The sequence below is a fragment of the Acinetobacter sp. V89_4 genome (assembly GCF_029967875.1).
Classification (GTDB): domain Bacteria; phylum Pseudomonadota; class Gammaproteobacteria; order Pseudomonadales; family Moraxellaceae; genus Acinetobacter; species Acinetobacter oleivorans.
Genome location: NZ_JASCAI010000028.1, coordinates 807,400 through 865,070, shown reverse-complemented (window position 1 = coordinate 865,070; position 57,671 = coordinate 807,400). Strand labels below are relative to the sequence as shown.

The 57,671-nt window shown below is 39.7% G+C and carries 52 protein-coding genes and 1 pseudogene (1 of these 53 running past the window's edge); 30 read left to right on the top strand and 23 right to left on the bottom strand.

What is annotated here, in order from left to right:
* Positions 1 to 1,111, bottom strand: partial view of a PLP-dependent aminotransferase family protein gene (locus tag QLG01_RS15720; RefSeq protein WP_282496897.1) — the 5' portion only. Its footprint begins 380 nt before the window's first position; the window shows 1,111 of its 1,491 coding nt (coding positions 1-1,111); it begins with the start codon at positions 1,109 to 1,111; its stop codon lies off the left edge, out of view.
* 115 nt (positions 1,112 to 1,226) lie between these two features.
* On the opposite strand from QLG01_RS15720, the gene QLG01_RS15715 reads away from it, so the two are divergent.
* Together QLG01_RS15715 and QLG01_RS15710 are read left to right on the top strand one after the other, a co-directional pair.
* On the top strand, positions 1,227 to 1,862 hold the full coding sequence (locus QLG01_RS15715) for an FMN-binding negative transcriptional regulator (protein ID WP_282496896.1): 636 nt from the start codon (positions 1,227 to 1,229) through the stop codon (positions 1,860 to 1,862).
* Between the two features lie 42 nt (positions 1,863 to 1,904).
* Entirely contained in the window at positions 1,905 to 2,498 is a 594-nt protein-coding gene (locus QLG01_RS15710; RefSeq protein WP_282496895.1) for a GNAT family protein, read from the top strand.
* A gap of 3 nt (positions 2,499 to 2,501) precedes the next feature.
* On the opposite strand, the gene QLG01_RS15705 is transcribed toward QLG01_RS15710, so the two are convergent.
* The 4 genes and pseudogenes from QLG01_RS15705 to QLG01_RS15690 all read right to left on the bottom strand — a co-directional run bounded on the left by QLG01_RS15705 (position 2,502) and on the right by QLG01_RS15690 (position 6,395).
* Positions 2,502 to 3,494, bottom strand: a complete 993-nt coding sequence (locus tag QLG01_RS15705) for an AraC family transcriptional regulator (protein WP_282496894.1) — start codon at positions 3,492 to 3,494, stop codon at positions 2,502 to 2,504.
* 39 nt (positions 3,495 to 3,533) lie between these two features.
* Positions 3,534 to 4,312: pseudogene (locus QLG01_RS15700) on the bottom strand (oxidoreductase).
* A gap of 211 nt (positions 4,313 to 4,523) precedes the next feature.
* Complete coding sequence (locus tag QLG01_RS15695) at positions 4,524 to 5,711, bottom strand: MFS transporter (RefSeq protein WP_282496893.1); 1,188 nt, start codon at positions 5,709 to 5,711, stop codon at positions 4,524 to 4,526.
* A gap of 9 nt (positions 5,712 to 5,720) precedes the next feature.
* Positions 5,721 to 6,395, bottom strand: coding sequence for a cupin domain-containing protein (locus QLG01_RS15690; RefSeq protein WP_282496892.1), 675 nt, complete (start codon positions 6,393 to 6,395; stop codon positions 5,721 to 5,723).
* 185 nt (positions 6,396 to 6,580) lie between these two features.
* Here QLG01_RS15690 and gcvA point away from each other — a divergent pair, with 185 nt between their 5' ends.
* The 10 genes from gcvA (at position 6,581) to madM (ending at position 14,915) form a co-directional block, all read left to right on the top strand.
* Positions 6,581 to 7,495 carry a transcriptional regulator GcvA gene (gcvA, locus tag QLG01_RS15685; protein WP_001087996.1) on the top strand — a complete coding sequence of 305 codons (915 nt, stop codon included), beginning with the start codon at positions 6,581 to 6,583 and terminating at the stop codon, positions 7,493 to 7,495.
* Positions 7,496 to 7,606: 111 nt separating this feature from the next.
* On the top strand, positions 7,607 to 9,286 hold the full coding sequence (gene mdcA / locus QLG01_RS15680; RefSeq protein ID WP_198307695.1) for a malonate decarboxylase subunit alpha: 1,680 nt from the start codon (positions 7,607 to 7,609) through the stop codon (positions 9,284 to 9,286).
* Positions 9,286 to 10,170 carry a triphosphoribosyl-dephospho-CoA synthase gene (locus QLG01_RS15675; RefSeq protein WP_282496891.1) on the top strand — a complete coding sequence of 295 codons (885 nt, stop codon included), beginning with the start codon at positions 9,286 to 9,288 and terminating at the stop codon, positions 10,168 to 10,170. Before mdcA ends, QLG01_RS15675 begins: the two co-directional genes overlap by 1 nt.
* 2 nt (positions 10,171 to 10,172) lie before the next feature.
* Positions 10,173 to 10,472, top strand: a complete 300-nt coding sequence (locus QLG01_RS15670) for a malonate decarboxylase subunit delta (RefSeq protein ID WP_000448955.1) — start codon at positions 10,173 to 10,175, stop codon at positions 10,470 to 10,472.
* The gene (locus tag QLG01_RS15665) at positions 10,465 to 11,316 is read left to right on the top strand and encodes a biotin-independent malonate decarboxylase subunit beta (protein ID WP_282496890.1); all 852 of its coding nucleotides are present in this window, start codon (positions 10,465 to 10,467) and stop codon (positions 11,314 to 11,316) included. The genes QLG01_RS15670 and QLG01_RS15665 overlap by 8 nt, the downstream gene beginning before the upstream one ends.
* Entirely contained in the window at positions 11,313 to 12,140 is an 828-nt protein-coding gene (gene mdcE, locus QLG01_RS15660; RefSeq protein ID WP_282496889.1) for a biotin-independent malonate decarboxylase subunit gamma, read from the top strand. The genes QLG01_RS15665 and mdcE overlap by 4 nt, the downstream gene beginning before the upstream one ends.
* Positions 12,131 to 12,739 (top strand): malonate decarboxylase holo-ACP synthase, encoded by a 609-nt coding sequence (locus tag QLG01_RS15655; protein ID WP_282496888.1) that lies wholly within the window; start codon positions 12,131 to 12,133, stop codon positions 12,737 to 12,739. Before mdcE ends, QLG01_RS15655 begins: the two co-directional genes overlap by 10 nt.
* A 12-nt stretch (positions 12,740 to 12,751) precedes the next feature.
* On the top strand, positions 12,752 to 13,690 hold the full coding sequence (gene mdcH, locus QLG01_RS15650) for a malonate decarboxylase subunit epsilon (protein WP_282496887.1): 939 nt from the start codon (positions 12,752 to 12,754) through the stop codon (positions 13,688 to 13,690).
* Positions 13,691 to 13,738: 48 nt separating this feature from the next.
* Positions 13,739 to 14,155 carry a malonate transporter subunit MadL gene (gene madL, locus QLG01_RS15645; RefSeq protein WP_005132242.1) on the top strand — a complete coding sequence of 139 codons (417 nt, stop codon included), beginning with the start codon at positions 13,739 to 13,741 and terminating at the stop codon, positions 14,153 to 14,155.
* Positions 14,148 to 14,915, top strand: coding sequence for a malonate transporter subunit MadM (gene madM / locus QLG01_RS15640; RefSeq protein WP_282496886.1), 768 nt, complete (start codon positions 14,148 to 14,150; stop codon positions 14,913 to 14,915). The genes madL and madM overlap by 8 nt, the downstream gene beginning before the upstream one ends.
* Before the next feature lie 56 nt (positions 14,916 to 14,971).
* Here the strand turns inward: madM and QLG01_RS15635 are convergent, their stop codons facing one another.
* The 5 genes from QLG01_RS15635 to QLG01_RS15615 all read right to left on the bottom strand — a co-directional run bounded on the left by QLG01_RS15635 (position 14,972) and on the right by QLG01_RS15615 (position 20,101).
* Entirely contained in the window at positions 14,972 to 15,889 is a 918-nt protein-coding gene (locus tag QLG01_RS15635) for a LysR family transcriptional regulator (RefSeq protein ID WP_002114202.1), read from the bottom strand.
* Between the two features lie 100 nt (positions 15,890 to 15,989).
* Positions 15,990 to 17,408 (bottom strand): PLP-dependent aminotransferase family protein, encoded by a 1,419-nt coding sequence (locus tag QLG01_RS15630; RefSeq protein WP_282496885.1) that lies wholly within the window; start codon positions 17,406 to 17,408, stop codon positions 15,990 to 15,992.
* Positions 17,409 to 17,506: 98 nt separating this feature from the next.
* On the bottom strand, positions 17,507 to 17,641 hold the full coding sequence (locus tag QLG01_RS15625; protein ID WP_000749813.1) for a hypothetical protein: 135 nt from the start codon (positions 17,639 to 17,641) through the stop codon (positions 17,507 to 17,509).
* Between the two features lie 14 nt (positions 17,642 to 17,655).
* Positions 17,656 to 18,663: a cytochrome d ubiquinol oxidase subunit II gene (gene cydB / locus QLG01_RS15620; protein WP_060466432.1), complete on the bottom strand. Its 1,008-nt coding sequence runs from the start codon at positions 18,661 to 18,663 to the stop codon at positions 17,656 to 17,658.
* A complete protein-coding gene (locus QLG01_RS15615) occupies positions 18,656 to 20,101 on the bottom strand; it encodes a cytochrome ubiquinol oxidase subunit I (RefSeq protein ID WP_013198175.1) in 1,446 nt (481 codons plus the stop codon). Before QLG01_RS15615 ends, cydB begins: the two co-directional genes overlap by 8 nt.
* 643 nt (positions 20,102 to 20,744) lie before the next feature.
* Here QLG01_RS15615 and QLG01_RS15610 point away from each other — a divergent pair.
* The 4 genes from QLG01_RS15610 to QLG01_RS15595 all read left to right on the top strand — a co-directional run bounded on the left by QLG01_RS15610 (position 20,745) and on the right by QLG01_RS15595 (position 26,223).
* Entirely contained in the window at positions 20,745 to 21,563 is an 819-nt protein-coding gene (locus tag QLG01_RS15610; protein WP_192454720.1) for a hypothetical protein, read from the top strand.
* Between the two features lie 135 nt (positions 21,564 to 21,698).
* The gene (locus QLG01_RS15605; protein WP_282496884.1) at positions 21,699 to 22,994 is read left to right on the top strand and encodes an acyl-CoA dehydrogenase family protein; all 1,296 of its coding nucleotides are present in this window, start codon (positions 21,699 to 21,701) and stop codon (positions 22,992 to 22,994) included.
* A gap of 176 nt (positions 22,995 to 23,170) precedes the next feature.
* The gene (locus tag QLG01_RS15600) at positions 23,171 to 24,562 is read left to right on the top strand and encodes an LLM class flavin-dependent oxidoreductase (protein ID WP_004642499.1); all 1,392 of its coding nucleotides are present in this window, start codon (positions 23,171 to 23,173) and stop codon (positions 24,560 to 24,562) included.
* Between the two features lie 194 nt (positions 24,563 to 24,756).
* Entirely contained in the window at positions 24,757 to 26,223 is a 1,467-nt protein-coding gene (locus QLG01_RS15595; RefSeq protein WP_013198172.1) for an MFS transporter, read from the top strand.
* 62 nt (positions 26,224 to 26,285) lie between these two features.
* Here the strand turns inward: QLG01_RS15595 and QLG01_RS15590 are convergent, their stop codons facing one another.
* Entirely contained in the window at positions 26,286 to 27,470 is a 1,185-nt protein-coding gene (locus QLG01_RS15590; RefSeq protein WP_282496883.1) for a hypothetical protein, read from the bottom strand.
* A gap of 441 nt (positions 27,471 to 27,911) precedes the next feature.
* Here QLG01_RS15590 and tauA point away from each other — a divergent pair, with 441 nt between their 5' ends.
* The 4 genes from tauA to tauD are packed head-to-tail and all read left to right on the top strand — an operon-like array spanning position 27,912 to position 31,512.
* Positions 27,912 to 28,952 carry a taurine ABC transporter substrate-binding protein gene (tauA, locus tag QLG01_RS15585; protein ID WP_282496882.1) on the top strand — a complete coding sequence of 347 codons (1,041 nt, stop codon included), beginning with the start codon at positions 27,912 to 27,914 and terminating at the stop codon, positions 28,950 to 28,952.
* Positions 28,953 to 28,961: 9 nt separating this feature from the next.
* Complete coding sequence (locus tag QLG01_RS15580) at positions 28,962 to 29,756, top strand: ATP-binding cassette domain-containing protein (RefSeq protein WP_151987873.1); 795 nt, start codon at positions 28,962 to 28,964, stop codon at positions 29,754 to 29,756.
* Positions 29,753 to 30,622 carry a taurine ABC transporter permease TauC gene (gene tauC / locus QLG01_RS15575; RefSeq protein WP_002114284.1) on the top strand — a complete coding sequence of 290 codons (870 nt, stop codon included), beginning with the start codon at positions 29,753 to 29,755 and terminating at the stop codon, positions 30,620 to 30,622. The genes QLG01_RS15580 and tauC overlap by 4 nt, the downstream gene beginning before the upstream one ends.
* Before the next feature lie 8 nt (positions 30,623 to 30,630).
* Positions 30,631 to 31,512: a taurine dioxygenase gene (gene tauD / locus QLG01_RS15570; RefSeq protein WP_282496881.1), complete on the top strand. Its 882-nt coding sequence runs from the start codon at positions 30,631 to 30,633 to the stop codon at positions 31,510 to 31,512.
* 66 nt (positions 31,513 to 31,578) lie between these two features.
* On the opposite strand, the gene QLG01_RS15565 is transcribed toward tauD, so the two are convergent.
* Complete coding sequence (locus QLG01_RS15565; RefSeq protein WP_282496880.1) at positions 31,579 to 32,313, bottom strand: aspartate/glutamate racemase family protein; 735 nt, start codon at positions 32,311 to 32,313, stop codon at positions 31,579 to 31,581.
* Entirely contained in the window at positions 32,310 to 33,779 is a 1,470-nt protein-coding gene (locus QLG01_RS15560; RefSeq protein ID WP_282496879.1) for an NCS1 family nucleobase:cation symporter-1, read from the bottom strand. Before QLG01_RS15560 ends, QLG01_RS15565 begins: the two co-directional genes overlap by 4 nt.
* A 396-nt stretch (positions 33,780 to 34,175) precedes the next feature.
* On the opposite strand from QLG01_RS15560, the gene QLG01_RS15555 reads away from it, so the two are divergent.
* Complete coding sequence (locus tag QLG01_RS15555; RefSeq protein ID WP_282496878.1) at positions 34,176 to 34,925, top strand: GntR family transcriptional regulator; 750 nt, start codon at positions 34,176 to 34,178, stop codon at positions 34,923 to 34,925.
* A 39-nt stretch (positions 34,926 to 34,964) separates the two neighbouring features.
* Here QLG01_RS15555 and QLG01_RS15550 read toward each other — a convergent pair whose 3' ends face one another.
* On the bottom strand, positions 34,965 to 35,855 hold the full coding sequence (locus QLG01_RS15550; RefSeq protein WP_013198164.1) for a LysR family transcriptional regulator: 891 nt from the start codon (positions 35,853 to 35,855) through the stop codon (positions 34,965 to 34,967).
* Positions 35,856 to 36,052: 197 nt separating this feature from the next.
* Between QLG01_RS15550 and QLG01_RS15545 the strand changes: the two genes are divergently transcribed.
* From QLG01_RS15545 to QLG01_RS15535, 3 genes are all read left to right on the top strand, one after another.
* Positions 36,053 to 36,739, top strand: a complete 687-nt coding sequence (locus QLG01_RS15545; RefSeq protein ID WP_001043290.1) for a hydrolase — start codon at positions 36,053 to 36,055, stop codon at positions 36,737 to 36,739.
* Between the two features lie 310 nt (positions 36,740 to 37,049).
* Positions 37,050 to 38,924: an amidohydrolase gene (locus QLG01_RS15540; RefSeq protein WP_282496877.1), complete on the top strand. Its 1,875-nt coding sequence runs from the start codon at positions 37,050 to 37,052 to the stop codon at positions 38,922 to 38,924.
* 57 nt (positions 38,925 to 38,981) lie between these two features.
* The gene (locus QLG01_RS15535; RefSeq protein ID WP_000784879.1) at positions 38,982 to 39,143 is read left to right on the top strand and encodes a DUF1427 family protein; all 162 of its coding nucleotides are present in this window, start codon (positions 38,982 to 38,984) and stop codon (positions 39,141 to 39,143) included.
* A 68-nt stretch (positions 39,144 to 39,211) separates the two neighbouring features.
* On the opposite strand, the gene arsC is transcribed toward QLG01_RS15535, so the two are convergent.
* On the bottom strand, positions 39,212 to 39,640 hold the full coding sequence (gene arsC / locus QLG01_RS15530; protein WP_252059717.1) for an arsenate reductase (glutaredoxin): 429 nt from the start codon (positions 39,638 to 39,640) through the stop codon (positions 39,212 to 39,214).
* Between the two features lie 84 nt (positions 39,641 to 39,724).
* Between arsC and QLG01_RS15525 the strand changes: the two genes are divergently transcribed.
* From QLG01_RS15525 to arsH, 3 genes are all read left to right on the top strand, one after another.
* The gene (locus QLG01_RS15525; protein WP_005304448.1) at positions 39,725 to 40,054 is read left to right on the top strand and encodes a metalloregulator ArsR/SmtB family transcription factor; all 330 of its coding nucleotides are present in this window, start codon (positions 39,725 to 39,727) and stop codon (positions 40,052 to 40,054) included.
* Between the two features lie 102 nt (positions 40,055 to 40,156).
* The gene (gene arsB / locus QLG01_RS15520; protein WP_282496876.1) at positions 40,157 to 41,197 is read left to right on the top strand and encodes an ACR3 family arsenite efflux transporter; all 1,041 of its coding nucleotides are present in this window, start codon (positions 40,157 to 40,159) and stop codon (positions 41,195 to 41,197) included.
* Positions 41,190 to 41,903: an arsenical resistance protein ArsH gene (gene arsH, locus QLG01_RS15515; RefSeq protein WP_151827255.1), complete on the top strand. Its 714-nt coding sequence runs from the start codon at positions 41,190 to 41,192 to the stop codon at positions 41,901 to 41,903. Before arsB ends, arsH begins: the two co-directional genes overlap by 8 nt.
* Positions 41,904 to 41,964: 61 nt before the next feature.
* Here the strand turns inward: arsH and QLG01_RS15510 are convergent, their stop codons facing one another.
* Entirely contained in the window at positions 41,965 to 42,867 is a 903-nt protein-coding gene (locus QLG01_RS15510) for a LysR family transcriptional regulator (RefSeq protein ID WP_005304457.1), read from the bottom strand.
* 101 nt (positions 42,868 to 42,968) lie between these two features.
* Here QLG01_RS15510 and QLG01_RS15505 point away from each other — a divergent pair, with 101 nt between their 5' ends.
* The 3 genes from QLG01_RS15505 to ahpF all read left to right on the top strand — a co-directional run bounded on the left by QLG01_RS15505 (position 42,969) and on the right by ahpF (position 45,794).
* Positions 42,969 to 43,529, top strand: coding sequence for a chromate transporter (locus QLG01_RS15505; protein WP_013198158.1), 561 nt, complete (start codon positions 42,969 to 42,971; stop codon positions 43,527 to 43,529).
* Positions 43,529 to 44,050 carry a chromate transporter gene (locus tag QLG01_RS15500; protein WP_000501457.1) on the top strand — a complete coding sequence of 174 codons (522 nt, stop codon included), beginning with the start codon at positions 43,529 to 43,531 and terminating at the stop codon, positions 44,048 to 44,050. The genes QLG01_RS15505 and QLG01_RS15500 overlap by 1 nt, the downstream gene beginning before the upstream one ends.
* Positions 44,051 to 44,228: 178 nt before the next feature.
* Positions 44,229 to 45,794, top strand: a complete 1,566-nt coding sequence (ahpF, locus tag QLG01_RS15495; RefSeq protein WP_013198477.1) for an alkyl hydroperoxide reductase subunit F — start codon at positions 44,229 to 44,231, stop codon at positions 45,792 to 45,794.
* 54 nt (positions 45,795 to 45,848) lie between these two features.
* On the opposite strand, the gene QLG01_RS15490 is transcribed toward ahpF, so the two are convergent.
* The 7 genes from QLG01_RS15490 to QLG01_RS15460 form a co-directional block, all read right to left on the bottom strand.
* Entirely contained in the window at positions 45,849 to 47,855 is a 2,007-nt protein-coding gene (locus QLG01_RS15490) for an alpha/beta fold hydrolase (RefSeq protein ID WP_107880137.1), read from the bottom strand.
* A 115-nt stretch (positions 47,856 to 47,970) separates the two neighbouring features.
* Positions 47,971 to 48,915, bottom strand: a complete 945-nt coding sequence (locus QLG01_RS15485; protein ID WP_282496875.1) for a hypothetical protein — start codon at positions 48,913 to 48,915, stop codon at positions 47,971 to 47,973.
* A 105-nt stretch (positions 48,916 to 49,020) separates the two neighbouring features.
* Positions 49,021 to 49,836 carry a serine O-acetyltransferase gene (cysE, locus tag QLG01_RS15480; RefSeq protein WP_013198155.1) on the bottom strand — a complete coding sequence of 272 codons (816 nt, stop codon included), beginning with the start codon at positions 49,834 to 49,836 and terminating at the stop codon, positions 49,021 to 49,023.
* A complete protein-coding gene (locus QLG01_RS15475; protein WP_013198154.1) occupies positions 49,829 to 50,668 on the bottom strand; it encodes an RNA methyltransferase in 840 nt (279 codons plus the stop codon). Before QLG01_RS15475 ends, cysE begins: the two co-directional genes overlap by 8 nt.
* A gap of 14 nt (positions 50,669 to 50,682) precedes the next feature.
* Positions 50,683 to 54,246, bottom strand: a complete 3,564-nt coding sequence (gene dnaE / locus QLG01_RS15470; RefSeq protein ID WP_282496874.1) for a DNA polymerase III subunit alpha — start codon at positions 54,244 to 54,246, stop codon at positions 50,683 to 50,685.
* A 199-nt stretch (positions 54,247 to 54,445) separates the two neighbouring features.
* Positions 54,446 to 55,513: a type II asparaginase gene (locus tag QLG01_RS15465; RefSeq protein ID WP_005304480.1), complete on the bottom strand. Its 1,068-nt coding sequence runs from the start codon at positions 55,511 to 55,513 to the stop codon at positions 54,446 to 54,448.
* Positions 55,514 to 56,193: 680 nt separating this feature from the next.
* Positions 56,194 to 57,501, bottom strand: coding sequence for a dicarboxylate/amino acid:cation symporter (locus QLG01_RS15460; protein WP_013198151.1), 1,308 nt, complete (start codon positions 57,499 to 57,501; stop codon positions 56,194 to 56,196).
* Positions 57,502 to 57,671: the final 170 nt, after the last annotated feature.

Sequence of the window (57,671 nt, the reverse complement as noted above, 5' to 3'; positions counted from 1 at the left end):
CCGCAGCAGGTGGGTGTCGATCAATTAAGACTCTGAGCCCACAAAAAGGTGCCACCAGTTCCTTAGGTAACACAGCATAGCCAAGCCTAAGCGATGGAAATAAGACTTTACTGAAAGTCCCAAGATAAATGACTTGATCGGGTGCCATACCTTGTAACGATGGGAAGGGCTGACCGTTATAACGGAGTTCACTGTCATAGTCATCTTCAATGATCCATGCATTTTGCTGTTTTGCCCAAGCCAATAAAGCAGTACGTCTTGCTAGACTCATCGGCATGCCAAGTGGATATTGGTGAGACGGCGTCACAAATGCGGCACGTGCATTTTTCGAAAGTCTAATTCCGGTTTCAACCTGAATACCTTCTTCATCGACAGGAACACGCACCATCCGAATGTTTTGTACAGCATGTTCAAAAATGGCTGTTGTACCGCGATAAGCTGGATCTTCAATCCAAACTTCATCCTTTACTTCAAATAAAATCTGGCTGCAAATATAAAGTGATTGCTGAATACCGGGAGTAATTACAATTTGTTCAGGTTCGCAGTGGACAGAGCGTGATCGGCGTACATAGTCTGCTATAGCAACTCTGAGTGATAGAACGCCTTGAGGCTCGCCATAACCCGAAGGAGCACCAGCACCTCGAGATCTAAATTTATTACCAAACTTACGCCAAATATCACTCGGTTGGGTACGGGCAATCGGGACAGATACTGCAAAAGGGGCATGAGGAAGTGGTTTAAACTCTTTAAGCACTTGGGCATAAGAACGTGCCGATTTCGTCAAAGGGATTGAGTTAGGTGTGGTCTCTTTTTGAGAATGTTGCGGCGTAGTTTTTTTAGTTAAAGCATGAGACACATAGGTGCCCGTTCGTGCTTGAGAGTCAAACACACCTTCGGCTAAAAGCTGATCGTAAGCTTCGATAATCGTTCCGCGAGCGACCCCAAGTGTTAGAGCCAATTCACGTGAAGAAGGCAACGGATCGCCGGGCTGTAAATCACCACTTTGTACAGCTTCACGCAAAGCTTGGGTCAGTTGAGCACTTATCTTTCCTTGGCTTTTATTAATCTTTGCAATCGACGGAAGTTCAACAACTTTTGCCATTCTTGCCATAATTCTGGTCTACTTAAAAAAATACAAAGTGGTTCTTTTTAATAAACCACATAAACCAGAAAATTTACAACACAAAATATAAATAATCCTGATATTTACAGCGAGGTTTTGAGCCATGTATATCCCCGATGATTATGCAGAAAACCGTTTGAACGTATTGCATTCTCTTATTACCGAATATCCATTTGGTGTGCTTTTTACTCATGGAGGTAATGGCTTAGATGCAAATCATCTTCCATTTGAATTACAGGCAAGCGAAGGGGAATTGGGTGTACTACGTGCGCATGTGTCTAGAGTTAATCCAGTCTGGCAGGATATTAAAAATGGAGATGAGGTGTTGGTCGTGTTTCAAGCAGGCGATGCTTATATTTCACCAAACTGGTACCCATCCAAACATGAACAGCACAGACAAGTGCCGACGTGGAACTACAGGGTTGTGCATGCTCATGGCAAAGTAACAGTTCACGATGATGAACGTTACGTTCGCGGTGTCGTGGCTCGTTTAACCCGTACCCACGAAGCATCTCAACCTGAACCATGGAAAATGTCCGATGCACCAAAGGACTATCTTGAACCGATGTTAAAAGCCATTGTAGGTATTGAGATTGAAATTACCAAGCTACGAGGCAAATCAAAACTTGGGCAAAACAAAGAACGTCGAGATATTTTGGGCGCGGCAGATGGCCTATCGAAATCTGGTCATCAAACCATAGCCGATGCCATGTACAGTGTGGCTGAGTTAAATAAATAATTTCGAAAATATACAACTTTAATATCAATTGAGGAGACAAAGATGTCTTTTACTACACCTGTTGAGTTGGTAGGTGAGCACGTTATTTTAAAGCCCTTAGACTTAACTCAAGCTGAATCACTAGCAGAGGCTGTTTGTGATGGGGAACTTTATAATCTTTGGTATACCCGTGTGCCAAGACCTGAACAAATGGCTGCTGAAATTGAAAGACGTCTCGGTTTACAAAGTTTTGGTTCTATGTTGCCATTTTATATTGAAGACCGTAAAACAGGTCGGGCGTTAGGTATGACAACTTTAATGCATATTGAAGAAGCCCATCGCCGTGTAGAAATTGGTTCGACGTGGTACCGAAAATCTGCACAGCGCTCACCTGTAAATACTGAGTGTAAAAAGCTACTGTTGGCTCATGCATTTGAGTCATTGAACTGTATTGCGGTTGAGTTACGTACATCTTCTTTAAATGTTCAAAGTCAAACTGCAATTGTACGTTTAGGTGCAAAGCTTGATGGTGTGCTGAGAAGTCATCAAATTGTGAAAGATGATATTTTGCGGGACACTCACGTTTATAGCATTTTAAAACATGAGTGGCCTGCGGTTCGCCAAAATCTGGAATGGATGTTGAATAAACCGCGATAGGAATTAATGCAGAAGTCTATATTCTTGCGGAGTATTACCCGTCCAGTTTTTAAATGCTCTGCTAAAAGAATTGTGCTCTTGAAAGCCCAATAGAAATGAAATTTCACCCGTGCTCATTGATGATTTTTCTAAATAATGTTGGGCAAGAGATTGACGTGTCGCATCCAAAAGCGTTTTAAAATTAGTTTGCTCTTCTAAAAGTAGCCGTTGTAGCGTACGTTTGCTCATCGTGAGTCGTTGAGCAACATCTTCTATTGTACACAGTCCAGCAGGTAGGTTTTCTAAAAGTATTGCTTTAACTTTTTCGCTAACTGTTGCATCTTCATCAAGCTGTATAAGACTACGTTGCAAATTTGGCTCGAAAAAAGACCACATGGTCGGGTTGGCTGTTAAAAAAGGACGTTCAGCATCTTGGCGTGAAAAGACAATCGAAATGTGTTCACTTTTTTGTGGAAGTACGCCAAAAAATGTTTTGTATTCTGCTAGATGACTAGGCAAATCGGGCAGCGTAACTTTCAAAGGTATAACCTGATGTCTTGTACATATTCTTGCTAATTGAGCAAAAAAGACCAGTTCTGACATGGCAAGACTTTGCGGCGTTGGCGTAGATACATTATAAAATTTGAGTTCTAGCGTTGTTGTGTCGTTATCAATTGCTACTTGTAACTGCATTGGCCCAACAAGTCTTTTAAATTCAGATAGACGCTGTATCGCAATATTAAAGTTTGGACTACAAATACAGGCAAAAATCGCTGGATCAAACAGTTCAACTGTAATCATTTGACCAATTTTTAAAGGTAAGTCATTTATTCCAGCAAGTTGTTCAATTGCGTGCCAAAAATTGAAATATTGAACGGGCGTAAGACTTGCATCTTTACGGTTAAATAAATCAAGTGGCAGAGATGCCAAACGTAATGCATCTTCAACATTTATGCCAAGGTCATTAAGTAATAACTTCCAGTTGGTATTTAGGGCAAAATTTGAAGCATATTTCATTTGAGCATCTCAACATTAAATTTATATGGGTCACTTCATTTATTTAATAACTGACATCACCATACGATCAAACACACGGTCGCCAAACCATTTACGTACAAATATCATCAGTTTGGCATATTTTCCACCCACATAACGTGTTTTAGGTGAGGATGCATGGACGGCTTTCATGAGCATATCAACGACCACTTGCACATCTGAAAGAGCACCTTTTTCAACAGAGGTATGTGTTGCATTAGCAACTGCCGTCGCCATGTGGCTGTAGGCACTTTGCCCTGAACGTTCAAGCATAGGCTTGACCATTACATCTGCAAATTCAGTTGCGATAGCGCCGGGTTCAATGACAACAACATCAATGTTAAATGATTTTAATTCTAAACGTAGACAGTCAGACCAACCTTCAACTGCATGTTTGCTCGCATGATACCAACTACCAAGTGGGGTATAAATTTTCCCACCCATTGATGAAATGTTGATAATACGCCCTGCATTTTTTTACGCATACTAGGCAGAACCTTTTGGGTTAAATAGGCCATACCAAACAGATTCACTTCAAATTGATAGCGTGCATCGGCAAGGGTAGTATCCTCCATAGCACCATACATGCCGAAGCCTGCGCAGTTAACTAAAATATCAACACCATGGGTTTCTTTTTCAATTGTTTTCACAACTTGGTCGATATCATCCTGATTGGTAATATCCATTTTTAATGTATGAGCACCAAGTGCTTTTAGTTCTTGCATAGCATCAACGCGACGGGCAACGGCATAAACAGTTGCACCTTCTTTGAGTAATGCTTTGGTAAATGCTTTTCCCATACCAGATGATGCGCCTGTGATGAGAACGATTTTTTCTTTAACTATGTTCATATTCTGTCTCTCAACTAAAGTTTTAAGGAACTTGCTTTTCGATAGAGACATCATAGAAATTTGAACAATATTCATCCAAATCGAATGGCGACAATGTTTAATCAAAGTACGCCAAATTTTTAAAATATTATTTCCTCGAAATAAGAGCAGATGCACAAAGTTAAATTAAAGCTTCTGGCCGTCTTTTGCTTAACCATAGTAATGAGCATGCTGCAATTACCAGCCACGGTACTAAAGCAATATTCATGGCTTCCCAGCCAAATAAATCGAGTAAAGCACCTGCGCTAAAAGAACAAATTAAGCCGACAACAAAAACAGTCATGTCGTTAATGGCTTGGGCCTTAGCTTTTTCAGCTGCTGTATACGTTCCGGTAAGTAAAGAAGTGCTGCCAATAAATAAAAAGTTCCATCCCACACCTAATAAAATTAAAGAAATAGCAAAAGATGCGAACTGAATACCTGAGAGAGCAAATCCGATATAGCAGGCAAATAATAAAAGACCTGCAAACATGATTTTAAGCACACCAAAGCGAGCAATTAAATTTCCAGTAAAAAATGAGGGTAAAAACATACCAAGTACATGTAGTTGAATGACTGTCGTAATTGACCCAAGTTCATGGTGTGAATGTCGCATAGCAATTGGTGTGGCAGTCATACCTAAAATCATGATGCCGTAACCTGTTACTGCGCCAAACAGAGCAACTAAATAGGTGGGTTGAAAGACAATCTGTTGCCATGGACGACCAGCAGTAAAGTCAGACTTTTGCTCAACTGTATTGGCAATATGTAGGCTAGATAAAATCCCCATTGCCACAAGTGAGATGATACTAATAATTAAAAATGAACCGATATATTCTAAATGCTGGAATAAGGGTCCACCAAAACGGGCTAAAGTCGGACCAATGAGAGCTGCAACAATTCCACCTGCCATAACCCAAGAAATAGCGCGTGAGCGGAACGCATCATTTGCAACTTCACTGGCAGCAAAACGATAAAACTGGGCAAAGGATTGATATGCGCCAACACATAACGTGCCTAAGGCTAAAAGTATAAGTGAACTATAAAAAATTCCGATTGATGCAATAATGCCGCCGAGCACACCTAAAAAAGCACCGAATAGAAAACCGTTACGTCGTCCTACACGTGCCATGAGCATTGATGCAGGGAACATCATTAAAGCCGTACCCAAAAACATAGATGCGATGGGCAGTGTTGCAAGTGTTGGGGTATTTGCAATATTTGCCCCAGCCAAACCACCAATGGTCATGACCATGACGGAAACGGTTTGGAAAAGTGATTGGGAACTCGCCAAAATTAATACTTGGCGGTGCATAGTATTTTGAAGCATAAAGAGCCTTTAATTATATTCAGCAATGGCTGAGGCTAGGTGTCCGGTTTTTACATAAAGACAAGCGCCAGACAAACCCGCTTGAAAATGGGCAGGTGTTTTTGGAGGTAGACGTATCCATGTTCCAGCGTCAAAAACTATTTCTTTATCAATTAATTGACCTTGGGTAATCAAAATTTCGATTCCACCCTCAGCTTCTTCAGTAAAAAGTTGCTGCGGTTTAAGTTTTTCTAAATAAGTGTGTTCATAACTTGCATCAACCAATGTGCAAATTAAACGCGAACCTATTTCTTGCCATTGTGTTGGGTCGTTGGTATTGATTCGTAAGCTTTGAGTTTCTGACGTAGGAATTTGCATAAGTTTGACAAAAATCAATGTACCTTCTTCACTCGATGGTTGGTGTGCTGACTGATGGGGACTCCGTAAATACCATCCAGCGGCGTAGTGCAGATTTTGATTTTCAGTAAATACGCCTGAAAGTACGAGGATTTCTTCACCATGATGATGTCGATGTTCAGGGAAGGTTGTATGGGGCGCATATTTCACTAAACTGGTCGCACGGGCTACTTCATCACCAATACGATCAAGCATGACCCGATCAACTTCTCCACGGGGAGATTTCACCCAATGATAGTCTTCAGGTTTGATAATCACAGCCTGTGAAAAATCGGCATGGATCAACATGACTACTCTCCTCGTAAACTAAATTCTCTTTATTCAATAACAAAATAAATAAAGTGAGTGAGCAAGCCTACTCAAGATGTAAAAATTTAATCGTTATGAATAGATTACAGAGCATTTTAGAAATAAAGATTTATAAGTACAAATGAGATAATCTACTTATCCAATAAAGAAAATCTTTAGTGCCTATGAATTCACCAGTTTATTTGAATGCACTTCGTGCTTTTGAAGCCAGCGCACGCCACAAAAGTTTTTCTGCTGCGGCAAAAGAGTTGAATGTGACTCCAGCCGCAGTGGGGCAATTGGTACGTACACTTGAAGATTGGTTAGGCTTTCCGTTGTTTCATCGGCAAACTAACGGTAAAAATCGACTGGTCGCTACTGAACTGGCTGAATCGGTTTTACCGGATATTCGGGCGGGTTTTGATAAGCTCACTTTGGCTTTGGAGAAATTAAAACAAGATTCTCTATCAGGTGTGCTTAATATTGCGGTCAGTCCAGCATTTGCCGAAAAATGGCTATTACCAAGAATTGATCATTTTCAAAAACAATATCCAGATATTGATATTCGTTTAGACATTAACTTGAAAACCGTAGATTTTTTAGAACAAAAAGTCGATGTGGGTGTCAGATATGGTCAAGGACAATGGCAAGGTTTAGAAGCCGTTAAACTTATGGATGAAGAGGTTTATCCCGTATGTTCGCCCGCATTTTTAAATGAACATTCATTTCTCTTAACCCCAAATGATCTGAAAAATATCACTTTAATTCATGATCTTTCTATGGAAAAACATCAACAATTTCCGGGGTGGCAATCTTGGCTAAAAAGTGTAGGTTTGAATGACATCAATATTAGCCGTGGTATGCAAATCAACAGTTCATCTGCAGTTTTACAGGCTGCAATGGAAGGACATGGTGTTGCATTAGCGCGTAGTGTTATGGTGCAAAAAGATATACAAACCGGGCGTTTGATACGATTATTTCCTCAAATTCACTTCTCATCGCCCTTTTCTTATTATTTGGTGTACCGACCACAATACGCAAATTTGCCTAAAGTCAAAATCTGTCTAGATTGGTTTTTTGAAGAAATTCATCGAATATAAAATTAATCATTAACCTGAAGTTAATAACAGCTCATCTAGGTTGATTGATCGAAACTCCATAAAGCGTTTCTATAGATACAGAACAAAACTGCGATCTATATAGGTAAGCACATGGAAGGATCAGTTCAGAATAAAGAACGGTTATGGACAAAGCGGCGTCATGCCAAACAACTAAAATTAGAGATGGCAAACCAATATACCGATGGTGTGGTGATTCCAACTCAAGACATTATTAAAGTTTTAGAAACCTTAATTACACCGGGTGACAGAGTTGTACTCGAAGGGAATAACCAAAAGCAGGCAGATTTCCTTTCGCGTTCTTTAGCACAAACCAATCCAGATGTTTTGCATGATTTACATATGATCATGCCAAGCGTTGGGCGTTCGGAACATCTTGATCTGTTTGAAAAAGGCATTGCGCGTAAGCTCGATTTTTCTTTTGCTGGCCCACAAAGTTTACGCATTAGCCAGTTAATTGAAGATGGACTGCTAGAGATTGGTGCCATACACACTTATATCGAATTGTATTCACGTTTGGTGGTTGACCTTATTCCAAATGTGGTGCTCTCGGCGGGCTTTATGGCAGACCGTCAAGGCAATATCTATACAGGTCCAAGTACCGAAGATTCTCCAGCACTTATTGAACCTGCGGCTTTTAGTGACGGTATTGTGATTGTTCAGGTGAATGAACTGGTCGATGACGTCTCAGAGTTACCACGTGTCGATATTCCTGCCTCTTGGGTGGATTATGTAGTGGTTGCAGACCAGCCATTTTATATCGAACCCTTGTTTACCCGTGACCCGAAACATATCAAGCCTGTGCATGTACTCATGGCAATGATGGCAATTCGCGGAATTTATGAGAAGCATAATGTGCAATCGTTAAACCATGGCATTGGTTTTAACACTGCGGCAATTGAACTGATTTTACCGACCTATGGTGAATCTTTAGGTTTAAAAGGAAAAATTTGCCGAAACTGGACACTGAATCCGCATCCAACCTTAATTCCAGCGATTGAAACAGGTTGGGTTGAAAGCGTGCATTGTTTTGGTACCGAACTCGGTATGGAAAAATATGTTGCAGCTCGTCCTGATGTGTTCTTTACAGGTCGTGATGGTGCTTTACGTTCTAACCGTATGATGTGTCAGCTTGCAGGTCAATACGCCGTTGACCTATTTATCGGTGCAACTTTGCAAGTTGATGGCATGGGCCATTCTTCGACTGTTACCAAAGGTCGTTTAGCTGGTTTCGGTGGTGCACCAAACATGGGGCATGATCCGCGTGGCCGTCGTCACGATACGCCAGCATGGTTAGATATGCGTTTGCAAGGTGCCAATGAAACTGAAACCTATTTGGCACGTGGTAAAAAACTCGTTGTACAAATGGTGGAAACCTTCCAAGAGGGTGGCAAGCCAACTTTTGTGGATCGTCTCGATGCCATTGATGTTGCTAAAACAGCAGGCCTACCTTTAGCACCAATCATGATTTATGGTGATGATGTCACCCATCTACTGACTGAAGAAGGCATTGCTTATCTATATAAAGCAAGCAGCCAAGAAGAGCGCCAAGCCATGATCGCTGCGGTGGCAGGCGTGACCAGTATTGGTTTAACTCAGGACCCTAAAACAACAGCACGTTTAAGAAGCGAAGGCTTGGTGGTATTCCCTGAAGATTTAGGTATTCGCCGCACCGATGCAACACGTGAGCTTTTAGCTGCAAAAAATATTGCTGACTTGGTGACATGGTCTGATGGTTTATATCAACCACCTGCAAAATTCAGGAGTTGGTAATGATGACACAAGTTCAATATCAAACACTTAGCGATAGTCAGCTTTTAGCAGATATGGCGGTCGAGGCTTTAATTGATGAAGTTAATCTAACACCTAAACCAGCATTGGTAGATCGCCGTGGCAGTGGTGCACATGATGACCTGACTTTTGAGTTAATGGAGCGCTCTGCGAAAAGTTTAGGACCCATGTTTGAAGCGATGGCTCAAGCTGCAAAGCATCATGGAAAAGCTTGTTTGGCCTTACGTGAAGACATTGGAGAAATTGGCCGCCAAGGTGAAAACACTATGATGTTGGCAACAGATGGTGTTAACACACACCGCGGTGCAATTTGGGCCTTGGGTTTAATGGTTACGGCAGCAGCATTAGCGCGCAGTAATCAACAGTACTTATCGGCTGTTGAGCTATGCCATTTAGCAGGCCAGATTGCTCAGCTTGAAGATCGTTTTATTCCAAAGCAGGCCTTGAGTCATGGTCAGCAAGTACAAAAGAAATTAGGCATCTTAGGTGCTAAAGAACAGGCTCAACAAGGTTTTCCAACTATTGTGAATTTTGGTTTAAAGCAGCTTTACCAAAGTCGTAGTAAACCAATGAAAGAAGAGTTCGCTCGTTTAGATGCCTTACTTGCGATGATGACCGATCTGACCGATACATGTGTGCTTTATCGATCTGGAACAAATGGCTTAAAACGTATGCAACAAGGTGCTCAGCAAGTACTTGATTTGGGCGGCAGCTCAAGCTTAGAAGGCCGACGTGCTTTGCATCTTTTAGAGATTGACTTGCTTCGGATGAAAGCTTCTGCTGGTGGTGCCGCAGATTTGTTGGCAGCAACATTGTTTATAGATCGTGCTGAGCAGTCATCTGGAAAAAATGAAAAGGGATTTTGATTATGGAAACACTTCATTTTGAATTTGTGGCCACAGAGCCACCTGTAAAAAAAGCACTAGTAGGATGTGTTGGTTCAGGTGATTTAGAAATTTTGATGGAACCTGGTGAAACTGGAAAAGCTTCTATTCATGTAGTGACTTCGGTAGATGGCAGTGCAGCACGTTGGCACAATCTTTTCGAACGGATTTTTACTGCGCAAATACCGCCAGCGGTCAATATTGATATTCATGACTTTGGTGCAACTCCTGGTGTCGTTCGCTTACGTCTAGAACAAGCATTGGAGGAAATTGCTCATGACTGATATTCAGAGTTTGTTAAATAAACAAGATTTTATTGAACTTAGCGCCAGAGAGCGTGCCAAAGCGCTATTAGATGAAGGGACTTTTCGAGAGCTACTCGACCCATTTGCACGTGTTATGTCGCCTTGGTTGGCTCAGCAAAATATTGTCCCGCAAGCCGATGATGGTGTGGTGATTGCAAAAGGATCTATTCAAAAACGCCCAGTGGTTTTAATTTCAATTGAAGGTTTATTTCAAGGTGGAAGTTTAGGTGAGGTGGGCGGTGCCAAAATTGCGGGTGCCTTAGAACTTGCAGTTGAAGACAATCTAAAAGGTATTCCAACAGCGGCAATTTTACTTTTGGAAACGGGTGGCGTTCGCTTACAAGAAGCAAATCTCGGTTTGGCTGCAATTGCTGAAATTCAGGCTGCAATTGTGAACTTACGGCAGTATCAACCCGTGATTGCTGTGGTCGCAGGCAGTGTAGGGTGCTTTGGTGGCATGTCAATTGCGGCTGGTCTATGTAGCTATATTGTAATGACACAAGAAGGACGTTTAGGCTTAAATGGCCCGCAAGTGATTGAACAAGAAGCTGGTGTACAAGAATATAACGCCAAAGATCGTCCATTTATATGGAGTATTACTGGTGGTAATCAGCGTTTCGCTAGTGGTTTGGCAGATGCTTATGTTGACGATGATCGCCAGAAAATTCGTCAGCAAGTCATCGATTATTTAACTCAAGGCGTACCACAGCAGCACCGTAGTTCAAACTACTCATTCTATTTAGCGAAGCTACAACAAGTCGATACTGCTGAGCAGATTACCCCAGCACAGGTTCAAGCTTTGTATCAAGGAGAGCAAGCATGAATATCGCCGTTGATACATTAAAAGCATCTACACGTGGTGCACATTGGTTTAAAGCACTCACTCAGGGATTTAAGACAATTGAAGGTTTTCCAGCTTCGGTTTGGGTGGCTGATGGTCAGATTGATCAGCAAGCGGTGCGTGTGATTGCCGTTGTTCAAGACAGCAATAATCTGTTCCCGCGGGCAAAACAAGGTGAAGTTGGACTGCTAGAAGGCTGGAGCTTGGCAAAAGCGGTTGATGACGTGATTCAAGCCGATGTTCATTCAGAAACTAAACGCGGCATTTTATGCTTGGTTGATGTCCTGAGTCAGGCCTATGGGCGCCGCGAAGAATTATTAGGTATTCATCAAGCTTTAGCGGGTGCAGTAGATAGCTATGCTAGAGCCAGATTGGCAGGCCATCCTGTTGTCAGTTTATTGGTTGGTAAGTCGATGTCGGGTGCTTTCCTGGCGCATGGATACCAAGCCAATCGTATTATTGCCTTAAAAGATTCAGGTGTTATGGTGCATGCGATGGGTAAGGAATCTGCTGCACGCGTTACCTTGCGATCGGTTGATGAGTTAGAGCAATTGGCTTCCAGTATTCCTCCAATGGCTTATGACATTGAAAGTTATGCCACACTTGGTTTGTTGTCTGAACTGTTATCTGTTGAAAACCCTGAACAACCGACAACCGATGATCTTTTGTCAGCGAAGCAGGTGATCGCTCAAGCGTTTAAAGAAATTAATGCTGATCAATCTAGAGGATTGGAACAAAGACTTCACGGCCAAAACCGTCAAATGTCTAAAAAGGTCCGTGAATTATTGCGTGAGCAATGGTCATGAAACTTAAGCTCGAAGCCCATGATTTATTGTGGGGCATGACGGTCGATTGCTTGGCCGATAATGCTCCGCTTTGGGTGAAAGAGGTTTTGCTACGAGGTGATCCTGTTGTAGTTCGACGGGCAATTACTCCTGTAGAGCAGGTGGCTGTGGGTGTAAGAGGACAATTTCGCTATCAACGATATGCAGCTCAAATGCCACGATCTGCGATTGGCAGACAACTTAAGCCAGAAGCGCTGACTCACGTGGATACGCAACAGTTTGAGCACTTGGCAGAACGTTTACAGAGAATTTCCAGCATTATGAAAAACTTTTCAGGATGTTGGGGATATACAGGAAGTTTCGGGTTTGAGTTGGCAACGGGCATTAAAACAGTAACCGAGCAAAGTGACATAGATTTATTGATTCGAGCTGAACAACCTTTTACCAAAATGCAGGCGATTGAGCTACTCGAAAATTTTCAGCAAGTAGGGCTGAATGTGGATATACAGCTTCAACTTCCACGAGGTGGTTTGGCATTAAAAGAATGGGCTGGGAACGGTGGAAAAGTTCTATTAAAACGTTCTGATGGTGCTGTTTTAGTAGAAAACCCATGGAATTAGGGAATAGATATCATGGCTTCAATTTGGGTATATCCGGGACAAGGTGTGCAACGAAGCAATATGTTGCACGACTTAGCTCAAACCGCTCTAGCTAAAGAATACCTTGAGCGTGCATCGGATACACTCAAAGAAGATGTCTTGATACTAGATAGTCCGGCTGCATTGCAATCGACACGTGCAGTACAGCTTTGTTTACTGATTTCAGGTGTGGTGAGTTCAGCTTTATTAACAGCGGAAAACTTAACACCTGATTATGTGGCTGGTCTATCAATTGGTGCATGGTCTGCTGCAGTTGTAGCAGAAGTTTTAGCCTTTGAGGATGCTGTTCGTTTGGTTGCCTATCGAGGTGAACTCATGCAAAACGCCTATCCAACTGGCTATGGTATGACTGCTCTGATTGGTACAGAGCGTGCAGCTGTTGAAACATGGGTCAAACAGATTTATGAAATAACGCCAGAGGTGTTTGTCGCAAATATTAATGCACATAACCAGATCGTTATTTCAGGAAGTTTTGAAGCCATGAACCAAGTTGCTGTTTTGGCAAAGCAACAAGGCGTGGTGGCAAAAAAATTAGATGTATCAGTGCCATCGCACTGTGAATTATTAAGTCAGCAAGCAAAGCAACTTGCAGCGTCTATGGAGGGAGTGACTTTAAAGCAGCCTAAAATACGTTATTTAAGTGGTACAACGGCTCGTACGCTTAGCAGGCCAGAACAGATTGGTGATGACTTGGCTTTTAATATGAGTCGAACTGTAGATTGGGAAAGTACCATCCAAGCTGCATGGGAGCGAGGTGTGAGATTGCAGATCGAAGCTTTACCGGGAACGGTACTTACTACACTTGCACGCCGAACATTTAAAGAAGGAACCGTGTTGTCATTTCAAGGGACACGCATAGACACTATTCAGATGGCAATGCAAAAAGAACAGGCAAATAGTTTTTCTTTTTGAGTCAGATTTTACAAAAGCATAAATGATCCAAGGATATGAGGGATTGTCATGATTATATATGGAGTTGGTTTACTCGCACTTTGCACCTTGGTGGGTGTTATTGTTGGCGATTTGTTGGGCGTTTTATTGGGTGTAAAGTCCAATGTTGGTGGCGTGGGTATCGCCATGATTTTACTCATTTGTATACGGTTATGGATGGAAAAACGTGGTGTTATGACAGTTGAAACCGAAAAAGGCGTTTCATTCTGGGGCACCATGTACATTCCTGTTGTTGTTGCCATGGCAGCACAACAAAATGTGGTTACAGCATTATCTAGTGGGCATATGGCACTGTTTGCTGCGGTAGTTTCAGTTATTGTTTGCACACTCACCATTGCGGGCTTAAGCCGCTACAACAAGGCAAGCCCTTTACCGAAGGAAGAAGACACCACATTAAACCGCATTGGAGGCAAAGTTCATGGTTGAATTATTATTAAAGGACTTAACCCATTTAGGTTTAATTACAGCTTTCGCCTTAATTGCTTTAATTATGTGGTTGTCGACTAAGCTATCTAAATATTTAACCAAGGGAAGAGTGCATGCTTCAGCAATTGCGATTGTAATTGGTTTAATCTTGGCATGGTTTGGCGGAAAAATGACAGGCGGTGAAAAAGGTATTACCGATCTTGCACTCTTTACCGGTGTCGGGCTTATGGGTGGTGCAATGCTTCGTGACTTTACCATTGTCGCAACTGCATTTGAGGTACAAGCGACTGAGGCGAAAAAAGCCGGGTTTATTGGAGCCTTCTCTTTATTTCTCGGAACCATTTTGCCATTTATTGTTGGTTGTATGTTTGCGTGGATTTTTGGCTATCGCGATGCGGTGAGTATTACCACAATTGGTGCGGGTGCAGTGACTTACATTGTAGGGCCAGTGACAGGTGCGGCCATTGGAGCAAGTTCTGAGGTCATGGCGCTGTCAATTGCAACGGGGCTGGTGAAAGCAATTTGTGTAATGGTTTCAACACCGCTTACCGCAAAATTTATGGGATTAGACAATCCACGTTCTGCCATGATTTTTGGTGGCTTGGCTGGAACTGTCAGTGGAGTGTCGGCAGGCTTGGCCGCGACAGATCGCCGTTTAGTACCTTATGGTGCACTCACAGCAACGTTCCATACAGGACTTGGCTGTTTAATGGGACCAACAGTTTTATTCTTTGCGGTTAAAGCATTGGTAGGTGGCTAAGCGTCCACGGCTTAAATAAAAAGGGCTGTTGTTATACAAAACAACGGCCCTTATTTTTATCTTTTAAAATTAGAAGCAAACATACGACACTCAGCAATCAGTGCGAGTAAGTTTGGATCTCGTTCTTTACTCTTCAAGAAAACCAAACCAATTTCTTGTTGCATATGATATTGCTGTTTTAGGGGAATAAGCTTAACAGAGCTTTCATAAACCGCAGAAATACGACCCGGTAAAAGGGCAAAACCAACGCCCGAACTGACCATACTAATTAAGGTAAAAATATCGTTCACTTGCAAAGCAACTTTAGGAGAAAAACCTGCTTTTTTAAAAATAATATCGCTATCGTTATGAGTGGCAAAACCCTTAGTTAAAGTTAAAAAAGTTTCTTCTTTTAAAAGGCTTAAATCAATGTCTTTAAAATCGGCATATTTTGAATCTTTATTAACGGCCAAAAAAATGTCATCTGAAAACATTGGCAAAATTTCAAAGTCATCATCTTGAGTGGTTTCATTTAAAGCCACGATAATGGCATCAAGCTCAGTTGCTTTAAGCTTTTTCACCAAATCCTGATTCGAACTCAGCAACAGTTGAATATCAAGCTCACTGCGTCTGAGTTTAAGGCCGCTAATCACATTTGGAATGGTGTTTACCGTCAAAGAATAAAGAGAACCTAGATGTAAAACCTTGGCTGCAAAACCTGCTGCTTCTCTGGTTTTATTTACGGTAATAAAAATGTCTTGTACGATTTTTTGTGCCCTTTCTTCAAAGACATAAGCACTTTTTAAAGGGATGAGGTTACGGCCTTCATTTTTAAAAAGAGGGCAACGTAAAGCGCTCTCTAAAGAGTGTAGTGCTTTGTGAACACTGACATTACTCAGCTGCATTTCTGTGGCTGTTTTAGACAAATTTCCACAGCGCATAAAAGCTAAAAAAATCTGTATTTTTTTAAGGGTGAGTTCTTCATCAATTTCCATATTAATCCTTTGAAACTGTTTCCCTAAAAACTATAGATTTAAGCTATAAAGTTACCACAAAATAAAGACTATAAAATTGTGCTTAGGTCGAAGCATTTCTTTAGAGACTTGCTTCAACTCTTTGTTGAATGGTTTTGATGACTTGATCTAAAGCATTTTGAATTTTAGTGTTCCATTCAAAAGAGCAGTTGATTCGCAAATAATGCTGCTGTGCAGGTAAAACACTAAACAGAGGGCTTGGTGCAACGCCAATGTCTTGCTGAATCAATTCTTCATAAACTTGCATACTATCTAGCGTACTAGGAAGTTTGACCCATAGAAAATAACCACTTGGGTAGTAATACACTTCGCAAGAGCTCGGTAAATGCTGCTTTAAATAGTGATAAAACTGCTTTTTATAACGCTCAAGTGAAAGTCTAAGTGTACGCAAGTGCTTTTCATAATGATGATGAGACAAAAACTCAACCAATGCATTTTGAATGAGAGCATTTACTGAAATGGTGCTCATGAGTTGCAAGTGTTGAATATGGTCTGAAAATTTACCCGCATAGACCCAACCAACCCGAAAACCTGCACCTAATGTTTTAGAAAAAGAAGAGCAGTGAAGCACCAGATTTTGTTGGTCAAAATACTTCATTGAAAGTGGTTTTTGGCCGCCATAAAAAAGCTCCTCATAAACATCATCTTCAATCAAATAAATCTGATGTTCGTGAAGCAGTTTGGCAATTTTATATTTAATGTCATCATTGACGGTAAAACCAATCGGGTTATGGGCATTCAGCATCAGCCAACACACCTTGATTGGATATGTTTGAATAACCTGTTCAAAAGCCTCTAGGTCAAAACCATGCTGAGGATGTTCAGGAATAGTAATCACCTTAAGCCCTAAACGCTCGGCAGCTTGCCAAGCCCCATAAAACACAGTTTGCTGCAATAAAATATAATCGCCAGGTTGAGCGACAGCTTGTAGCGAAAGGTTTAATGCATCTAAGCCGCCTGATGTAATGACAATGTCATCTGGATCGGTCTGTATGCCTTGCATACAGTAGCGCTGAGCAATCAGTTTTCTTAAGGCCAAATTGCCTGGCGGTAGACTTGTGGTTTGGTCATAACTTTGTCTTTGACGCGCAAGCTGTCCCATAATTTGAATGAGTTTGGGTGCTGTTAAAAGCTGACTGTCTGGAAAAGCTGAACCAAAAGGCACGACAGATTCATGTTGAATCGATTTAAGATATTTAAAAACTAAGGAATTAATTTCAATTTTAGAGTTCAGTGAAACAACTGAATAGTGTTCGAGTGGCTTTAGTGCAATTTGCTCGGCAACAAAGTATCCAGACTTTTCTTTTGAATAGATCAGACCTTGTGATTCAAGCTCCTGATAAGCATTCATTACGGTCATTAAACTAAAGCCAGAGCGTTGTACTTGATCTCTTAATGAAGGTAATTTTTCATGCCCACTTAAAGTGCCACTTTCAATGAGTTGGCGAATGCTATGAGCGAGTTGTTCTGATTTATACATGTATGAGCTGCACGAAATAACAAAATGAAAGATGCACTTAATCAATAATAAATGCCGTTTGCAGAATCTACAAACGGCATTTGTTTAGAAAGTTGGAATTACTTTAAGTAAGGGGCTGCATAAATCAATATCACTTTAAACAATCCTGCAATCACAGCTAAGGCTAAAAAACCACCGAGCCATAGCAAAATAAACCATTGGGTTTGATTGAGTTTAACGGATGACTTTTTCATAAAACCCTCCATACTTAATGATAGCCTTCATCACCTACACGGACTTTGTCTCTAAATACCCAGTAAGACACAATGGTGTAAGCAATAATGATTGGAATCAAAATAAGTGCACCGACCAAAGCAAACATTTGGCTTGAATGTGGTGCTGCAGCCTGCCAGATGGTGACTGATGGCGGAATAATATATGGCCATAAACTAATCACGAATCCAGTAAATGCAAGGAAAACAAGAGCCAATGTATATGCAAATGGTTTGAGGTCATGATCTTGCTTTTTACACGCTGATAAAATCAAACCAACAAACAATAAGACCAAAATAGGCACAGGGCTAAAATAGAACAGATTTGGTAAAGAGAACCAGCGATCTGCAATTTCAGGATGAGTCAGAGGTGTATATAAACTTACGCCACCAAAAATAATGAGCAGTGCAATAATCAGCTTTGGCATAAGCTCATACATACGTTGCTGCAAGCCTTTTTCAGTTTTTAAGATGAGCCAGCCACAGCCCAAAGTTGCATACATCGCAACTACACCAATACCTGTAAAGATCGTAAATGGAGATAACCAGTCAAATGGACCACCAGCATAAATACCATTTTCGGTTTTAATCCCTTGGATATAGGCACCTAAAATAATCCCTTGTAGGAAGCTGGTTAAAACTGAACCCCAGATAAAGGCTAAATCCCAAAGATGCTTAGTACGATGAGCTTTAAAGCGGAATTCAAACGCCACGCCACGGAAAATCAGGGCAATCACCATGAAAATGATCGGTAAATAGAGTGCTGATAAAACTGTTGAATAGACCAGTGGAAATGCAGCATATAGACCAGCGCCACCGAGTACCATCCACGTTTCATTACCATCCCAGACAGGGGCCACGGTATTCATCATCACGTCACGTTCTTGGCTGTTCTTAATGAAGGGGAACATAATCCCGATTCCTAAGTCGAAGCCATCCATGACCACATAAATCATGACACCTAAACCGATAATACCGACCCATATTAAAGAAAGATCAATCATGACGGTTCTCCCCAGAGTTTTGTTTGCTGTCAATATTTTCATCGACTGCACTAAGTGGACGCATTGGTGTTTTAAAGTGTCCTACGCCACCAGTTTCAACATTTGGTGAATCAATGAATGATGGACCTTTGTTAATTAGTTTTAAGGTGTAGTAAATACCGCTACCAAATACGATGGTATAGACCACCACAAAAATAAACAGGCTCAGTCCGACCTGATCTGCGGAAACCGTATGTGAAAGTCCATCTTTAGTTCGCATAATGCCGTATACAACCCACGGCTGACGGCCAACCTCAGTAGTTACCCAACCTGCAAGCATAGCGACATAACCAGATGGTCCCATCACCAATGCAAATTTATGGAACCACGAAGTTTCATAGAGTTTTCCACGCTTACGTAACCAAAGTGCAATGAGTGACAAAGTGACCATGAGTACACCAAGACCCACCATCACACGGAAGCTCCAGAAAACAATCGTTGAATTTGGACGATCTTCAGGTGCGAAATCTTTTAAGCCTGTCACTTGGCCATCTAAGCTATGCGTTAAAATTAAGCTACCCAAATAAGGAACACCCACTTCGAAGTGGTTACGTTCTTCTTTCATATCTGGAATTGCAAATAGCAATAATGGCATCGGCTCATTGTGATTGGTTTCCCAGTGACCTTCCATTGCGGCAAGTTTGGCTGGTTGATGTTCACGGGTGTTTAAACCATGGTTATCACCAATGACTACTTGTAAACATGAAGTCACAAGCACCATCCAGAGACCCATCGAGAACGATTTTTTCACCAATTCATCACGACGGCCTTTTACTAAATGCCATGCAGATGTTCCGACGACCAATAATGATGAAACTAAGAAGGCGGCTGCACCCATGTGGGCAAAGCGGTAAGGGAAGGATGGGTTAAAGACAATTGCAAACCAGTCTTTTGGCACAATAATGCCATTTTCGATGGCAAAGCCTTGAGGTGTCTGCATCCAACTATTAGAAGATAGAATCCAGAACATGGAAATACATGTTCCGATGGCAACCATAAGTGTTGCGAAGAAATGGGCTCGAGGACCAACACGTCCCCAACCAAATAACATAATGCCTAAGAAACCTGCTTCTAAGAAGAAGGCACTCAAGACTTCATAGGTAAGTAAAGGACCAGTAATACTTCCGGCGACGCGTGAAAATTCACTCCAGTTAGTACCGAACTGGTAACTCATGACCACGCCCGAGACCACACCCATACCAAAGGCAACGGCAAAGATCTTAATCCAGTATTTAAATAGATCTTTATAAATCGGGTTTTGGGTTCTTAACCACTTCCACTCTAGCACTGCTAAAAAGCAGGCAAGACCGATGGAAGTGGCCGGAAAAATAATATGGAAGGATACTGTAAAAGCAAATTGTATTCGCGCTAATTCTAGAGCGGTTAGACCGAGGCTCATAAACTTTCCCCCTGTGAACTAGCTGATGATGGTTAAATGAGTTAAATACTTATTTTCAGGCAACAAAGTATTCTGACGATTAAACTTGCTTCTGTGATAAATGTTCTTAGCAAGTAAAATGCCAACAGGGTTAAGCAATATAATTGCTTGATATTTCAAGAGAATAGACTGATTGATTGTTCTCAGTCTGTTAACAAAGTTTATGCTTGATGTTGCATTTGTAAAAATGCATGTTGCATTGAAACATTGATGAAATATCTGGCGATATGCAATAGATCGTCTCATGAAAACTACCTACCTTAAGAAGTTTCCTTAATCATGCACTTACTATTTTTGTATATGTAGATACAGAAATTTTTTATAAAACTATAACAGTCTGAAGCATTCATGAGGTGTGCTATAGTTTTTTTTCAAATATCTGTAGCTATGTATCCATTCTTCAAAAGTCCAAAATAAATGAACAAGATTTACGAATGGCCAAAATCACTTTCCAAAACAGAGTAAATGTGACTTTGGGTAATAAGCGCAGAATAGTTTCTTCTCTTTTATTCCTTTGTTGTTTTGCGTGAGGTCTGGTTGTTACGTAGGTTATTAAAGACCTGATTTAAGTGTAGCTCTTCTAAAATAGCTTGGATGTTAAAAAATGTTTATTACTTCTCAACTCAATGTCCTGCATAAAATTATTAAAAATCAGCCTATTCCTGTATCTATATTGGCTCAATTAGAGCAAACCTACGTTAATTTTGAAGCTACTTTATTAAGAGCGAAAGTACTCAGAGACTTTTCTAAATCTGAAACAGTATATTTAATTCAATCTCATATTGAGGCACATCAAAGTAGTGTGGCTTATCTATTTTCACCATTTATTTTTGCTAACTTAAACAAGGCCGCTATTTATACAACGCCTGCAACTGTACCTGTGCTTTCAATTCTTAATAAATATTACCAAGCTGAAAAAAAAGCCTTATTCAAAGTAGATGATGTTTTAGAAAGTCTAAAAATTTATATAGATTTGGAACTTGCAGAGCTTAATGAAGTCGAATTTATTTATCTAAGCTTAATCAAAGCACTGTGCCGAAGTGATATCTCTACAGTTTTTTTAATTACGAGTTTAGACGTAGATGTCGAACATTTAAAAGCACTGGAGCAATTTTTAAAAATAAAAATTTATTGGATTAAAACCACAAAAGATGATGACTTAAAAAACCTCAATAGCTTAGAAATGCGGAAATTATTATTCAAAAATAAGGATGAAACTTATGTCAAATTATGCGCAAAGTTTGCTCAAATGAACGCAGCATTGGTTGGTTTATGCGACACCTTTACTGCTGGTCAAATGACCCACTTAATTGATGATATGTTTTATTCAGAGCATATTTTTGAAAAATTATCTGTCTATTCAGAATATATACAAACACTTCTGCAAAGCCAGCAGAGCATTAGACAAAAAGAGCTATCTTAGGGCTTGAGAGATGAGCTTTTTATGTTTGTGCTTGGGGGGCTTATATAAAGAATGAATACAGTTATAAAAAAATAATCGTTTTCATGTGAAATAAATATTTTATGGTAAAAGCAAAGCAATATTGGTTTTATTTACATGACAAATCTAAATTTTGAGCACCATCTCGGTTCACTAACGCATGCAGCACTTAGTCAGGCCTCAATTATTTCGCGGGTATGGGGTGAAGGACCTTCTGAACGGTATGATGAATTGGCAAAAAATTTCAGACCAACTTTTGCCCGTATTAAAGAAGGGGCTTTAATCCGTGAGCAACAGCATATTTTGCCCTATGAACAACTCCAGTGGCTCAAAGATATTGGTTTTACGCGCTTAAGACTTCCCAAAGCTCATGGTGGCTTTGATGCAACCATTCCTGAACTATTTGCATTGCTCGTTGAACTTGCAGAAGCTGACTCAAACTTACCGCAAGCTTTGCGTGTGCATTTTGGTTTCACTGAAGATGTGTTGGTAAGTAAAGACAAAGCGTTTCAACAGCGTTGGCTTAGCCGAATTGCAAATGGCGAAACGGTGGGTAGTGCATGGTCTGAAGGTGGAAAGGAGTCAATTGATCAGTTCGAAACTCATTTGTATCGAGACAGTGACGGAAAAATTCGTGTTAAAGGTAAAAAATATTACACCACAGGGAGTCTATATGCAGACTGGGTTGACGTTGGTGTAACAGATTTAAAGGGTGAATCTGGCTCGGTTGTTGTTCGCCGTGAAGATGAAGGCGTCGAAATTGTTGATGACTGGAATGGCTTTGGTCAGCAACTCACCGCAAGTGGCACAGCATATTTCCATGATGTATTGGTCGATGAAACTGAAATTTTACCTGATGATGACCGTTTTAAATATTCAGCGGCTTACTATCAACTGGTCCAACTAGCAATCATTACAGGTCTAGGGCGTGCTGCAACCTATGATGTTTCTCAAGCTGTTGCTAAACGGACCCGAAACTACACGCATGCAAATGCTCAATTTGTAAAACAGGATCCGCAAATTTTAGAAGTAGTAGGCCAAATCCGTGGCGCGGCTTACAGTGCCGGGGCGATTGTTGAAAAAGTCGCACAAAGCTTACAACGTGCTTACTTGGCAGCATTTCAAAATAATGAGCAGCTTGAAGAGGAGCAAAATGCACTTGCTGAGCTTGAAAGTGCGCAGTCTCAAACGGTTATTACCGATCTAATTTTAAATGCTTCTACAATTTTATTTGACGCTTTAGGTGCTTCTGCAACAGACAAAGATTTAGGTCTAGATCGATACTGGCGTAATGTACGAACTTTATCTTCACATAACCCGAGAGTATTTAAAAATCGTATTATCGGTGATTTTAGTGTAAACGGCACATTACCACCGTATCAATGGCGAATTGGGAATGTTGCTAAACAATAAATTATAGTTTTAGATATTAAGCTGCTGTTTTAGTGGCTTAATATTGTTTTGGTTGTTTAAATTAAATTATAAAAATATATTAGAATAAAATCATATTTTGTTTGGGGTTTATATTATAAAGAAAACATAAAAATTGCTTTAGTATAAAAATTAAATAAAATGCTGGTTGATATTTTATGACTAAGAAAATTAGTTTTAATGCTTTTGAAATGAATTGTATTGCCCATCAATCTCCTGGATTATGGCGACATCCTCAAGATCGATCTGTTGAATATAAAGATCTAGAATATTGGACAGATTTAGCACAAATTCTTGAGCGTGGTTTTTTTGACGGTATTTTTATTGCAGATGTGCTTGGTATTTATGACGTTTATCATCAAAGTGCTGAACATGCCTTAACAGGTGCAGTACAAGTTCCGGTCAATGATCCGCTACAGATTGTGCCAGCGATGGCAGCAGTCACAAAGCACCTGGGTTTTGGTGTGACTACATCTATTTCCTTTGAGCATCCTTATCCTTTTGCTAGACGTATTAGTACTTTAGATCATTTAACCAAAGGACGAGTTGGATGGAATATCGTGACGTCTTATTTGGAAAGTGGTTCGAAAAACTTGGGCCTAAAAACTCAGGTTAATCATGACAATCGTTATGATATTGCTGATGAATACTTAGAAGTCCTTTACAAACTTTGGGAAGGTTCTTGGGAAGAAGGTTCGGTACTTCGTGATCGTGAAAGTGGTATCTTTGCTGACCATAAAAAAGTGCATCCAATTCAGCACGAGGGTAAATACTTTACTGTACCGGGTATCCATATTTGTGAACCATCACCGCAGCGAACACCAGTACTTTACCAAGCAGGCGCATCTTCACGCGGGCAGAAGTTTGCAAGTCAAAATGCCGAGTGCGTATTCATAGCAGCGCCGTCTAAAATTGCCACTAAAAAAGTGGTACAGGGCATTCGTCAAAAATTGGCTCAAGAAGGTCGCGACCCGTACTCTGTCAAAATTTATGCACTTTTGTCGATTGTCACTGATGAAACCGATGCAAAAGCACAAGCTAAGTTTAAAGAATATCAAAGCTATGGAAGCTACGATGGGGCGTTAACATTACTGTCTGGCTGGTCGGGTGTTGATTTTTCACAATATCAACCAACTGACAAAGTTGAATATATTCAAACCAACGCGATTCAATCTTTATTAGATTCTTATGTAAATGCAGACCCAGAACGTGTTTGGACCATTGAAGAAATTGCAAATTGGAACAGTTTAGGTGGTAATGGACCTGTGTTAGTGGGTTCGGCAGAAACTGTTTCGGATGCTTTACAGCAATGGGTTGAAGATACCGATATTGATGGCTTTAACCTTGCCTATATTTTGGCTCATCAAACCTTTGCCGATGTGGTTGAGTTTATTGTGCCAGAGTTGCAAAAACGTGGGGTATATCAAACCTCATATGCACAAGGAACATTAAGAGAAAAACTATTTGGTGCTGGACCATATTTGCCTGAAAATCACCGCGGTGCAAAATATCGTAATCTAAAAGAGTTAAAACTTGCTGAGGCGAGTTAATATTTTGGAAAACCTTTAAATAAATAGCTGGTTAAATACCAGCTTTTATTTTATCTTTTTATATCGGTTTTAATGCTGAGTTAATAATGAAAAGATAATTCTATAATTGAGATTAAAACATCAGATTAATTTGTTTTTGTATTATGTGAATAATCATTATTTTGTTCCTGTTATTAAAATTCAGGAATTATTAAGTGAGCACACAAGAACTCGATCATAACCATCGTTATGAAATTAAATCTCCCGATGATGTTTCACAATTAATTTCAAAATTTGCAGGGAAGGGTAAATCGAATAAAGTTATTTGGTTGGCACTAATTGGGGTATTTATTGATGCCTATGATTTAACAACGCTCTCTTTTGGTATTGAGCAAGTCATCTCAGAGTTTTCTTTAAGCCCTGTGATGACTGGGGTCGTAGCTTCAGCAATTGTCTGCGGAACCATTGTTGGTAACCTGATTGGAGGTTGGCTGACAGATAAAATTGGCCGTTATCGGGTCTTTATGGCGGACATGGTGCTCTTTGTCATTGCGGCAATTGTCGCTGGTTTTGCACCAAATGTTTGGGTTTTGATTTTAGCCCGATTTATTATGGGAATTAGTGTTGGTATTGATTTGCCTGTGGCAATGTCATACTTATCTGAGTTTTCCAAATTTAACGGTAGTAGCAACAAGGCAGCGCGGTTAGCCGCATGGTGCCCAATGTGGTATGCCGCTTCTTCGGTCTGTTTTGGTCTAGTTCTGGCGCTTTATTTTCTTTTACCCCCTGAGCATAGCAACTGGTTATGGCGAGCATCTTTAATTTTTGGAGCAGTGCCAGCGTTACTCATTATTTTTATTCGCGGTAAATATTTAACTGAATCACCCATTTGGCTTGCAAACCAAGGCGATTTAAAAGGTGCAGCTAAAGTTCTACAAGAGTCCTATGCAATTAATGCAGTCGCTACAGTTGAAAAAGTAGAAAGAACTGCTGAAAAGAAAAAGCGCGAGGGGTTTGCAGTTTTATTTAATAAAACCTATTTGCCAAGAACGATTGTGGCAATTGTGATTCACATTTCGGTGGCATTTCAGTACACGACCATTGCCTTCTTTTTACCTTCTATTTTAACGCGTTTCTTCCATACAGATGTCTTGACGACCATTACCACCACACTTGGACTTAATTTATTATTTGCATTTACGGGCGGGCTGTTAGGCGTATTTGTTGCTAGCAGATTTAAATCTCGTCATGTGTTGCTTACAGGCTTTTTACTCCAGTTTATAGCCCTCATTGCCTTAGCATTAATTGGTGAACCCGGTAATAGTTTTTTACTCTACACCGCAATTGGCATGCTAGGTTTATGGCTTTTTGCTGAAGGTTTTGGGCCAGGTGCACAAATGATGGTGTATCCAACTATGGCTTATCCAGCTTCGATTCGTGGCGTTGGGGTCGGCTTTAACCGTGCAGTAACGGGTGTTGCTCAAGCAATTGCTTTGTTTGTTTTACCGATCTGGATGGCGGGATATAAAACCGATGTTTACCTGATTATTTCTATCTTTGCATTTATTCCTTTAATTGTGATTGGGCTACTGATTAAGTTTGAGCCTACTGCTCAAGATGTCGATGTGATTGATGAAGATAAAGCAGAACTTCCTCTCAATAATTCACCAGTAATCGACTAGAGTAAAAATAGATATCTAAATGAAAACAAAGGCCAACATCTGTTGGCCTTTGTTTTTTTGAGTTAGAAGTAATAAGCAAAAATCACAAATGCTTTTTTGTTCCATTTATCATTGCTTCCGCCAGCCGCAAGACCTTCACTGTCTCCTAGATATGGATCGTGTTTACCCACCAGCAACTCGGCTTGTACTGTCAATTTTTGATAGTTAAAGGCAATGCCGGGAATAAAACGGGTGGAGTCTTTAAAGCCATCTTGCTCTTTTCGATAAGAACTATAGTTTAAGTACGGGCGAATAGAGGTAATTGGGCCAAACTGCTGAGGAAATAAATAGCTGAGTTCGGCTGAGTAAATCTGACCTTTGGTTGCAGAGTTGAATGAATAATCGAAACCGCCCAAAGTCAGGTGGTCTTTATATTGAGCGTCGGCATTATCAATGTCTTGATAACCAGCTAAAAGCTGTAAATTCCATTGATTGTAATTGGTATTGCTAAAAACTGAATAGACTTGGCGATCGCCATCTTGCCCTGAACGTTTATTTTCAATGGTGGAATACCATGCAGAGGCACCCAGTTGAGTAGAGAAATTTTCTTGGCCTAAGACATTTTTAAAGGTATGAGCACCGCGAACAACAATGGAGTTCTTTTCTTTAGTATTGGTGCCTTGTGGTACAGAGTCATCCGCATTGACTGGGTTGATACTAAATCGACTCGAGTCTTTGCTTTTACCTCTATAGGTGCCACCATCGGTAGGATAAAAGGCGAGTTGTGCTTCATTGATTCCATCATTGAAATCATATTTTACGCCAAGGTTATGTACATCTTCCCAACCTGCACTATTGGCAATGCCTAAATAATAAGTATTTCCCCAAAAGCGACCCAAGCCAAAAGGAACTGGGTTTAAGCCAGCAATAATTTTACTGTTGTCATTAATTTTATAACCCAACCACGCATCGGTAAGCCAATTGGCATCGCCTAAACGCCCGTAATATTCATAAACCCGATAATCTAGGTGGCCAATCCATTTCGGGGAGTTGTAATCTAGCCATAATACCGCGTCATTAAAGGAAAATTTACTGGTAGTGGGGTCAGAGTCAAAATCATAAACATATTTAGCTCGAACAGTACCACTCACTTTAAGTTGACCTTCTTCAGCATTACCAAAGGTAAGAGCCGCATGACTTGAAAGGCTGAATGTAATCAAAGACGTTGTAATTAATGTTTTTTTCAAAAATTGAGAATGTTTAAACAAAAGAATTTTTCTCCTCTTAAAAATAAAAATTAAATTTGCGTCATGTATAAACCAGAAAAAGATTTGTTCAAATCTTAATATTTGCAGAAGTTTTAAGATAAAAAGATAATAAAATCTGAACTTTATATAAAAGAATGAAAATTAATTAGATGCAAAACTCTGGATGCAATAAGCAAAAAATAAAAATGACGAAATGAGTAGGATAAAATAATTAGAGTAGGTATGTCAGGTTTTTCTCATCATGTGTTTTTTGAATATCCTTTTTAATTATTGATATATAAGTATTTTAATTTTATGGCTAATCTGTAAGGCTTGTTGATATTTGCTTTTTACCAAAAGATAAAAACTTATATGAAAAAGTTATTTATCAAAAATAGATAAGCAACTCATATTTTTTTATTTTTCATTATAAAGCCAGCTGCATACCATGAGCTTATATTATTGAAAGATCATGAAATTATGAGCACAAAGACCAAACCGTTGATTATCACGGCAATTGTGGTTGTAGCAATTGTTGCATTTATCGTATGGCAAAATAAAAAAGACAATAATACAAGTGCTTCAGTTCGCGACAGCAAACCTGTCGTAATTGCCTACCAAACAGGGGTGGACCCAAGCAAAGTTGCCCAGGCCAATGGGGAATATGAAAAACATAGCCAACGTAATATTCAATGGAAAAAATTTGATGCGGGTTCAGATGTTGTAAACGCACTTGCTTCAGGTGATGTCGTACTTGGCAATATTGGCTCAAGTCCACTTGCTGCTGCGGCAAGCCGTGATTTACCGATTGAAGTATTCTTAATTACATCAAAACTTGGTGGGTCTGAAGCATTAGTAGTAAGTAATAAATCAGGCATTAAAACTCCTCAAGATTTAATTGGCAAAACCGTTGCTGTACCGTTTGTATCAACCACGCATTACAGCCTTTTGTCTGCACTTAAACATTGGAACATTCCAGAAGACAAAGTAAAAATTATTAACTTGCGTCCACCTGAAATTTCAGCTGCTTGGGAACGTGGTGATATTGATGCAGCATATGTGTGGGAACCTGCTTTAAGTAAAGCCAAAGCATCTGGTACGGTTTTAACCGACTCAAAACAAGTGGGCGAATGGGGTGCTCCAACTTATGACTTATGGGTTGTGCGTAAAGATTTTGCAGAGAAAAATCCTGATTTCTTAAAAGCTTTTGTTAAAACTACGCTTGAGCAGCTTGAAAAATATAATCAAGATCCAGCCGCTTACGTTAAAGATGCCGATAACGTGCAAAAAATTGCGCAGCTTACAGGTTCTGATCCAAAAGATATCCCACTTTTATTAAGTGGAAATATTTACCTAGACCACGCTCAGCAAAAACAAACGTTAGATGGTGAATTTGCGCAAAATATTTTTGATACAGCGAAGTTCTTAAAAGGTCAGGGCAAGGTCGATCAACTTAAAGCCGATTATAAAGGCAATGTGAATTCTTCATTTTTGCAGCCTTAAGGAGTTGTCATGAGTGTACTAGAAGCCAAACATATTCATCTGACTTTTCCTAAACAGCAAAAGCCAGTTTTACAAGACATTAACCTAACCATTGAAGAAGGTTCTTTAACCGTGATTTTAGGCGAGTCAGGTTGTGGCAAAACAACTTTGCTTAATATCTTGGCGGGGTTTCAAAAGCCGAGTTCAGGTGATGTGCTTGTAAATCACGAAGTGGTAAATGGACCAGATGTAACCCGCGCTGTCGTGTTTCAGGATCATGCACTCCTTCCTTGGTTGAATGTTGCAGATAATGTTGGCTTCGCTTTGCAGTTAAAAGGTTTAAAGCGCGCGGATATCGAAGCACAAGTGCACGCAATTTTAAAAATTGTAGGTTTAAGTCACGTTGAAAAAGCCAATATTTGGGAACTTTCCGGCGGTATGAAACAACGTGTTGGTATTGCCAGAGCTTTGATCAGCCACGCGCCGTTTATTTTATTAGATGAACCTTTTGCGGCATTAGATGCTTTTACGCGTGAAAACATGCAGCAGTTAGTGCTCGATTTATGGATTCAACAAAATAAAAGCTTCTTTTTAATTACACATGACATTGAAGAAGCATTATTACTCAGCAATCAGTTAGTACTGATGACAGCACATCCGGGCAAAATTGTAGAAACTCTACATCTCGATTTTGCTAATCGATATCGTCAGGGCGAGTCTATTCGCTCAATTAAATCGGACCCTCAATTTATTCAGCTCAGAGAACAGCTATTTGAAAGCTTAAGAGCACAAAAGCAAAGCGGTAAGGAGGCGTTAACCACATGAGTACTAAAGATAACGTCTATGAATATGACAAAGCAGGGCTAAAACTTAAGCCAGATGTGCAAACAGAAAATGCTTCATTTCTATCGTCATTTTTTGAGAAGCATCGCACTTTGGCGGTCAGCATAATTAGTGTGGGAAGTGTGGTTGCACTTTGGTTCCTCATTACTGCTTTGCATGTCGTACCTGAATTGTTTTTACCGAGCCCACAGGCAGTCTGGCAAAAATTTATATCGGTCAGCCAAGAAGGCTTTATGAAGGCTACTTTGTGGCAACACTTGGCAGCCAGTATCTCTCGTGTGTTTTTAGCTTTGATTGCCGCCGTGGTGATTGGTGTACCCCTGGGCTTATGGATGGGTCTGAACAAATGGGTTCGCGCTGTTCTAGATCCTTTGGTTGAATTATTACGTCCAATTCCGCCGTTAGCTTATTTACCCTTACTCGTAATTTGGTTCGGTATTGGCGAAACCACAAAAGTACTTTTGATTTTCTTCTCGATTTTGGCGCCTGTCATCATTAGTAGTGCGCATGGTGTGTTAAGCCATCAGCTTAATCGTGAACGTGCTGCACTGTCGCTAGGAGCAAGTCAGGCACAAGTATTTTGGCATGTCATTTTACCAACAGCTTTACCCCATATTATTACCGGTATTCGTATTGGTCTTGGGGTGGGCTGGTCAACATTAGTTGCAGCAGAATTGGTTGCAGCGGACCGTGGTATTGGTTTTATGGTGCAATCGGCAGCACAGTTCTTAATTACCGATACGGTGATTTTGGGCATTATTGTGATTGCAATTGTCGCAGTTAGTTTTGAGCTGTTTTTACGTTGGTTACAAAAACAGTTTTCTCCTTGGTATGGTCAGCAGTTGTAGTAAAGAAGATGAATACAGTAGTAGCAAACTTAAATATAGAAGTGATCAAGCCTACCATTGGCGCAATTATTCACGATATTGATTTGAATGCGTTAAATGAACAGACAACGCAACAAATCCAGCAGGCTTTGCTTGATCATCAGGTCATTTTTTTTCGAAAGCAACAATTAGCGCCACAAGCACAAGCAGACTTGGCACGCAGTTTTGGCAGCTTACATGTGCACCCGATTTATCCTTCAATTGAAGATGTGCCTGAGGTGATGGTGCTCGACAGTTGGAAACAAGACTTGCGTGACAATGAACTTTGGCACACAGATGTGACTTTTAGTAAAAATCCACCTTTAGGTTGTGTGTTGCAAGCCATTAAAATTCCACCTGTCGGCGGTGACACCCTGTGGTCGAGCAACACAGCAGCTGTTAAAGGGCTTTCGCTTGAGTTACAGCAAAAATTGCGTGGCTTAACTGCAACACACGATATTCGTAAGTCTTTTCCACTTGAGCGTTTTGCTCATAACGAAGAAGAACGTGAAAAGCTTTTGCAAACATTTAAGCGTAATCCACCAGTGGTTCACCCAGTGGTGCGTACCCATCCGGTTACAGGTGAGCCTTTGTTGTTTGTAAGCGAGGGTTTTACCACTCGCATTAATGAGTTACCTGAACAAGAAAGTGAGCAATTACTTAATTTCTTGTTTGAACATGCGACCCAAGAGCAATTTCATTTGCGTTGGAAGTGGCAAGATGGTGATATCGCGATTTGGGATAACCGTTGTACGCAACATAAAGCATTATTTGATTATGGCGATGCTCATCGCATCATGCACCGTGCAACCATTAACGGTGATGTGCCATTTTATAAAAATGAACAACAGCCAGAGTTAGCTGTAGTTTAATTCTTTGGTTTTCAGCCGTTTCAATTCCAACGCAGCGTTTTGAGTTGGAATTGAAACAATAGCTCTTTAGTGCATTCCAAATCCTGACAATATGCCTGTGTAACTCTTTACAGGAGGTGAGGCCCAATCACCAACTTTGCTGGTTTTTAAATTTAACTGAACTAACATTTCAGCTTGTTTAACTGCTGCTGCAACGCCGTCAATAACAATCACTCCCAACTCGTTTTGTAGCTTTAGACATAAATCACTCATACCTGCACAGCCCAAAACAATCGCATCGCTTTTATCTTCCGCTAGTGCTTTTTTGCACTCATCTCGTATGGTTCGATAAGCATCTGAGTCAGGAAGCTCCAACTCTTCAACTGCAATGTCACAAGCTCGAATATTTTTGCAAAATGGTGTAGCCCCATAGCGATGAGCCAGATGCCAACTCATATTCACTGTGCGTTGTAAGGTTGTGACCACACTAAAACCGGTACTTACATAACTTGCAGTTCTCATAGCTGCTTCGGCAATACCAATCACAGGTGCTGAAGTCATTTCACGGGCAGCATAAAGCGCAGGGTCACCAAAACAGGCAATAACATAAGCATCTACACCTAGAAGTTCACCTTGGTGAATTTCCTCCAGCACACCTACTGCACTTAGGGCCTCATCATAATAACTTTCAATCGTTGCAGGGCCCATTTGAGGACTCACTGCAATAATTTGAGTATCAGAACCTGCGACTATCTTTGCTGATGCAGCAATTTTGTCTGTCATGCTTTTGGTGGTATTGGGATTAATAATTTTAATTTTCATTGTACTTTTACCTTAGTCATTGCTGATTTAGCATGGGCAAGCGGTTGGTTAAGAAATCGGTAAATGACAAAACCGAATCCCATCCCAATAAACCATGTAAAATTAGCTAGCCCTGATAGTTGTGGTAAAAGTACGCAGAGAATAGGAATTAATGAAGCTGGAATTAAGGCATAAAAGGCAGAGTGGTTATAACCATTTTTGTACCAATACAAACCTTTGGTATCTAAGGTATATAAATCATCTACTTCGATTTTTTGTTTTTTAACAAGGTAAAAATCGGCTAACAATACACCAAAAAGTGGGCCAATAAATGCACCTAAAATATCAATGGTGTAATGGATCACTTGAGGATTATTAAACAAATTCCATGGGGTAATGAAAATCGAACCAACTGCTGCAATCATTCCACCCATGCGCCAACTAATTTTGCTTGGTGAAACATTAGAAAAATCAAAGGCAGGTGAAACAAAGTTAGCGACAATATTAATTCCAATGGTGGCGATCATTAAGGTCAAGCTGCCTAAAATCACCACAAAGGTGTTATCAAGTTTTCCAACCATCTCGACAGGGTCTGTAATGAGCTTGCCGTAGACTGGAAGCGTTGCCGCAATACACACCACAGTAAGTAAAGAAAAGCCTAAGAAGTTAATTGGTAAGCCAAGAAAGTTTCCCATTTTAATGGCATTAAAACTTTTGCCATAACGAGAGAAGTCACCAAAGTTCAGCATAGGCCCTGAAAAATATGAGACAACAAGCGCAATAGCACCAATCATGACTGGTACAACCGCAAAACCGTCGTATTGAACACCGCTCAAGTTTAAATCAATATTTTGCCAGCCAGCTTTCCAGATCAGCCATACTGCCATCGCAAACATCACAACATAGACAGCTGGACCTGCCCAGTCAATGAATTTACGAATGCTGTCCATGCCAGACCAAAAAACAATCGCTTGTAGTAACCAAAGCAGCATGAAGCCAACCCATCCTAAAAAGGACAGTCCAAGAAATCCATAAGTTGAAACATCGGCATAGACCGACCATTCTGGAAAGAACTTTAAAATGACCAATAAGAAAGCACTTGATGCCAAATAGGTTTGAATGCCATACCACGCGACAGCAATAAGACCACGAATAACGGCAGGAATATTTGCACCAATCACACCGAAGGTTGCGCGGCAAATAACAGGATAGGGCGTACCAGTTTGTTGGCTAGACTTGGCAATGAGGTTTGTAAAAAACTGAACTATGGCAATGCCGATGAGTAAAGATAAAAGTACCTGCCAGCTATTGAGCCCAAGTGCAAAAAGGCTCCCAGCCATGACATAACCGCCGACACTATGAACATCAGACATCCAGAAAGCAAAAATATTATAAGCGCCCCATGTTTGCTTTTTTAAAGGAGCTAAGTCTTGATTTGTCAGTTTTGCATCATAAGAAGGTTTAATTATTGCTTCGGTATTATTCATCTTGAATACTCACTTCCTTAAGATGGAGGCACTTTCAGCAGCATTGTTTTTTCTGTCTAAAAGAATGAAATTAAAATTGTGTACAATGTTGTATTTAGATTGTGCACAATTTTAATTGAGCAAAAGTTATGCCAAATTTAAGAAGTAGCGCTTATGAGTTATTTAAACTGGTATGAATTTTGGATATGAAGAGACAGATTTATAAAATGAAAAGTGCTTAATTTTTATAAAAAGTAAGTAAATTTAGGTGTATAAGTGGATATTTAGAGATCTAATATTGAATTATTCGGTTCAGTATATTTGTTGTGGGAATGAGAGCAATATTCCAAAACGTTTAAGTTAAAATTACACTATTGTCATTAGCTAAAGTTTTAAAAAGAGGAGGCATTAATAAAAATGGAGAAATCAATGCCATCAAATGCACCAAAAAAAACCGTAGAAATGAGCAATGATGAAATTGATGATCATATATATAACGCTATTGTTGATGCTATTTTAAATCGACAACTTGCCCCTGGCGCACGCTTAGTTGAAGCACCTTTGTGTGAAGCATTCGGTGTAACGCGAGGAGTGTTAAGACGTGTTTTTGTTAAACTTGCACATGATAAGGTCATCGAAATTCAGCCTAATCGTGGAGCACTCATCGCAAAACATAGTCCTCATGAAACAAAAGAGGTCTTTGAAGCACGTAGCATGCTTGAAATCGCTACTGTAAAAAAGCTAGCTCAGAAGTCACATAGCCTAGATTTTAGTGAGCTTCGAGGCTTAGTAGATCAAGAGTCTCATGAGCGTTTAGCTGGTAATTGGGCTGAGTGGATTAAGCTATCAGGACAATTTCATTTAAAGCTGATTGAAGCAAATCAGAATACGATCATGACTAATTATTTGCAGACACTTATTGCGAGAACTTCGTTATTAATAGGGTTATATGAAATTCCAAAACATAATAATTGTTCGGCAGATGAACACCGTGCAATTTTAGATGCAATTGAACAAGGCGATGAAAAACGAGCAACCCAATTGATGGAAGAACATTTAGAACACTACGCGACGATATTTGTTGAAGAAGACAGCACAGTATCAGCAGAGCAAAATTTATTAAATTTATTTAAAAATAAGAAAATTGAAACCATTCAAACTAACTAAAAAATAATGGGCCATTTCCTATGGAAAAGGCCCAGATGGTTATTTTATAGGAATGATTTGATGCGTTAAAAAATCAATAAATAGTTTTACTTTCTTCGACAAAATTTTACGATTTGGCCATGTAACATATAAGTGAAGCGGCTGACTGGTGTAGTCCTCCAAACATTTCTGTAATTTACCTTCTTTGTAGTAAGGCTCTGCAATAAACTCTGGAAGAAAGACGATACCGTGATCTTTCAAGCACATATCTAATAATAATTCACCATTATTACAGGTCATGACTGGGAAGCAATTAAAGGATACTTCTTTTTGATCTTTTTGGAAAATCAGTTTTTTATGTCGGCTATCTTGATAATAAATTAAAAATTTATGATCTTTAAGTTCTTCTAAAGAGGCTGGTAATCCATGCTGATTGAAATACTCAGGTGTTGCATATAAATATCGTTGGTAGGTATTTAATATTTTACTATTTGCCAAATTTGGAGGGGAGCCATCTACACGAATGGTTAAATCAAATTTATTATTATTCATGTCTAGTAGTTGATCAGTCATGAATAGATCAATTTTAATGCTGGGATATTTCTCAATAAAGTCTGAAATGATATTTTGAAGAAAAATATTGCTAAAAGACATTGGCGTATTGAGCTTGAGTTCACCTTCTGGGTACTGCTGGTTGTAGCTAATTTCGTAGGCAGCCCATTCAAACTCACTTAAAATGACTTTACTATGCTGATAAAACTTTTCTCCACAAGAGGTGAGGTTCATCTGTCTTGTGGTTCGGGTTAACAGTGTGGTTTTCAGGTCATTTTCGAGGTAGCAAACACGTTTGGCCACTAAGTCACGAGAGATGTCGAGTGCTCTGGCTGCGCTACTAAAATTCCCATGTTCTACGACACTTACAAAAGTGGAAATACAGTCTAATCGATCCATGGATAAGCAAAAGTTAAAAAAATATATATCAATGATTAAACTATAAAAATTAAAAAGCAATCATTGATTTTATTGTATTCGTACAGCATACAGATTCGTGTTGATTTGCTGTCTATGCTTTTACATTTTTATCTGTTTTGATAATGAGCAGTAAGCAATTTTAATGCATTACTCATAAGGAATAATGGAGTTTACCCATGAATAAGTCACTTTTAGAACAACTTTCACCAACGAATTGTCAGGTTATTTTTATTGATCATCAGCCACAAATGGCTTTTGGGGTACAATCAATAGACCGCCAAGTATTAAAGAATAATACTGTAGGCTTAGCAAAAGCAGCTAAAACATTCAATATTCCTGTCACCATTACCACAGTTGAAACTGAAAGCTTCTCTGGTCATACCTATCCAGAACTTTTAGATGTATTTCCAGATGCTCCATTACTAGAACGTACTTCAATGAATTCATGGGATGACCAAAAAGTACGTGATTCGCTTGCAAAAAATAATCGTAAAAAAGTAATCGTTTCAGGTTTGTGGACTGAAGTGTGTAATAACACCTTTGCTTTTGGTGCCATGCTTGAAGGCGATTATGAAATTTATATGGTTGCCGATGCTTCTGGTGGTACATCAAAAGAAGCACATGACTATGCCATGCAACGTATGATTCAAGCAGGTGTTGTTCCAGTAACTTGGCAACAAGTCTTACTCGAATGGCAACGTGATTGGGCACATCGTGATACGTATGATGCAGTTATGGCAATTGTACGCGAGCATTCTGGTGCTTACGGTATGGGTGTGGACTATGCCTATACGATGGTACATAAGGCGCCTGAACGTACAACATCAAAACACGAAGTACTTGCACCAGTTCCTGCAAAATAAGAAATAGTTGAGTTAAGGGTATTTCGATATTTAAGTTGATTTATTCGATTTTTGACTATATTTGATAAGTGGAAAAGCCATCTGCAACTGTTCGAGGCAGGACAAAATCTGAAAAGATTGTAATTGAACGAGTTTTGCAGATGGCAATGGTTTTGGTTACTTTTCCCGAAAGAAAAGTAACAGAATTAACTCCTCTTATTGGATGTAAAACGGTCAGACTCCGTCGTGTAAAATCAAAAAGAATAATGAAATATATATGTTGCTATACCTTTATTTTTTAGAACGATAATTCACAAGAATGGAGTTCAGAATGACCGAAATAAACCTCATACTCATAAACGGTAAAATCACAACACTAGATCCTCAGAACCCCGAAGTACAAGCAATTGCGATTGCAGACGGTAAAGTCGTACGCACAGGCACAAATGATGAGGTTATGAAGCTCGCAACATCTATAAGCAAAGTCGTAGACTTAAATGGTCGTCGCGTTATACCAGGTCTAAATGACAGTCATCTGCATATTATTCGTGGTGGCTTAAATTACAATATGGAACTGCGCTGGGAAGGTGTGCCATCCGTTGCTGATGCATTACGCTTACTTAAGGAGCAAGCAGACAATACGCCAGCTCCACAATGGGTTCGTGTCGTAGGCGGATGGACTGAGTTCCAGTTTGCCGAAAAGCGTTTACCGACTTTAGAAGAAATTAATAAAGCTGCGCCAGATACTCCTGTATTCGTTTTACATTTATATGCCAGTGCTTTGTTGAATCGAGCTGCGCTTGAGGTATTAGGCTTTAACAAAGACACGCCAGACCCACCGGGTGGCAAGATCGTACGAGATGAAAAGGGTGAGCCAACAGGTTTATTGCTGGCAACTCCATCCGCTATGATTTTGTATTCGACCTTAGGTAAAGCACCGAAATTGCCAGTTGAAGACCAAGTCAATTCAACTCGTCATTTCATGCGTGAGTTGAACCGATTAGGTATTACTTCAGCAATTGATGCAGGTGGCGGTGGTCAAAACTACCCTGAAGATTATGATGTCATTAAGCAATTGCATGATCAAAATCAGATGACAGTGCGAATTGCTTACAACTTATTTGCTCAGAAGGCAGGCCAAGAGCTTGATGATTATCGCCGTTGGACAGAAATGACATTTCCGGGTGATGGTGATGAGTTATTTAGAATGAATGGAGCAGGTGAGAACCTGACTTGGTCAGCGGGTGACTTCGAAGATTTCTATGAGCCACGTCCGGATTTACCAGAAAAAATGGAAGGCGAACTCGAAGCCATTGTAGAACACTTGGCTGAAAAGAAATGGCCATTCCGTATTCATGCAACCTATGATGAAAGTATTAATCGTTTGCTCAATGTCTTTGAGCGCGTCAATTCAAAACAGCCGTTTGCAACTCGATTTATTATTGACCATGCCGAAACTGTATCTGAGCGTAATATCGAACGTATTGGTGCGTTGGGTGGTGGTATTGCCATTCAACACCGTATGGCATATCAAGGTGAGATTTTCGTAAAACGCTATGGTGCCGAAGCTGCTCAGGCAACGCCACCAGTTAAGAAAATGTTAGAACTTGGTGTTCCTGTGGGGGCTGGGACAGATGCGACTCGTGTTGCCTCTTATAACCCTTGGGTGTGTTTGTATTGGCTAAGTACTGGTAAAACAGTCGGTGGTTTACCACTCTATGATGAAAAAAATCTGTTAGACCGTCAGACGGCACTTAAACTCTGGACTAAAGGTTCGGCTTGGTTCTCAGGTGAAAAAGATGTCAAAGGTTCACTCACAGCAGGTGAGCTTGCTGATCTGGTCGTATTGTCCGATGACTACTTCAAGGTTGAAGCAGAAGATATCCAGTGGATTGAGTCGGTACTTACTGTCTTAGGCGGAAAAGTGGTATATGCAGGTGCAGAGTTTAAGCAAGACGATCCACCGTTACCGCCAGCATCTCCAACATGGTCGCCAGTAAAACGCTTTGGCGGTCAGTGGCGTTTATCTGAAAATCGTAATGCTCCTTCGAATCAATCATTACAGTCACAAAGTGCATTGTGTGAATGTGCTAGCAGTTGTGGCATGCATGGGCATAGTCACTCCTGGATGCTTGATGTTCCTGTAAATGATAAAGACAAAAAGTCTTTCTGGGGTGCACTCGGGTGTTCTTGTTTTGCATTTTAAATGAAACAGTTTGGGAACCTGCCTCGTTAAATGGCTTGCTTCCCTAAGGTATGTACGATGAAAATGTACTTGTTATCTTTGGCTGTAGGGTTGCTCGTTGGTGTCTTATATTACGTTTTAAATGTTAAGTCACCAGCTCCACCTCTTGTTGCATTAGTCGGTTTATTAGGCATGGTAATAGGAGAGCAACTCCTTCCTTTTATCAAATCCTATTTTTAATCCGTTTCATTCAAAAAAGCTAAATGGTGTCGTGCCATTTAGCTTTTTATATTAATAAGTATCTTCAATTATTTTATACGACGACCTTGCTCATCAATGATTACTTCACCATCTTCTTTTGCAAAATAGCCTAAGTTTTTTGAATCTAAAATGTCCAGTACAATCTCAGAAGGGCGGCAAAGTCGTGTGCCTTTTGATGTAACCACAAATGGGCGATTAATTAAAATTGGGTACTGAACCATAAAATCAATTAACTGCTCATCGGTCCAATCGGCTTGTTCCAACTCTAAATCTTTATATGGATCAACATTTTTACGAATGGCTTCTCGTACAGTTAAGTTTGAATCTTTAATGAGTTGGATTAGCTCATCTTTACTTGGTGGTTTTTGCAAATATTCAATAACGATAGGTTCAAGTCCTGCACAACGAATAAGCGCCAAAGTATTGCGCGAGGTTCCGCAAGCAGGGTTATGGTAAATCTTCACTAGCTCAGTCATGGGAAATACAGGGTCAAATTAAGATATTGCATTTATATATGGATATCCGTATATTTGCAATAACGAATATATTCTGTTGAAGATATGATTAACCAAGTCGATTTCTTTAAATGTTTATCTGACCAAACTCGGTTAAATATTCTTAAATTAGTTCTAAACAAACAAAATATTTGTGTTTGTGAGCTAACAGAACAGCTTGAGTTGAGCCAACCCAAAATCTCCAGACACCTGGCCTTATTAAGAACTCATGGAGTATTACTGGATGAAAGAAAAGGACAGTGGGTCTATTACAGCTTAAATCCTGATTTGCCTCTATGGGCTTTAGATATTTTAAAGGTTATAGAAAATGACGCGAGTGAGACAAGAGTAAAGCAACAAGATAAGCCTTTCATCACTACAACGTGCTGTGATTAATCTTCCAAGATTTCTGTCTTAAAAATTCGGATTTTCTTAGCATAAGTACATTAGTCATTTGTGTATTGAGCAAAATTAATCAATTCTTTCTTCGAGTAGAACATGACCAAACAAGGGCTTTCCTTTTTAGATCGAAATCTGACGCTATGGATTTTTATTGCGATGGCTTTAGGCTTAGCGATTGGAGTTTTCTTTCCTCAAGCATCTGTGTCTTTAAATGAATTAAGCGTAGATAACGTTAATATTCCAATTGCGATTGGTTTAATTTTGATGATGTATCCACCTTTAGCAAAGGTTGATTACGCTGCGTTACCAGAAGTATTTAAAGATAAGAAAACCTTAACTTTATCGCTGGTACAGAACTGGATTATTGCTCCAGTATTAATGTTTATCCTTGCGATTATTTTCCTACATAGCTATCCAGAGTATATGACTGGCCTTATTTTGATTGGCTTGGCACGTTGTATTGCAATGGTATTGGTCTGGAATGGTTTGGCTTGTGGCGATAACCACTATGTCGCAGCGTTGGTTGCTTTTAACAGCATTTTCCAAATTCTGTTCTTTAGCACTTATGCATGGTTATTCTTAACCTTTTTGCCACCGTATTTTGGTGTGGCAGGGCAAGTCATCGATGTGAATTTTTGGACTATTACACATGCGGTTTTGGTGTACTTAGGTATTCCATTTTTAATGGGATTTTTAACTCGTTTGGTTTTAGTTAAATCAAAAGGGTTAGATTGGTATCAAACTAAATTTTTACCAAAAATCAGCCCGATTAGTTTAATTGCTTTACTTTTTACCATTGTGGCTATGTTTAGTCTAAAAGGTGGTGATGTGGTGAGCTTACCTTTAGATGTATTACGTATTGCGATTCCACTTACGATTTACTTTGTGGTGATGTTCTTCATTAGCTTCTTTATGAGTAAACGTATGGGGAATAACTACTCACGTACCACTGCCATTTCCTTTACCGCTGCGGGTAACAACTTTGAGCTCGCGTTAGCCGTTGCCATTGCAACATTTGGTTTAGCGTCACCTGTAGCATTTACCACAGTGATAGGACCATTGGTTGAAGTTCCGATTTTAATTTCACTCGTTTCAGTTTCTCTTTGGCTCAAGAAAAAGTATTTCTCACATGAATAGTCTTAACAATGATTTATCCAATGTGGCATTAAATCTTTTAGATAAGCCTACCTTTGAACAAGTGCAAGCACAGCAACTTGAACATCCACCACGCATTCTATTGCTATATGGTTCTAATCGTGAGCGTTCTTATAGCCGTTTTGCTGTGTTGACGGCTGGACGAATTCTTGAATATTTAGGTGCGGAGGTCAAAATTTTTCATCCTAAAGGTTTACCTTTACCAGAGGATGCAGAAACAGATCATCCGAAAGTGCAAGAGTTGCATGAGCTTTTGGCTTGGGCAGAAGGTATGGTGTGGTGTTCACCAGAACGTCATGGTGCAATGAGTTCGATTTTAAAAGCTCAGATTGATTGGATTCCCCTAGCTGGTGGAGCAATTCGTGCAACACAAGGTAAAACATTAGCTGTTATGCAGGTTAGTGGAGGTTCTCAATCTTTCAATGCTGTGAATCAAATGCGCATTTTAGGGCGCTGGATGCGTATGATTACGATCCCGAATCAGTCTTCGGTTGCTAAAGCTTTTTTAGAGTTTGAAGAAGATGGCAGTATGAAACCATCTTCTTACTATGACCGAATTGTCGATGTAATGGAGGAACTCTATAAGTTCACTTTATTAACACGTGGACAAAAACAATATCTGACAGATCGCTATTCGGAACGTAAAGAATCTGCAGAAGAATTATCTAAACGAATCAATCAAAAATAGTAGATTGATGATAATAAAAAGTGCTCACATTAGAGCACTTTTTATTGCCTAGATTTTGCACTCAGGCCATTGTGGGCAAAAGTTTTTGTAATAGTTCAATGAAATTTGAAACTTTGGCTGAATTTTCATTTTCACGTGTAATCAAATAAATAGGCGCATTCATTTTTATAGAGTCATCAAACTCGCGATATACAATTTCATGTTCCCAAAAGTTATGCATTGAGGCTGGCACAATCGTTATACCAATTCCAGCAGCGACTAAATTTAATGTTGCAGTAGGACGAGGTGCTTCCTGAATAATGCGTGGACTAAAGCCTGCTTGATAACAGCTATATAAAATATTGTCATATAAGCCTTGTCCTGAAGAACGACGGTATAAAACAAAATTTTCATCTGATAAGTCATTTGAGCTAATTTTTTCTTTTTGTGTAAGTGGGTGGCCCATAGGCAATGCCACTACCATTGGCTCATCTAATATATGAAGATGCTTTAGCCCAATATCACGGCTGATGGGCGCTCTTAAAAAAGCGATATCAAGTTTCTCTGAGATTAATCGATCTAATTGTTTTTGGCTGCCTGCTTCTTCAAGTTTGGTTAGTACCTTTGGATATATTTCTCGATATGACCGTAATACGAGTGAAATGAGCGGATGCAAACCTGCGGAACTTGTAAAACCAATATTGAGTTGTCCAGTTTTACCTTGACTAACATCTTGGACTAATTTTGGAATATGTTTGGCATGTTCTAATAAAAGTTGTGCTTCTTTAAATAAGGCTAAACCCGCTTCAGTCGGTTCAATGCCACGAGGCTGGCGAATAAGTAACTGTGTACCGAGTTCTTCTTCAAGCTTTTTGAGTAAACGCGTCAAAGGCGGCTGTTGAATAAATAATCGGTTTGCTGCATGCGTGATATTTTTTTCTTCTACCACCACCACAAAGGCATGAAGCTTATGTAAATCTAGCATAGGAATACCTTTAGGGTATGGTTAGTGAAAATAAAAGCATTTGTAGATATATCATAAAAGTAGCATTCTATCTTGGTCAGATAAAGTGAAAAGTAACGAAAATGAACCATGTTGAGATTGCTGTGCAGAAGGAGACCGTACCGACTTGCACAGAACTGTTTTTAGGTTTTTTAACATTAGGTTTAATCGGATTTGGTGGTGTATTACCTTTGGCTCGTAAAGTTGTTGTAGAGCAACGACAGTGGCTAAGTCCTGAAAAATTCACTGAGTTACTGGGTCTGTGTCAATTTTTACCGGGCGGCAATATCATTAATTTATCTGTTGCTATTGGCATGGAGTTTCGCGGTGTCCGTGGCGCGGTGAGTTCACTGATTGGGTTGATCCTTGCGCCTACGATAATTGTTGTACTTTTACATTATGTCTATGAGCAGTTCCAAGACAATTTAATGGTTAAGCATCTTTTTGAAGGGTTGGGAGCAGCAGCAGCAGGGCTTCTGGTGGCAACCGGCTTAAAAATGTTGAAACCATTATTACGTAACCCAATAGCGATGTGTGTTGTTGTGGCAGCAATTGTTAGCATTGCTTTTCTAAAAATCTCCTTGCTTTTGACCATGCTGATTTTGTTGGCACTTTATTCAACTATTATTTGGAGACGTGTGTAATGGGTGCAGTTCTACTTACTTTAGCCATCATTTTTACTCAATTGTCTCTTATTGCATTTGGTGGCGGCAATACAATTTTGCCTGAAATGCAACGTCAAGTCGTTGATATTCATCACTGGATGACAGCACAAGAATTTAGTGCATTATTCGCCATGGCTCAAGCTGCACCCGGTCCAAATATGATGATTGTACCGTTGGTGGGATGGCATGTAGCAGGGTTGTCAGGTCTACTTGTAACGTCTACCGCTAAATTTTTACCTTCATCTCTTATTACTGTATTTGTGATGAGAGGCTGGTCAAAATTTAAAGATAAAAAATGGAGACGTGTTTTACAGCTTGCTTTACAACCTGTCACTGTGGGAACTGTACTTGCCAGTGCTTGGATTATTTCTGAGGCAGCGGCAATAAATACGTTACTCATTATTATGGTAGTCATTGCGACTTTATTATCTTTAATTAAAAAGGTTCATCCTTTACATGTCTTGATTGCTGGGGCGGTATTTGGTGTGGTCTTACTCTAGTTGAACCAGTTTGCCGACCTGCGCTGGATGAGTTCAGGTTGGCTTTTTTTGATGAAGTAAATAACAATTAAATCTAAAAAACCGATTAAATCTATAAAAACATACTGTTTCACCTATTTTGTGTTTTAACGTACTATGCATCTATTGAAAGAATTTGGATGCATTGGAGTAAAAACAGATGTTAGATCAAAACATTAAAACTCAATTAAAAGCTTACTTAGAACGTTTAGAAAGTCCAATCGAATTAGTTGCTGCTTTAGATGAATCAGATAAAGCTGCTCAAATTAAAGAGTTAGTGACAGAAATCGCTGAGCTTTCTGACAAAGTGACTGCCCGTTTTGATGGCAACAATACACGTCGTCCAAGCTTTGGTGTGGCTAAAGCAGGTGAACAACCTCGTGTGTTCTTTGCAGGCTTACCAATGGGTCATGAGTTTACATCTTTGATCTTGGCATTGTTACAGGTGTCTGGTTATGCACCGAAGGTTTCTGATGAAGTGCTCAACCAGATTAAAGGTTTAAACCTCAAAGCTAACTTTGATGTGTTTGTATCGTTAAGCTGTCATAACTGTCCGGATGTGGTACAGGCGCTTAACCTGATCGCGATTTATAATCCGAACACAACAGCAACCATGATTGATGGTTCATTCTTCCAAGACGAAGTTGAACAACGCAAAATCATGGCTGTACCGATGGTGTTCCAAGACAATGAGCACATTGGCCAAGGTCGTATGACCCTTGAAGAGATTGTGGCAAAACTCGACACCAACTCAGCTGAAAAAGATGCAGCAGCACTCAATGCCAAAGATGCTTTTGATGTATTGGTGATTGGTGGTGGACCTGCGGGTGCAACAGCAGCAATCTATGCAGCACGTAAAGGTATTAACACTGGTATCGTGGCTGAACGCTTCGGTGGTCAGGTCATGGATACCATGGACATTGAAAACTTCACATCTGTGCAAAAGACTCAAGGTCCTAAGTTTGCTGCCGAAATGGAAGCACATGTTCGTGAATACGATGTTGATATCATGAACCTGCAACGTGTCAGCAAAATCACAGGTGCAAACCAAACGATCAATGGTCTAGTTGAAGTTGAACTTGAAAACGGTGCAAAACTTGAATCGAAAACTGTGATCCTTTCAACAGGTGCACGTTGGAGAGAAATGAATGTACCTGGTGAGCAAGAATACCGCACCCGTGGTGTTGCGTACTGTCCACACTGTGATGGTCCATTGTTCAAAGGTAAACGTGTAGCGGTGATTGGTGGTGGTAACTCAGGTGTTGAAGCTGCAATTGACCTTGCAGGGATTGTTGAGCATGTAACTTTGGTTGAGTTCGATACAAAACTACGTGCAGACCAAGTTTTGCAAAACAAACTGCATAGCTTGCCAAACACAACTGTGATTATGAATGCCTTAAGTACAGAAGTGTTAGGTGATGGCTCACAAGTGACTGGTCTTAAATATAAAGACCGTGCAACTGATGAAGAGCATGTGGTAGAGCTAGCAGGGATCTTTGTACAGATTGGTTTACTGCCAAATACTGACTTCTTAAAAGACAGTGAAGTTGAGTTAACCAACCGTGGCGAGATCATTGTGAATGACCGCAATGAAACTAATGTCAAAGGTGTATTTGCTGCGGGTGACTGTACAACCGTACCTTACAAGCAAATCATTATTGCTACAGGTGAAGGTGCTAAAGCATCGCTCTCTGCGTTTGATTACATCATCCGTTCTGGACAATAAAATTTAATTTCAAAACAAAAGAGCCAAAGGATAACCTTTGGCTCTTTTTTATTTTTATGGTTTATATAAACCGTGTTCGACCAAATGCTCTCGTAAAATACGACGTAGCTCTAGTACCGCTTGAGGTGTTAACTGAATAGAGTGTCCACCCGGAAGAACTTTCTCTGATTTTGCACCTTCTAGGTGAGCGCTCTTATAGGGAACGATACCGTCGGTAATAACATTTGGATCATCACTTTTGGTAATGTTACCCATAATAGAGTGGAAGACTAACCCTTGGTGTGGATTAATATTTTCTGTAAGTTCCATAAATTTAGATTGATGACTCAAATCACTTGGACCATTTTGAATCAAACCATTATCAATATTACTCAAGAAATCTTTAACATCTAAATTTTCAGTGGTGAGTGAAGTCGCTACAGCAGACAAAAATGCACCCGGTAAACGAATAATTTTACGTGCAGCTAACGTAAACCAACGATCGGCATAATCTGTACCTCGATGAGGAGAAGCTAAGAAAATTGCACGATCAAAATTATTGATTGAATGCATTTGCAATCGTTCAGTAACCATTGGATGTTTCTTGAAACGGTTTTGCTGACGAATCGTCATCAAATCTAAAGCAGGCTTGGTAATATCACCATCACTGACCAGTAAGCGGCTAATAATACCCCCCATACTATGGCCCACAAGAACAGCATCATGTGCAGCAGGGTCACTAGGGTTCAAAGAACCAAACGCTTGCTTAAGAAGGGCGTAAGTTTGGAAACGGCTTTCCAAAATCGGCATATTGGTTGAATAAAAAACTTGCCAAACCTGATAGTTATCTCTTAAAACCGTGTCACCCATAACATCATTGGTCAAAGCAATCCATGCCTCAGGGCTACTTGCTAGACCATGAACCAACACAATAATCTTCTTATTCGGGTTGTAGGGTTCAAGCATGTAGAGATGTGGCATGGTCAAGTGCTGGTCACGATCAATCAGGCTTAAATAAGCTGCCACTCCTAAGTTATTTTCTGCCAGCCATAGACCATAAGGTGCAGAGAAGTTGGCTGCTAGAGGATATTGCTTACCAGCGACATTAATATTATCGGTGCGATAAGGGTCGTAAACGCGAATCACGAATTCAGAATTATTAATAATTTCTTCAACAGTGGTCGCATGTTTTGGTTCAGCGACAATAGTTGCAGCCAAATAACGTGCATGATGGATATTGGGGTTAACACCATTTTTATAATTGTATTTAAGCGGGTCTAGAATATATTCATTAATATCTTCTTTTCCTGAACTAGGAAAAACCGCTACAAATTCAGAGCCAAAACCATCGCGGCGGTTAATGGTTCTTAACCCTGAAAAATTTAAATTATAACTAGAAATTAACTTTTCTAATTTTTGTCCAGCAAGTTGTTGGTGAAATTCAAAATCAATCGAATAGACACTTTTACCAATATGTATTTGAGGTTCTACGACATCTTTTTTTGGATAGCGTAAATCATAAACACTTACCATTTTTGCTATGGCTTGATTGTAAAAGTCCCGAATCTGAACTTGTCTATTATCAAAAATACGGTCGGTAGGCTTACGTTTTGTTGAAAATAGATAGGCGTAGCTATAACGAATACTTTTATCGAGTAAATTTAATTGTTGGTCTAAGCAATCATCATATTTATTCTGAATATTGGTTTGTTCTTCTTCAGATTTATGTTTAGTAAATCTACTAATTTTACAATCCGAGGAATCTGACAAGGCCATTGCTTTTGCCAGATACATTTCACTTGCAGCTGATAAAAACTGTTCATCTAAAATTTGAGGAAGTTTTTTGAGTTGATTTACACAGTTATCAGGGGTGTCAGTGCAAACTTTAGCTTCCTGACCAGACATGGATAAAACATTCAGACTTGCTTCGCTGAGTTTATCTTGCGTAAGAATACTATTACGTTCATTTGCAATAGTCACATTCAAAGCTTGCTGTTTAACATTAACGACCTGACAACCACTCAGAATTGAACCGAGTAGCATGACCGTCAATACTGTTTTGCTTCTTTTTATTGAAAACATTATGGTCAAAATTTAGTGGCTCAATGGTAGGTAGATCATACAAATTTTAAAATATTTTTCAAATGATCAAATAAAAAAAAGGGCTGTCAAAACAGCCCTTTTTATCTATTTAAGCTTATTTTTTAGGTGGTGCACTTGGTGTTGTAGTTGCAGACATTGCAGGGTTAGTCAAAACTTGCCATACATTCCAACGACCTTGTTTTTCAATTTCTTGAATTAAACGATCAGCAATTTCCGATTCATCTGGATATTTCACTTTATAATTTTTAAGTGTCTGAATCGCGTTTTTCTTTTGCTCCATTGCAATATAGTTATTTGCAGCAGCTAGATACGCTTCTTGAACATTACCTTTAATGGCTTTATCTAAGTAAGGAATAGCTTCACGTTGACCACCACCTTCAGATAAACCGAAACCAAACCAGAAGTTTGTTTCTGCATCATCTGGGCTAATTTTTAAAAGTCTTTGAGCATATTCTAAAGATCTAGTGGTATGAACAGTACCTAAATCAAGATTACGTGCAAGAACACTTGCTTTGAAAGCACGAAGCAAAATATCAAATGATGCATTTGGGTTTGCAGCAAGTGTATCAAGTTGTTGTGTTACTTCTTTAAGTTTACTTTCGAAGCCTTTACGCTCTTGACGATCAGTAAAGCGAGGTGGGTAGTGACGAGCTTTGCCTTCTACTAACTGTAAAAAGTCATCAATACTTGTAACATCAATTTCATTTTCACCAGCTAATACAGCGTATTTCATTGAACGCTGTGAATTATTTACAGTCGGAACAATCAGTTTGTTGACGTCGAGAGTAAGCTGTTTAGTTGGGTCATCTTGACGATTAACGACCATTTTGGTTACTGGCTGTGCAGCAGCGTCTTTTAAGGCAACTTCAAATGCTGGCGGTTGATCGTAGTTAAAAGGATTTAACGCATAAAAAGGAGGAGTAAGCTCTGGTTCCTTGAAAACAAAAGGCTCAATTTTTTGTTGTTTTACAGGTGCCATTGTACAAGCTGTTAAACTTGAAGTCGCAAGGATGATATATGCCAAAGGCTTAAAATTCATAGGATCTTCCGTTCATTTTAGTAAAGTCAGATTTGGTAGTGACAAGTCTAGAAAAAGCTAAACCGACATGCAAGGGTAAGCGTGTTACATTATGAATCAAGAATATTACGTTTTTGATATCTTGTTTTGTGCACCACATTCACGACGCACTTCTTCAAGAATTTTTAGCTCTTCATCACTAAAAGGTTGTTCATCTTGACTTTCTTTTTCGAAGCTAGGATCTAGCTCTGATAAACGCTGACATAAATTATTCATACGCGTTTCATTGTGCTGAATACGATCAAGTAAAACACGCATGCCTTCTAAAATAGGGTCTGACTGATCAGCAGTTGTCGCATATGGGGCAAAACCAATACTTTGTGCATAATCGCGGCGACGTTCTTCATCTTTATCTTTAGTTTTGTCGGTATCTTTATAGATATAGCGAGCAGGGTTTCCTACAGCAGTTACTCCGGCAGGAACAGCTTTGGTCACTACAGCATTTGAACCGACTTTGGCACCTTTACCTACAGTAAATGGACCCAAAATTTTCGCACCGGCACCAACAACAACACCGTCTTCTAAAGTTGGATGGCGTTTACCAGTTTTCCATGTGGTACCACCTAAGGTAACCCCATGATAAAGCGTAACATCATCACCAATTTCAGCAGTTTCACCAATCACAACACCCATGCCATGATCAATAAAAAAACGCTTACCGATTTTAGCGCCAGGATGAATTTCAATTCCAGTTGCAAAACGGCTAAATGAAGAAAGTAGGCGAGCTGCACCTTTACAGTCTTTTTGCCATAATTCATGCGCAACACGATGCATCATAATTGCATGAATACCTGGGTAAGTTGTGAGAACTTCAAGTGTATTGCGGGCAGCAGGATCTCGCGCAAATACAGCTTTTATATCTTCTTTAAGCTGCTTAAGCATTGGGTTGATCCTCCTTGTCAGATAATGCTTTTTTCCATTTACCACTTGTTAAAGCTTGTACGCGACTAAAAATACCGCGAAGTAAATGATATTCCATACGATCTAATTGTATACGACCAAATAAACGACGCAAGCGTAAAGGTAATAAACGTGGATTTTCTGGATCTAAAAATTCGATTTCGGTCAGCATTTTTTCTAGATGAGGATAAAACTCTTCCATTTGTTGCTGAGTCACCAAAGGTTCATCCCATTGCATGCTTTGGCCTTGCACTAATGGCATTTCATCTACATTCTGATCGACTTGCTCTTGCTCGAGAGCAGACATGCGAAGTTCGTAACATACAACTTGAATCGCTTGCGCAACATTCAACACGCCATAGTCCGGATTTACAGGAATGGTTAAATGATAATTTGCCAGTGCTAATTCTTCATTTGTTAAGCCACGGTCTTCACGGCCAAAAACAATAGCAATTTGTTGTCCTTGAGTGGTGGCCTTAATAGCTTCTTTAGCCGCAGGTCTCACATCAAGTAAAGGCCAAGGAATGGTGCGGCTACGTGCACTTGTTCCAAATACTAAATGACAGTCTTTAATCGCATCTTCTAAGGTATCTACAATCTCAAGATGTTCAAATAAATCTTGGGCACCTGCGGCAAGTGCTTGTATATCTGGATGAGGATATGTTTTTGGTGCTACGAGAACTAATTTAATTAGTCCCATTGTTTTCATGGCACGTAAAGCACTACCAATATTGGCAGGCAAAGTTGTATTTACCATGACAATACGCACTTGTGCTAATTGCTTTGACACGGTGGTGTGGTCAAACGAACTCATAAGATTTCCAGAAATTACGAATATTGAGAAACTTCGCTTTGGTATAAATCCAATGCATCATCCATAGAAATACCCGCAGGAGGAGGGGCAACAGCATGTGGACGAACAGGGTCTGCTGCTTTAGCTGCTTTCGACTTTACTTGATATTCAATATAAATATTATCTTTACCAAAATAATCTCTGAGTTTAGCAAGTAATTCATCTAGAGGAGCGACTTTCCATTGCGGACCAAACTGAAGTTCGGCTTGAGCATAGGGTTGATCAATCTGTAACTGTAGAGTGATATGTTGATGCATATCTACATTGCAAAATGGCAAGATCATGTTTTGCAGATCTTTCGCCAATGTTGGTTGCATGAACTCTTCTGTTAATTTGATTTGAATACTGTTAGCACGTTTTTGTCTTATTTCATTTAACGTGAAAGCCTTGGTTAAACGTCCCATTGGACGATCAAAGCCTTCTCGCTCATAGATTTCGCCTTCGAAAACGACAACACGTTCAACTTGCACAATATCTTTAAAACGTTGGAAGCGCTCATGGTTACAGCTGACTTCAATACGTGCCGTACCATCATCTAGTACAATAACCACACGGTTCGGGAAGTTTGCGACATCAATAACCAACCCTGCATAAACCGTCGTAACACCACGACGCGTCGCAGTAATTTCATTTAGTTTTACTGGAATAAAAGCTTTGAGTTCTTGTCGGTAAACATCAATGGGGTGACCGGTTAAATATAAACCAAGCGTGTCTTTTTCGCCTTTAAGACGAACTTCGTCACTCCATGGTTTTACTGGTTTAGCTGGCTTACGCTGAACTTCTTCAACCTCACCAAATAAATCCATAATTCCGCTTTCACGGTTACTGCGTGCTTGTTCAGCGGCTTGAACAGCCTCAGGCAATTGTGCCATTAAGCTTGCACGTTCAATTCCTAAGCAATCGAGTGCACCAGCGCGAATTAAAGCTTCAAGAGTACGCTTATTGATTTTCTTTAAATCAATACGATGGCAAAAATCGAATAGATCTGTATAAGGGCCAAATTGTCGACGAGAGTCAATAACTGACTGCATTGCTTGTTCGCCGACGCCCTTAATTGCACCTAAACCGTAAACAATCGTTTTATCGTTACTTGCATGGAAGTGATAAGTCGACATGTTGACTGATGGTGGTAAGACTTCAAGATTATTGTTTCGACAGTCATCAATCAAAAATACAACACTGTCCGTGTTTTGCATTTCCGATGTCATTACCGCTGCCATAAACTCAGCAGGATAGTGAGCTTTTAACCATGCAGTATGATAGGCAACTAGGGCATAAGCAGCCGCGTGAGATTTGTTAAAACCATAGCCTGCAAACTTTTCCATATAGTCAAAGATATGGTTTGCTGTACTTTCGTCAATCCCTTTTTCAGCAGCACCTTCTAAGAAGATTTGGCGCTGTTTGACCATTTCCTCAGGTTTCTTTTTACCCATTGCACGGCGTAGTAAGTCTGCGCCACCTAACGTATAACCTGCACAGATCTGTGCAGTCTGCATTACCTGTTCCTGATAAACCATAATCCCGTACGTTGGTTCTAATACACCTTCTAAAAGAGGGTGGAGATATTCAAAATCTCCACCATGCATACGGTGAATAAAGTCAGGAATCAGGTCCATTGGACCCGGACGATACAAGGATACGAACGCAATAATTTCTTCAAATTTGCTTGGACGTGCTTCTTTAAGCATCCGTTTCATGCCGACGGATTCAAACTGGAATACCGCTGTTGTATTTGCATCGGCAAAGACAGAATAGGCTTTAGCGTCGTCTAGAGGAACATGCAAGATATTGAGTTGATCATTACTGTCGCGGTTTTTATTAATATTTTGAATCGCGTCTTCAATAACGGTTAAGTTACGTAAACCCAAGAAGTCGAACTTGACCAGACCCGCTGCTTCTACATCGTCTTTATCATATTGAGCAACGCGGTTTGTTCCATCTGCATCACAAAGTACAGCCGAGAAATCGGTAATTTTACCTGGTGCAATGACTACACCTCCGGCATGTTTACCGGTATTTCGGGTTACACCTTCTAATTTTAATGCCATTTCCCAGATTTCGCTTGCATCGTCGTTATCTGGGTTAGATGGGTTGGTCACAATATCTTTAAGCTGGGGTTCCATATCAATAGCGGTAGCTAAATCCACACCGAGTGGTTTGGTAGGTACCATTTTTGAAATACGGTCAGCTAAACCGTAAGATTTACCCAATACACGTGCAACGTCACGGATTGCACCTTTTGCTGCCATGGTTCCGAAAGTTGCAATTTGTGAAACGGCTTCGCGACCATAAGTACGCGATACATAATCAATAACGCGGTCACGTCCAGCAATACAGAAATCGACGTCAAAGTCAGGCATCGATACACGTTCTGGGTTCAAGAAACGTTCGAAGAGCAGATCGTAACGAAGTGGGTCAAGGTCGGTAATTTTTAAGCTGTATGCGACTAATGAACCTGCACCTGAACCACGGCCTGGCCCAACTGGTACACCATTATTTTTTGCCCATTGAATGAAGTCCATGACGATGAGGAAGTAGCCGGGGAAACCCATCTTCAGGATAATACCGACTTCATAATCAATTCGTTCATCGTAAGGCTTACGAATCTCTGGCCAATCTTCACCACGTTTTTCAACAGGGTAAAGATAATTTAAGCGCTCTTCCAAACCTACTTTAGATAAATGTTCAAAATAAGTGTCGATGGTAAAACCATCTGGAATTGGATAGTCAGGTAAAAAGTAAGTGCCGAGTTGCAGTTTAACGTTACATCGTTTAGCAATATGATAGGTGTTCTCGATAGCACTAGGAATATCGGAAAACAATTCGATCATTTCATCTGAGGTTTTAAAGTGCTGCTCAGGACTATATATGCGTGGACGGCGATTATCTGCGAGTACATAACCATCAGCGATACAAACACGCGCTTCGTGCGCTTCGAAATCTTCTTTTTCTACAAAGTGCACATCATTATGTGCAACTACACCAACATTATATTGTGCAGCAAGTTTAGCTGCTTCTTGAATAAAGTCTTCTTCACCAGGACGATCGGTACGTGTTAAAGCAAGATAAACACGGTTACCAAACTTTTCGAGCCATGCTTCTAAAAGGGGAGCTGCTTTTTGCGGGTTAGATGAACAAAGCATCTGACCAACATCACTATGCTGGCCAAGTAAAACGATAATATCTTGATGCTGTTCAAGTACCCATTCTTTTTTTACACATGGAATACTGAGCTGTTGTCCTTCAATAAAACCGCGTGAAACGATTTCGGTAAGACTTTTCCACCCAACATCACTCATTGCAAGTAAAGTTGCACGGTGTTGAGCATCATCAAGGCGAATCGTACTACCTAAAAGAGGTTTAATGCCTTTTTTTAAACAAGCATTATAAAACTTTACCGCCGCATGGAGGTTAGAGAGGTCAGTTAATGCCAACGCAGGCATTTGGTCTTTAACCGCAGCATTGACCAAGTCAGGTATGCGAACTATCGACTCTGTAATCGAAAATTCTGTATAAATACCTAGATGAACAAACTGCATAAACCAATCCTTAATGCGACCGAAGCATAGTTTAACACGCAAAGTTAAAAGGAAATGGTTAATATTTTGGCAAACTGTTAAGGATTTTATTATTTAAGAAGAATGAGTTGAACATCTATTGTACAGTTTTAATATAAAAGACATTATTTTTATAAAATATGACCAGCTCAAACACCAAGGTTTGAGCTGGTTGAAAAACTTAGTACTGCCAGAACATACGTTGAATTTCTTTAGCGTCATTAGTCTTAGTAAGAGCTAGTGCAGCAAGAAGACGTGCTTTTTGTGGGTTTAAGTCATGAGCAGCTACCCAACCATATTTATCATCAGGTTGTTCAGCATTACGTAATACGAAACCTTGTGGTACACGTGATGAACGGATAATTTGAATACCGTTCTTGTCGTGAAGATTTTGTAAAGTTGGAACGATATAGTTCGCAACAGAACCGTTACCTGTACCTGCATGGATAATCGCTTTAGCACCAGCTTTTGCATATGCTTCATAAGCATCTGGAAGCATAGAGTCTGAACCGTAAACGATTTGTACCAGTGGAAGTGCATCACCTTTAATATTTTCGATATTAAATTCTGAAGCATTTGTAAAACGTTTTACAGATTGTCTGAACCAGTATGGCTTGCCTTCAACTAATGTACCTAAAGCGCCCCATTGGCTAACAAAAGCATTTGTATGAATGTTAATGCCTTTAGTGACATCACGCGCTGCAAAAATAGAGTCGTTCATAAGAACCATAACGCCTTTATTTTTTGCATCATCAGAAGCTGCTAAAGCAACTGCGCTATAAAGGTTAAGTGGTCCATCTGCTGAAAGAGCAGTTGAAGGACGCATTGAACCAACAATAACAATCGGTTTATCAGTGTGAACAACAAGATTTAAGAAAAATGCTGTTTCTTCTAAAGTGTCTGTACCGTGAGTAATCACGACACCATTAACAGATGGTTTTTTTACCAGCTCATTTACTTGACGAGCAATTTGTAATAATTCCTTGTCAGTAATACTTTCAGAAGCGACCTGTAATGCTTGAATACCAGTGACATTCGCCAAATCTTTGATTTGTGGAACAGCATTAATTAAGGCATCAACTGGAACTTTTGCAGCAGTGTAGGTTGCACTGTTTGCTGAGCTTGCGCCAGCACCTGCGATAGTACCGCCAGTGGCTACAACAACTACATTATTTTTTGCGTAAAGTGGGAGAGAGCAGGCCAATAAGCCCATCGCTAAACCTAAAGATTTAACAGTTTTAGTCAACATCGAAAATATCCTTATGAAGTGACGAAGTAGAAGTTTGCCGAATACGCCTGCTTTTCCTAAGCAAAATACATACCATGTAAAACATATTCGTAACTTGTTTGAATAAGAAGCATCCCTGAATAGCATTTGTTTCATCAACAATTGCTTAGTCATTGCCTTTATTTAGCGTTAATAAATATCATGAATAAAATAAAAAATCTATTAAGTTTTTCTAATTTATCTCTTTTTTTTGTTTTTAATATAAGTGATACAAATGATTTTCTCATTATTATAAAATTTAAAAATAATGGGGGGTATGCTTTTTCTTTACCATTTGGTATTTATATATCATTGATTTTATATAATATTGTTTGTAAGTAAAATTATATAATTTTATTGATAGATAAACTAAACAATAATTCCAATAGTTTAATATAATTAAGTGGTAGTTAAGTGAATTAAAAAATAATCAATTGATGTTTATTTCTAAGAATTTAAATTCTGTTTGGGTGAATTTTATTCTCTTTTTAAGGTTTGTTTTAAGAAAATTTAATAGGAATAAAAATATATTATTTGGTTCATTATTTAATATGGAAATACACATAAATTTTTATTGTTTAATTTTAGAATAAAAAGAAGAGCAATTTTATAAGGTCATATAAAATTGCTCTTAAGTTGGGAGAGTGGGAGAAAAGAGAAACTTAAGCGGGCGTTTGTTCTTGAGTTGATTTAATTAATACTGGCTCTGGTAGCTCTTCAGTATCTGCTACTTTTTCGCCTTCAAGCTTAGCAACAACAGCGGTAGCAATACTGTTACCTACTACGTTTGTTGCAGTACGACCCATATCAAGGAACTGATCAATACCAAGCAATAAGAGAATGCCAGCTTCAGGTAAATGGAACATGGTGAGTGTTGCTGAAATAACCACAATTGAAGCTCGTGATACACCTGCAATACCTTTACTTGTCACCATCAGAGTTAACAGAATTAAGATTTGTTGAGTGAAGCTAAGATCGATGTTGTAAGCTTGAGCAATAAACAGTACTGCAAACGTGGTGTACATCATTGAACCATCTAGGTTAAATGAATAACCCAACGGTAATACAAAGCTAGTCACTTTTTTAGGTACACCAAATTTATTGAGTGCATCCATTACTTTAGGGTAGGCAGACTCACTTGAAGCTGTAGCAAAAGCAAGAGTTACAGGTTCGCGAATTAATTTGCCTAAGCGGAAGATATCTTTTTTAAGTACGATTGCACCAACAGAGAACAAAATGATCCAAAGTAATAGAAGACCGAAATAGAACTCAGCGATTAAAATACCGTAGTCAACAATTAAGCCTAAACCTTGTACTGTAATTGCTGAAGCAATTGCAGCAAATACTGCAAATGGTGCAAACATCATGACGTAATCGGTGATACGGAACATGATCTTGCTAAGTTCTTCAGTCAAACGAACAATAACTGAATCTTTTTCGTTGCCTTGATTTACAAAAGCGAGTGCTGAACCAAAGAAAATAGCGAAAACAAGTACTTGTAAAATATCGTTATTTGCCATTGCTTCTGCAATGCTGCGTGGGAACACATGGCTTAAGAATGATTGCAGTGTAAAGCCAGTGGTCTCTGGGAGAGAAGCGCCACTAAGTTGTTGAGCTGTTGGTAGTGCTAAATCTAGAGCTGCGCCTGGTTGGAAAAAGTTTGCTAAACCCATGCCGATGGCAAGTGATACAAACGAAGCAGTAATAAACCAAGTCATTGACTTGAGTGTGATACTACCAATCGATGTAGATTTCCCCATTGATACAATGCCTGAAACAATTGTGGCAAATACCAATGGAGCAATAATCATTTTGATGAGGCGTAAAAAGATGTCTGTGCCGATGCTAAAATAAGAAGCGATTTGTTTGAGTTGGTCACCTTCATTAAAAAAGTGGTGACAAATCCAGCCTGTCAGTACGCCAAGTAAAATAGCAATAACAATATACTTGAGCAATTTCTTTTGCTTCATATGAACCTCTATCCATTTGATTCAATCATTCTTTGATGGGATTTGAATGATTGAAAGCTTTCCTTGTTAGTTCAGTCCGGTCGTTCTACCGATTTTATCTTCCTAGATATCTGAATCTGTTTTAACCGAATCGAATATGGTGATGTTGTTATGGGAAGGGATTGTTGCTC

What these genes read in the sequence shown, in the direction of transcription:
- QLG01_RS15715 (WP_282496896.1), top strand. Translation starts at nt 1,227, where the DNA reads ATGTATATCCCCGATGATTATGCAGAAAACCGTTTGAACGTATTGCAT.
- QLG01_RS15710 (WP_282496895.1), top strand. Translation starts at nt 1,905, where the DNA reads ATGTCTTTTACTACACCTGTTGAGTTGGTAGGTGAGCACGTTATTTTA.
- QLG01_RS15705 (WP_282496894.1), bottom strand. Translation starts at nt 3,494, where the DNA reads ATGAAATATGCTTCAAATTTTGCCCTAAATACCAACTGGAAGTTATTA.
- QLG01_RS15695 (WP_282496893.1), bottom strand. Translation starts at nt 5,711, where the DNA reads ATGCTTCAAAATACTATGCACCGCCAAGTATTAATTTTGGCGAGTTCC.
- QLG01_RS15690 (WP_282496892.1), bottom strand. Translation starts at nt 6,395, where the DNA reads ATGTTGATCCATGCCGATTTTTCACAGGCTGTGATTATCAAACCTGAA.
- gcvA (WP_001087996.1), top strand. Translation starts at nt 6,581, where the DNA reads ATGAATTCACCAGTTTATTTGAATGCACTTCGTGCTTTTGAAGCCAGC.
- mdcA (WP_198307695.1), top strand. Translation starts at nt 7,607, where the DNA reads ATGGAAGGATCAGTTCAGAATAAAGAACGGTTATGGACAAAGCGGCGT.
- QLG01_RS15675 (WP_282496891.1), top strand. Translation starts at nt 9,286, where the DNA reads ATGATGACACAAGTTCAATATCAAACACTTAGCGATAGTCAGCTTTTA.
- QLG01_RS15670 (WP_000448955.1), top strand. Translation starts at nt 10,173, where the DNA reads ATGGAAACACTTCATTTTGAATTTGTGGCCACAGAGCCACCTGTAAAA.
- QLG01_RS15665 (WP_282496890.1), top strand. Translation starts at nt 10,465, where the DNA reads ATGACTGATATTCAGAGTTTGTTAAATAAACAAGATTTTATTGAACTT.
- mdcE (WP_282496889.1), top strand. Translation starts at nt 11,313, where the DNA reads ATGAATATCGCCGTTGATACATTAAAAGCATCTACACGTGGTGCACAT.
- QLG01_RS15655 (WP_282496888.1), top strand. Translation starts at nt 12,131, where the DNA reads ATGGTCATGAAACTTAAGCTCGAAGCCCATGATTTATTGTGGGGCATG.
- mdcH (WP_282496887.1), top strand. Translation starts at nt 12,752, where the DNA reads ATGGCTTCAATTTGGGTATATCCGGGACAAGGTGTGCAACGAAGCAAT.
- madL (WP_005132242.1), top strand. Translation starts at nt 13,739, where the DNA reads ATGATTATATATGGAGTTGGTTTACTCGCACTTTGCACCTTGGTGGGT.
- madM (WP_282496886.1), top strand. Translation starts at nt 14,148, where the DNA reads ATGGTTGAATTATTATTAAAGGACTTAACCCATTTAGGTTTAATTACA.
- QLG01_RS15635 (WP_002114202.1), bottom strand. Translation starts at nt 15,889, where the DNA reads ATGGAAATTGATGAAGAACTCACCCTTAAAAAAATACAGATTTTTTTA.
- QLG01_RS15630 (WP_282496885.1), bottom strand. Translation starts at nt 17,408, where the DNA reads ATGTATAAATCAGAACAACTCGCTCATAGCATTCGCCAACTCATTGAA.
- QLG01_RS15625 (WP_000749813.1), bottom strand. Translation starts at nt 17,641, where the DNA reads ATGAAAAAGTCATCCGTTAAACTCAATCAAACCCAATGGTTTATTTTG.
- cydB (WP_060466432.1), bottom strand. Translation starts at nt 18,663, where the DNA reads ATGATTGATCTTTCTTTAATATGGGTCGGTATTATCGGTTTAGGTGTC.
- QLG01_RS15615 (WP_013198175.1), bottom strand. Translation starts at nt 20,101, where the DNA reads ATGAGCCTCGGTCTAACCGCTCTAGAATTAGCGCGAATACAATTTGCT.
- QLG01_RS15610 (WP_192454720.1), top strand. Translation starts at nt 20,745, where the DNA reads ATGTTTATTACTTCTCAACTCAATGTCCTGCATAAAATTATTAAAAAT.
- QLG01_RS15605 (WP_282496884.1), top strand. Translation starts at nt 21,699, where the DNA reads ATGACAAATCTAAATTTTGAGCACCATCTCGGTTCACTAACGCATGCA.
- QLG01_RS15600 (WP_004642499.1), top strand. Translation starts at nt 23,171, where the DNA reads ATGACTAAGAAAATTAGTTTTAATGCTTTTGAAATGAATTGTATTGCC.
- QLG01_RS15580 (WP_151987873.1), top strand. Translation starts at nt 28,962, where the DNA reads ATGAGTGTACTAGAAGCCAAACATATTCATCTGACTTTTCCTAAACAG.
- tauC (WP_002114284.1), top strand. Translation starts at nt 29,753, where the DNA reads ATGAGTACTAAAGATAACGTCTATGAATATGACAAAGCAGGGCTAAAA.
- tauD (WP_282496881.1), top strand. Translation starts at nt 30,631, where the DNA reads ATGAATACAGTAGTAGCAAACTTAAATATAGAAGTGATCAAGCCTACC.
- QLG01_RS15565 (WP_282496880.1), bottom strand. Translation starts at nt 32,313, where the DNA reads ATGAAAATTAAAATTATTAATCCCAATACCACCAAAAGCATGACAGAC.
- QLG01_RS15560 (WP_282496879.1), bottom strand. Translation starts at nt 33,779, where the DNA reads ATGAATAATACCGAAGCAATAATTAAACCTTCTTATGATGCAAAACTG.
- QLG01_RS15555 (WP_282496878.1), top strand. Translation starts at nt 34,176, where the DNA reads ATGGAGAAATCAATGCCATCAAATGCACCAAAAAAAACCGTAGAAATG.
- QLG01_RS15550 (WP_013198164.1), bottom strand. Translation starts at nt 35,855, where the DNA reads ATGGATCGATTAGACTGTATTTCCACTTTTGTAAGTGTCGTAGAACAT.
- QLG01_RS15545 (WP_001043290.1), top strand. Translation starts at nt 36,053, where the DNA reads ATGAATAAGTCACTTTTAGAACAACTTTCACCAACGAATTGTCAGGTT.
- QLG01_RS15540 (WP_282496877.1), top strand. Translation starts at nt 37,050, where the DNA reads ATGACCGAAATAAACCTCATACTCATAAACGGTAAAATCACAACACTA.
- QLG01_RS15535 (WP_000784879.1), top strand. Translation starts at nt 38,982, where the DNA reads ATGAAAATGTACTTGTTATCTTTGGCTGTAGGGTTGCTCGTTGGTGTC.
- arsC (WP_252059717.1), bottom strand. Translation starts at nt 39,640, where the DNA reads ATGACTGAGCTAGTGAAGATTTACCATAACCCTGCTTGCGGAACCTCG.
- QLG01_RS15525 (WP_005304448.1), top strand. Translation starts at nt 39,725, where the DNA reads ATGATTAACCAAGTCGATTTCTTTAAATGTTTATCTGACCAAACTCGG.
- arsB (WP_282496876.1), top strand. Translation starts at nt 40,157, where the DNA reads ATGACCAAACAAGGGCTTTCCTTTTTAGATCGAAATCTGACGCTATGG.
- arsH (WP_151827255.1), top strand. Translation starts at nt 41,190, where the DNA reads ATGAATAGTCTTAACAATGATTTATCCAATGTGGCATTAAATCTTTTA.
- QLG01_RS15510 (WP_005304457.1), bottom strand. Translation starts at nt 42,867, where the DNA reads ATGCTAGATTTACATAAGCTTCATGCCTTTGTGGTGGTGGTAGAAGAA.
- QLG01_RS15505 (WP_013198158.1), top strand. Translation starts at nt 42,969, where the DNA reads ATGAACCATGTTGAGATTGCTGTGCAGAAGGAGACCGTACCGACTTGC.
- QLG01_RS15500 (WP_000501457.1), top strand. Translation starts at nt 43,529, where the DNA reads ATGGGTGCAGTTCTACTTACTTTAGCCATCATTTTTACTCAATTGTCT.
- ahpF (WP_013198477.1), top strand. Translation starts at nt 44,229, where the DNA reads ATGTTAGATCAAAACATTAAAACTCAATTAAAAGCTTACTTAGAACGT.
- QLG01_RS15490 (WP_107880137.1), bottom strand. Translation starts at nt 47,855, where the DNA reads ATGTTTTCAATAAAAAGAAGCAAAACAGTATTGACGGTCATGCTACTC.
- QLG01_RS15485 (WP_282496875.1), bottom strand. Translation starts at nt 48,915, where the DNA reads ATGAATTTTAAGCCTTTGGCATATATCATCCTTGCGACTTCAAGTTTA.
- cysE (WP_013198155.1), bottom strand. Translation starts at nt 49,836, where the DNA reads ATGCTTAAGCAGCTTAAAGAAGATATAAAAGCTGTATTTGCGCGAGAT.
- QLG01_RS15475 (WP_013198154.1), bottom strand. Translation starts at nt 50,668, where the DNA reads ATGAGTTCGTTTGACCACACCACCGTGTCAAAGCAATTAGCACAAGTG.
- dnaE (WP_282496874.1), bottom strand. Translation starts at nt 54,246, where the DNA reads ATGCAGTTTGTTCATCTAGGTATTTATACAGAATTTTCGATTACAGAG.
- QLG01_RS15465 (WP_005304480.1), bottom strand. Translation starts at nt 55,513, where the DNA reads ATGTTGACTAAAACTGTTAAATCTTTAGGTTTAGCGATGGGCTTATTG.
- QLG01_RS15460 (WP_013198151.1), bottom strand. Translation starts at nt 57,501, where the DNA reads ATGAAGCAAAAGAAATTGCTCAAGTATATTGTTATTGCTATTTTACTT.